Annotated in this window: 46 protein-coding genes and 4 pseudogenes; 38 read left to right on the forward strand and 12 right to left on the reverse strand. The window is 37.6% G+C overall.

The window, feature by feature from the left end:
• Positions 1-210: 210 nt before the first annotated feature.
• From VP97_RS12865 to VP97_RS12885, 5 genes are all read right to left on the reverse strand, one after another.
• Entirely contained in the window at positions 211-495 is a 285-nt protein-coding gene (locus VP97_RS12865) for a hypothetical protein (RefSeq protein WP_050182261.1), read from the reverse strand.
• Between the two features lie 1159 nt (positions 496-1654).
• Positions 1655-2917, reverse strand: coding sequence for a hypothetical protein (locus VP97_RS12870; RefSeq protein WP_050182262.1), 1263 nt, complete (start codon positions 2915-2917; stop codon positions 1655-1657).
• 15 nt (positions 2918-2932) lie between these two features.
• The gene (locus VP97_RS12875; protein ID WP_050182263.1) at positions 2933-3589 is read right to left on the reverse strand and encodes a hypothetical protein; all 657 of its coding nucleotides are present in this window, start codon (positions 3587-3589) and stop codon (positions 2933-2935) included.
• Entirely contained in the window at positions 3586-4185 is a 600-nt protein-coding gene (locus VP97_RS12880) for a hypothetical protein (protein WP_050182264.1), read from the reverse strand. Before VP97_RS12880 ends, VP97_RS12875 begins: the two co-directional genes overlap by 4 nt.
• A gap of 399 nt (positions 4186-4584) precedes the next feature.
• Positions 4585-4917 carry a hypothetical protein gene (locus VP97_RS12885; protein ID WP_050182265.1) on the reverse strand — a complete coding sequence of 111 codons (333 nt, stop codon included), beginning with the start codon at positions 4915-4917 and terminating at the stop codon, positions 4585-4587.
• A 487-nt stretch (positions 4918-5404) separates the two neighbouring features.
• On the opposite strand from VP97_RS12885, the gene VP97_RS12890 reads away from it, so the two are divergent.
• A complete protein-coding gene (locus VP97_RS12890) occupies positions 5405-5620 on the forward strand; it encodes a hypothetical protein (protein ID WP_050182266.1) in 216 nt (71 codons plus the stop codon).
• A 73-nt stretch (positions 5621-5693) separates the two neighbouring features.
• Here the strand turns inward: VP97_RS12890 and VP97_RS12895 are convergent, their stop codons facing one another.
• A complete protein-coding gene (locus tag VP97_RS12895) occupies positions 5694-5945 on the reverse strand; it encodes a helix-turn-helix domain-containing protein (protein ID WP_050182267.1) in 252 nt (83 codons plus the stop codon).
• Positions 5946-6270: 325 nt separating this feature from the next.
• Between VP97_RS12895 and VP97_RS12900 the strand changes: the two genes are divergently transcribed.
• The 23 genes and pseudogenes from VP97_RS12900 to VP97_RS13010 all read left to right on the forward strand — a co-directional run bounded on the left by VP97_RS12900 (position 6271) and on the right by VP97_RS13010 (position 30793).
• On the forward strand, positions 6271-6741 hold the full coding sequence (locus VP97_RS12900) for a helix-turn-helix transcriptional regulator (RefSeq protein ID WP_050182268.1): 471 nt from the start codon (positions 6271-6273) through the stop codon (positions 6739-6741).
• A gap of 342 nt (positions 6742-7083) precedes the next feature.
• Complete coding sequence (locus VP97_RS12905; protein ID WP_050182269.1) at positions 7084-7392, forward strand: hypothetical protein; 309 nt, start codon at positions 7084-7086, stop codon at positions 7390-7392.
• A 16-nt stretch (positions 7393-7408) separates the two neighbouring features.
• Positions 7409-7636 (forward strand): hypothetical protein, encoded by a 228-nt coding sequence (locus VP97_RS12910; protein WP_050182270.1) that lies wholly within the window; start codon positions 7409-7411, stop codon positions 7634-7636.
• A gap of 74 nt (positions 7637-7710) precedes the next feature.
• Positions 7711-8823 (forward strand): hypothetical protein, encoded by a 1113-nt coding sequence (locus tag VP97_RS12915; RefSeq protein ID WP_050182271.1) that lies wholly within the window; start codon positions 7711-7713, stop codon positions 8821-8823.
• A gap of 327 nt (positions 8824-9150) precedes the next feature.
• Positions 9151-9420: pseudogene (locus VP97_RS24905) on the forward strand (type IV secretory system conjugative DNA transfer family protein); the annotation flags it as partial.
• A 749-nt stretch (positions 9421-10169) separates the two neighbouring features.
• Positions 10170-11997: pseudogene (gene ltrA, locus VP97_RS12925) on the forward strand (group II intron reverse transcriptase/maturase).
• Positions 11998-12128: 131 nt separating this feature from the next.
• Positions 12129-14135 (forward strand): annotated as a pseudogene (locus VP97_RS24910) (VirD4-like conjugal transfer protein, CD1115 family); the annotation flags it as partial.
• Positions 14132-14341 carry a hypothetical protein gene (locus VP97_RS12935; RefSeq protein ID WP_050182274.1) on the forward strand — a complete coding sequence of 70 codons (210 nt, stop codon included), beginning with the start codon at positions 14132-14134 and terminating at the stop codon, positions 14339-14341. The pseudogene VP97_RS24910 and the gene VP97_RS12935, both read left to right, overlap by 4 nt.
• Positions 14342-14345: 4 nt before the next feature.
• Positions 14346-14753, forward strand: a complete 408-nt coding sequence (locus VP97_RS12940; protein WP_050182275.1) for a membrane lipoprotein lipid attachment site-containing protein — start codon at positions 14346-14348, stop codon at positions 14751-14753.
• Positions 14754-14773: 20 nt separating this feature from the next.
• A complete protein-coding gene (locus VP97_RS12945; protein ID WP_050182276.1) occupies positions 14774-17347 on the forward strand; it encodes a pLS20_p028 family conjugation system transmembrane protein in 2574 nt (857 codons plus the stop codon).
• Positions 17348-17409: 62 nt separating this feature from the next.
• Positions 17410-17703 (forward strand): DUF5592 family protein, encoded by a 294-nt coding sequence (locus VP97_RS12950; RefSeq protein ID WP_050182277.1) that lies wholly within the window; start codon positions 17410-17412, stop codon positions 17701-17703.
• Positions 17703-18347, forward strand: coding sequence for a hypothetical protein (locus VP97_RS12955; RefSeq protein WP_050182278.1), 645 nt, complete (start codon positions 17703-17705; stop codon positions 18345-18347). The genes VP97_RS12950 and VP97_RS12955 overlap by 1 nt, the downstream gene beginning before the upstream one ends.
• Positions 18348-18362: 15 nt before the next feature.
• Positions 18363-20336: a VirB4 family type IV secretion system protein gene (locus VP97_RS12960; protein WP_245629887.1), complete on the forward strand. Its 1974-nt coding sequence runs from the start codon at positions 18363-18365 to the stop codon at positions 20334-20336.
• The gene (locus tag VP97_RS12965; protein WP_082220347.1) at positions 20336-21511 is read left to right on the forward strand and encodes a bifunctional lytic transglycosylase/C40 family peptidase; all 1176 of its coding nucleotides are present in this window, start codon (positions 20336-20338) and stop codon (positions 21509-21511) included. The genes VP97_RS12960 and VP97_RS12965 overlap by 1 nt, the downstream gene beginning before the upstream one ends.
• A 39-nt stretch (positions 21512-21550) precedes the next feature.
• Positions 21551-22249, forward strand: coding sequence for a hypothetical protein (locus tag VP97_RS12970; RefSeq protein WP_156153492.1), 699 nt, complete (start codon positions 21551-21553; stop codon positions 22247-22249).
• On the forward strand, positions 22246-23097 hold the full coding sequence (locus VP97_RS12975) for a coiled-coil domain-containing protein (RefSeq protein ID WP_050182280.1): 852 nt from the start codon (positions 22246-22248) through the stop codon (positions 23095-23097). The genes VP97_RS12970 and VP97_RS12975 overlap by 4 nt, the downstream gene beginning before the upstream one ends.
• 292 nt (positions 23098-23389) lie before the next feature.
• Positions 23390-23641, forward strand: coding sequence for a hypothetical protein (locus VP97_RS12980; protein WP_050182281.1), 252 nt, complete (start codon positions 23390-23392; stop codon positions 23639-23641).
• Entirely contained in the window at positions 23634-24785 is a 1152-nt protein-coding gene (gene mobP2, locus VP97_RS12985; protein WP_050182282.1) for a MobP2 family relaxase, read from the forward strand. The genes VP97_RS12980 and mobP2 overlap by 8 nt, the downstream gene beginning before the upstream one ends.
• A gap of 3 nt (positions 24786-24788) precedes the next feature.
• Positions 24789-25235 (forward strand): hypothetical protein, encoded by a 447-nt coding sequence (locus tag VP97_RS12990; protein WP_050182283.1) that lies wholly within the window; start codon positions 24789-24791, stop codon positions 25233-25235.
• Entirely contained in the window at positions 25232-25537 is a 306-nt protein-coding gene (locus VP97_RS12995) for a hypothetical protein (RefSeq protein WP_050182284.1), read from the forward strand. The genes VP97_RS12990 and VP97_RS12995 overlap by 4 nt, the downstream gene beginning before the upstream one ends.
• A gap of 39 nt (positions 25538-25576) precedes the next feature.
• A complete protein-coding gene (locus VP97_RS13000) occupies positions 25577-26545 on the forward strand; it encodes a DUF3991 and TOPRIM domain-containing protein (protein ID WP_172656765.1) in 969 nt (322 codons plus the stop codon).
• Positions 26546-26562: 17 nt separating this feature from the next.
• A complete protein-coding gene (locus VP97_RS13005) occupies positions 26563-28533 on the forward strand; it encodes an LPD25 domain-containing protein (RefSeq protein WP_050182286.1) in 1971 nt (656 codons plus the stop codon).
• A gap of 118 nt (positions 28534-28651) precedes the next feature.
• The gene (locus VP97_RS13010; RefSeq protein WP_050182287.1) at positions 28652-30793 is read left to right on the forward strand and encodes a type IA DNA topoisomerase; all 2142 of its coding nucleotides are present in this window, start codon (positions 28652-28654) and stop codon (positions 30791-30793) included.
• A gap of 241 nt (positions 30794-31034) precedes the next feature.
• On the opposite strand, the gene VP97_RS23305 is transcribed toward VP97_RS13010, so the two are convergent.
• Positions 31035-32383, reverse strand: a protein-coding gene (locus VP97_RS23305) for an IS3 family transposase (protein ID WP_156153493.1) whose coding sequence is annotated in 2 segments (ribosomal slippage) — positions 31035-31924 and positions 31924-32383 — 1350 coding nt in all. Because the reading frame shifts where the segments join, the coding sequence is not laid out codon by codon here.
• A gap of 113 nt (positions 32384-32496) precedes the next feature.
• Here VP97_RS23305 and VP97_RS13025 point away from each other — a divergent pair.
• Positions 32497-32679 carry a hypothetical protein gene (locus tag VP97_RS13025; RefSeq protein ID WP_050182290.1) on the forward strand — a complete coding sequence of 61 codons (183 nt, stop codon included), beginning with the start codon at positions 32497-32499 and terminating at the stop codon, positions 32677-32679.
• A gap of 346 nt (positions 32680-33025) precedes the next feature.
• Positions 33026-33889, forward strand: a complete 864-nt coding sequence (locus VP97_RS13030) for a hypothetical protein (protein ID WP_050182291.1) — start codon at positions 33026-33028, stop codon at positions 33887-33889.
• A gap of 185 nt (positions 33890-34074) precedes the next feature.
• Here VP97_RS13030 and VP97_RS23875 read toward each other — a convergent pair whose 3' ends face one another.
• A complete protein-coding gene (locus VP97_RS23875) occupies positions 34075-34239 on the reverse strand; it encodes a hypothetical protein (RefSeq protein ID WP_156153494.1) in 165 nt (54 codons plus the stop codon).
• A gap of 502 nt (positions 34240-34741) precedes the next feature.
• Between VP97_RS23875 and VP97_RS13035 the strand changes: the two genes are divergently transcribed.
• Positions 34742-35191 (forward strand): DUF5063 domain-containing protein, encoded by a 450-nt coding sequence (locus tag VP97_RS13035; protein WP_050182292.1) that lies wholly within the window; start codon positions 34742-34744, stop codon positions 35189-35191.
• A 388-nt stretch (positions 35192-35579) separates the two neighbouring features.
• On the opposite strand, the gene VP97_RS13040 is transcribed toward VP97_RS13035, so the two are convergent.
• Both VP97_RS13040 and VP97_RS23880 read right to left on the reverse strand, forming a co-directional pair.
• Positions 35580-36005 carry a hypothetical protein gene (locus VP97_RS13040; protein WP_050182293.1) on the reverse strand — a complete coding sequence of 142 codons (426 nt, stop codon included), beginning with the start codon at positions 36003-36005 and terminating at the stop codon, positions 35580-35582.
• A 166-nt stretch (positions 36006-36171) separates the two neighbouring features.
• Positions 36172-36312, reverse strand: a complete 141-nt coding sequence (locus VP97_RS23880) for a hypothetical protein (RefSeq protein WP_172656766.1) — start codon at positions 36310-36312, stop codon at positions 36172-36174.
• Between the two features lie 440 nt (positions 36313-36752).
• Here VP97_RS23880 and VP97_RS13050 point away from each other — a divergent pair, with 440 nt between their 5' ends.
• The 11 genes and pseudogenes from VP97_RS13050 to VP97_RS13105 all read left to right on the forward strand — a co-directional run bounded on the left by VP97_RS13050 (position 36753) and on the right by VP97_RS13105 (position 44203).
• A complete protein-coding gene (locus tag VP97_RS13050; protein WP_050182295.1) occupies positions 36753-37013 on the forward strand; it encodes a metal-sensitive transcriptional regulator in 261 nt (86 codons plus the stop codon).
• A gap of 189 nt (positions 37014-37202) precedes the next feature.
• Positions 37203-37685, forward strand: coding sequence for a DsrE/DsrF/DrsH-like family protein (locus VP97_RS13055; RefSeq protein ID WP_050182296.1), 483 nt, complete (start codon positions 37203-37205; stop codon positions 37683-37685).
• Positions 37686-37689: 4 nt separating this feature from the next.
• Positions 37690-38088 carry a rhodanese-like domain-containing protein gene (locus VP97_RS13060; RefSeq protein WP_050182308.1) on the forward strand — a complete coding sequence of 133 codons (399 nt, stop codon included), beginning with the start codon at positions 37690-37692 and terminating at the stop codon, positions 38086-38088.
• Positions 38089-38111: 23 nt separating this feature from the next.
• Positions 38112-38408 carry a rhodanese-like domain-containing protein gene (locus VP97_RS13065; RefSeq protein WP_050182297.1) on the forward strand — a complete coding sequence of 99 codons (297 nt, stop codon included), beginning with the start codon at positions 38112-38114 and terminating at the stop codon, positions 38406-38408.
• Positions 38409-38462: 54 nt separating this feature from the next.
• Entirely contained in the window at positions 38463-39023 is a 561-nt protein-coding gene (locus VP97_RS13070; RefSeq protein WP_050182298.1) for a sulfurtransferase TusA family protein, read from the forward strand.
• 13 nt (positions 39024-39036) lie between these two features.
• A pseudogene (locus VP97_RS13075) lies at positions 39037-39429 on the forward strand (DsrE/DsrF/DrsH-like family protein).
• A 56-nt stretch (positions 39430-39485) separates the two neighbouring features.
• On the forward strand, positions 39486-40613 hold the full coding sequence (locus VP97_RS13080) for an MBL fold metallo-hydrolase (protein ID WP_050182299.1): 1128 nt from the start codon (positions 39486-39488) through the stop codon (positions 40611-40613).
• Positions 40614-40654: 41 nt separating this feature from the next.
• Entirely contained in the window at positions 40655-40882 is a 228-nt protein-coding gene (locus tag VP97_RS13085; RefSeq protein ID WP_050182300.1) for a sulfurtransferase TusA family protein, read from the forward strand.
• Positions 40883-40942: 60 nt separating this feature from the next.
• Positions 40943-41725: a sulfite exporter TauE/SafE family protein gene (locus tag VP97_RS13090; RefSeq protein ID WP_050182301.1), complete on the forward strand. Its 783-nt coding sequence runs from the start codon at positions 40943-40945 to the stop codon at positions 41723-41725.
• Between the two features lie 420 nt (positions 41726-42145).
• Positions 42146-42742, forward strand: coding sequence for a class I SAM-dependent methyltransferase (locus VP97_RS13100; RefSeq protein ID WP_342667322.1), 597 nt, complete (start codon positions 42146-42148; stop codon positions 42740-42742).
• A gap of 1050 nt (positions 42743-43792) precedes the next feature.
• Positions 43793-44203, forward strand: a complete 411-nt coding sequence (locus VP97_RS13105) for an Lrp/AsnC family transcriptional regulator (protein ID WP_050182304.1) — start codon at positions 43793-43795, stop codon at positions 44201-44203.
• 734 nt (positions 44204-44937) lie between these two features.
• Here VP97_RS13105 and VP97_RS13110 read toward each other — a convergent pair.
• Both VP97_RS13110 and VP97_RS24915 read right to left on the reverse strand, forming a co-directional pair.
• Positions 44938-45372: an OsmC family protein gene (locus VP97_RS13110; protein WP_050182305.1), complete on the reverse strand. Its 435-nt coding sequence runs from the start codon at positions 45370-45372 to the stop codon at positions 44938-44940.
• A gap of 282 nt (positions 45373-45654) precedes the next feature.
• Entirely contained in the window at positions 45655-45798 is a 144-nt protein-coding gene (locus VP97_RS24915) for an ester cyclase (protein WP_156153497.1), read from the reverse strand.
• Positions 45799-45976 lie beyond the last annotated feature (178 nt).

Raw genomic sequence — 45976 nt, forward strand, 5'->3', positions numbered from 1 at the left:
TAAAAATATAAATATATATTTATATTTTTATTTTTATATTGTTTTGAAGGTGTCTATGAATACTGTCTTTTGCCCCCTCAATTAATTATTGAGGGGCTTTTTAGTTCTAATAAAAAAAGAAAGGACACAAACGTAATGCATCCTTCCTTTTGGATAAAATGAAGGATTATGCTTTTTTATGTATTACGCTGTCTCGGTATGGGCCTCCGCTTACTGACGTAAAACGTTATTAACGGAGCCACGGTTCTTCCAAATAAACTGAACTATTTCTGTTGGTTCCAGCACCTGCTCACCTGGATCGCAATAGGTATGGCCTTTTCCATGAATAGTCCATGTCTCTGTCCCTTCATTTAACATAAGCGTCCACTGGCCATTTCGTTTCTTGTCCTCAAAAACAAAGTAATGCTTGTTACCTTTCTCATCATAAAGAGAAATTCTTACGAAATCGTCTAAAAATTGTTCAATATCTTTATTCGATTTTATAATTTTATTCATGATTCAGCTCCCCATCAATGATAACTGCAAAAAGTAAGAAGTATTGTGTTTTTTATACAGCTATTCCTTTTATTATATAAAATTCGAGAAGGTAATGCATATGGTTCTTTGGTTTTGCATTCTTTCCCTTTAAACACAAAAGCTTAATTTATTTAAAAATATAAAGATATAAATAAACCTTTATATAAATATATAAATATATAAATAAATATAAATATATTCAAATTGTTCATAAATTTTTTAATGAGGTTTGTTCTGTTTTGTCCGTTACATTCTGAACGTTACCCATTAAGGTGAAAGAAAGAAAAGAGCAGGGGGACAAACAGGGCAGCAAAAGACAATAGACAAATCTCAATTTGGCAAATCAAAATGAATAGTACTTATGTAGAAGACTGTTTAAAAAATCTGATCATGAAAGATTAAAAGAATACATAAGGATAACATTAATTGAGATCTGGGAAATACAACTTGAATTAGAGTTTCATAGTAAGATCAGGAAGTGTTGTGTAGAACACGATTGAAGGCTTCTTCATGTGATGGAAGCAGCTGCTAAGGGATTTTTGGACCATTTGAAACGGTTGATGAAAAGACAAAAGAAGCAAATAAGTATAAAGATATAAATATATATTTATATAAATAAATTTAAATATATTAATTTCCGTATTTGCTAATTAAGGAAGGATGCGTGTATAAGTGCCCTTCTTTTTTATATGATATATATTTAAGAAAAAGATTATAGTAATGGTTTTAGATTCTGTTATGTCCTCTCCCTTTTCCCTCCCGTTCTTCCCTTCTTGGGAGTAGTAATCACATCTTATGTTAGGGTAACAACACTTTCCAAGAGCATTTTCGATTCATCAAAACGATAAATCATTAGACTCTAGATTTAGATCAATGTGGATTATTATAAGACCTCATAAGGAGAATGAAGCGATGCTTAATGGTGGAGAATGAGACGTAAAATAAAAAAAGTATTGGTACCGAAATAATATGAAGAATAAAAGCGCTACAGATTGTGCAGCACTTTTATTTTATATAAATATATATAAATATAAATATATTTTTAGATATTTATATACGAATGATTATTCTAGAAACTAATCGAGGGTGGACACGCACTTATGCGGATTATATACATAATCCTTCAAAAGATAGTTTTTTATCTTTCTAATTCGTGATCCCTTCTTTTTGCTTTTCTTTTTTCTTTCTTTCCTTCTCTTTCATTCACCTCAAGCCGTTTTAAAAGCAAACCGGATCGATCCTTTTTTGCTAATTCACTAGGTTTTCTACCATGATGAATCAAATCAGCATCATAAATATCATTTTTATGTGCTTTGTTGATCGAATCTTTCGGCAATCCTGCTTCCTCTAGTTTCTTTATTTCATAGCTATCTCGGTGATTTAAGGAAGTATCTGCTTCGCTAGTCACTGTAGGGGCTAGCAATTCTTCAGTAGCGTGGTTTTTTATAATTGCTATAGGTTGCTCCTTGCCACTCGGTTGAAATTCAACATTAGCGTAATAAATGTCTCCATGATTTAGGCTAAATGTTTCTTCCTTAGCCTGCCTTGTTTCCTGCTCAACTTGTATATTCTCATGAACAGATATTTCTTCTTCAACCTGTAAATCATCTTTTTTCTGCTTTTTAGTTTCAACTGATCCTTTGATGTGCCCGCTTTCTCCAAAATTGCCAATATGATCAGGATGAATAGGTGTTTTTTCCATGTCCTGATTTGCTTCCTGGTGAATAGAAAGAGTGTTTTTGACATTTTCTATTTCTATTTGGATATCTTCTTGCAGTATTTTTTGCTGTTCAGCTTCTTTCCGAGCTTCTAGCATGTTTTCTATGCTATTTAGACCTTTCAATTGCTCGACACGGTTCATAAAGCCTTTAATAAGCTGAAGATTCTTGCTTTCTTTCTCTACGCTTTTTTCAAGCTTCTCAATTTTCTTTGCTTTTTCCTGTTCCGTTAATCGACTGTACCTTTTTGTATGACGCCTTATATTTTTTTCAGAGAGATATTGGTCATATAACATACCCAGATACATAGATGTTGCTTCTCCAAGCGCTTTTCCATAATCATCTCCCGCTGGTCGCAAGGCACTTCCTATTTCTGGTGTTTTCATGCCTGATTGGTTTAAAGACCAGTCTATTCCTTTAGCAATTGTTAAAGAATGCTTCCCAACAGTGGTTAAAACATTACGGTCACGCTGTGCTTTCGCGATTGGAATTAAATCAGGATTTTTTATCTGTTCCTGTTTAAATTGAATACTTTCCTTTGTATTTAAACCAATTATTTTCTCTATTGATGTAGAAATTAATTCCTTTTGATCCTTGCGTGGCAGTTCCACAAACGCTTTGTAATATGCCTTTGCGTCAGCTATAGATGAATTTAAGCGAGCCAGTTTTTCTTTTATTCCCATATCAAAAACTAGTCCTTAGCGGTTCGGTACGATCGATAACACATCGTACATGACTAGGATAGGAATCCAGCGAATGAAATCTTCTTTAATGAGAGCAGTTTCTACTCCCGTTGATTGGTGAACCAGCTGAATCGTTGAATTACAGCTTAGAAACGGGTGGGCATGGCGCCAGATAAAGTAGCCCATCATAGACAAGGCGATAGGTTCCGATTTTAAGAAGGTAAGCACATAGTAATCGTCCTCTTTTATATCCGTTACACGGCCTTTTGGAATTAAAGCAAACTGCTCGAAATAGTCCTCATTATATGTATCCTTCCATTCCATCAGCAGCTTTTTTTCCAAAAGCTCGTCAATGGCCTGGTGTATGTGTGCAGCTGGCTTGATTTGCTTCATCAAGGACACCGTTTCTTCCCGCGTAGTAAGTGTCATTTTGACGGACTCCCACACGTTGTAGGTAAACTGGTCCAAGATAATTTCTTCGTTCCCGTATTTTAATGAAAAAGTTAAAGGGGTCGAGGCATCTTTGAAGCCGCCTAGCACTTCTCCCACTGCGACTAGTCTTATGCCCGGTGCTCTTTCTTCATTTGCCATTCCACCATCAGAAAGAGCAGGGGACTTGGCTCCTAATCCCTTCGCTGCACGGGATAAAAATCCGCCTAATATATTTTTCATTGTGCTTCCTCCTCTATCAAAAACGGCAGGTACTCTGTATTCCAAAGCCCCAGCTGTATCAAACCGTATCCTTCCTTGTTTAGCAGCGCCAGTGCTTCTTCTTCCGTCAAGGAAAGCTTGGTCATGATGGTGTCCAGCACTTGAAGCAATGGAGCACCGCCAGCAGCCGCATTCCATACCATATACTGTTCCTGATTGAGCGTCACATTATCTCCAACATGCCGGTGGTCGCCAACTACCCAATACCCCTCGATTTCCCCATAGGCGTAGGCGTTCCGCGTAATAAAAATGCCCAGTAATTCAGGATTATCCACTGTGTCGAACTTCCACTGTCTCATTAAATTAAACGCATAAAACTTGTTTAAAATTGCATCTAAATCGAGGTCGGGATATTTTTTTGTTTTGGATCGTATCAGAGTTTTCCAGTCATCTAATGTATCAACCTTACGCAGCTCTTCCCACAGTCTATATTCGAACTCCGTTATTTCGACTTGTTCCATGCCGTTTCCTACAGAAAAAAACTTGCGGCCTGTTTCTTCCTCTTCAAATAAAAAACCCAGTGCCCGGCCAATCTGCACATAATGTTCTCCTGTCATTGTTTTCCCCCTAAAGATTTTGTCCCGTCCTTTGGCAAATGAAATATACACGCTTGCCGGATAGGTGATCCAAGTTAAATTTATTGTTTTATTTTGACCAAATTCCTCGGTCTGGTATGGTATACGTCTTGGAGCATTACAGGCGACCATGACAAATTAATGTAAAAATCACAATCTTTATTATTGTTATGTCAATCGTGATCAGAAGTATTGTTAGAGTTAAGATGAATCATATCATTTTTTCTTCAGTTAATAGTCTTGATTTAACATTTACTGTTTTATGTATTCTGGATATTTCATTCGAAAATTTTTAAAAAATAAAGATCGGTTATCAGAAAAGTTGAGGCCCCTTTTTCAGATTTTCTACAAAAAAAAGCAAGTACATTATGTATACTTGCTTTAAACTGCATTAAGAAATTTTGGTTCCTGTGTCACTTCACAATTTTGAATAATAAAATCTTCTTGTTCTTCAGTTAATGGTGAATACTGATCACCAGCGCCATTAGCCAGCATAAAATTACCTACAATCCTTTCAGTACAGCTTTCTAGCTTTAAAAGGTATACTGGCTGGTTTTTGCCATGATTAGACGTTATAGCAAAGATTCCTTTTCCTAAGTGAGTTGACTTTGTATACTGTTTTGATTCGTATTCGATTATGGAATAATCTACTGTTCGCTCCGTTACTTCTACAAATCTCAACATAGCATTCTTCACTATCACTACTGTACTCATGTATTCACCTTCCAAAAATATATAATATTTGTCAATATGGAATATATTATATACTATGTTGTCGTTTAATTAATTTAAAAATTGGCAAATATGTCTATTTAACTATTTAATTTACTATATATTTCAGAACAGCATTGCTTTAAATTCTAAGAATAATATGAATGTCCCTGTTTCCACTCATACCTTTTTACTGTTAACAAGAAAATGGATACGTTTATCTCCTTATTCATTTCAATCTCTACAACTTTGCTCATACCTTACCTTCATCATTCTATTAAGATGTGCCTTTGACTACATGTAGTCAAAATGGTAGTTTAAGGACAGATACAGTATTTAGACAGTATTTGGATAGGAAGAATTAATTGGTGTTCAGTTAGCGAAAAGTGAAGGACTGATATATCATTAAACCCAGTAATAAATTAAGAGATAGTGAATTGGTAATCAATTAACACCGAAATCTACTGAGGAATGAAAGGAGTGAATTTTAATGCCAGTAAACTATAAAAATCCTGTCTTGAATTTAATTGTTGCCATTGTACTTATTCTGCTATTTTTTTATTCTCCCGTATATTTTTTGGTGGGGATTTTTGCAATTACTGTCCTAGCTATTGTATCGAAATCTATAAATTTACAAGCATGGCTTATTACAATTGGTTTATCTCTAGGAATTCTAATATTACTTTTACTTCCTCATGCTCCTTGATCTCTAACCAGTGAATATATAAATACTTATTAATCAGCGAACAATCTTCTAAGCAGTTAACATGGGGATTGTTTTATTTTTTTTTCTTCTCTGGAAGCTCTGCAATCTTAAATAATTCGCTACTAAAGAACTCGGCCAAACTAATTCCACAGCCATTACAATATTGTTGAATGGTATTTACTTTAGGATGTTGTGATCTTCCTTGCATGATTTCAGACACTGTTGATTGTCTCAAACCTCCAGCCTTGCCGATCTCCGTTACGGTTTTATTTCTTTCTTCCGCAAGTTCCTTCATTCTTTCTGCGATAGCATTGTGAATTTTCATATTATTACCATCCTTTATCCTTATTATGTATCATTCTATCTATTATAAGACCTAACAACAATAATTTGTTTTAATTCGAGATAACAGTTTATTAAAAGATTTAATAAATTTGTCAAATACTTTGATTTCTATAGTATAGCAGAGATGTGATGTGATAATTTTTACTAATCGCTGAAATTCTTATACAAAAGCGTTTCTGGTGAGGTGAACAAAACTTTGTTGACTTTTAACAGAATTTTGTTTAAGATTAGAATAACCAATAAATATTAAAAATGTTAATGCAATTAAAAATATTCCTTCAAATGACAGAAAGGAGGGATTGTACTTGGAGTTAGGGAGTTGGATTAAACAAGAGCGTGAGAAGCGGGACCTGACACAAGCGCATATTTCAGATGGGGTAGGCTTATCACAAGGAACAGTAAGTCTTTGGGAAAACAATAAGGCAGTTCCTTCAATTGTTGATCTATATAAAATAGCCGCATGTTTCGGTATGAAGTCCCTAAAAGAAATTCCTTTCGATCAATTAGATATTCAGAAAGGTGGCGGTCTGATAATGGAAAGTCTAAGTTTGTATGAGTTACCGACTTGTGATTCCGTCAAGACGTTTGAAGGTAAGACATATGAACTGAAAGGTTTTATGGGGATAGAAAAATCATCTGGTGAAGTAGAGCATGTTTTTGAATTGTACTACCGTACTCGTACTGTTGTAGTGAACAATTGTGTGGTCGCCAAGAGAAAAAGCGTAAATGATGAATTGCAAAAGGTTAAAGCTAAAAAGTTGAAAGCAAAGTCATGAGTATTGTTAACAAAGTTTTGTTTTGATGTGCTGCAACATACTCAATAAAGACAGTTTAAAACTCTATGACAATTGAATATTGTTGTGTCCGGTGCTTAATAGCCGAGCAGCTGGATATACAAATTGATATGGTTTGACGAGGATAACCTAAAACTTGTTGCTGGACAAAAGGCTATACCATAGTTCTTGGTTATCTAAAAACCTTGTGCATTGGGGCTATATGCTTCATAGAGTTTGCGAGTGAACAGCTAAAAACTCGTCACTTAAACTGTCTTTATTGAGTGTGTTGCATGACGCACTTTTCATTAAGCGAAGGATTTCAAACAGAAAGCAGGTGAACACTTGGCTACTAAAGAACAGAAAAATCGAAAACAATTTGCTGAAAAATTATTGCGTGTTAAGGGCTTGAATTATGATGAATGGCTGGATTCAAAACACCAAGAAGTTATACAAGATAATCAAGATGTAGTCATGCAAGCGTTAGAAATGGCACTGGGTACAAACGTTGATAATTCAAGCGATGCTTCTGCTGATGAAGACAATGCTTCTGATAATACGGATTCCCAGGAAATTGAGATTTCTTCTAGTAATAGTAAAGGCTCCGATTCCTTTAGCAAAAGCTCTGATTCATTTGCAAAAGTAAATAACTAAGTGGGGGTGTTCGTGAATGGAAAGTCTAATCGCTTCGGCTACTGACATACTTAAATGGCTGCAAATGCCTGCCATCGTTGGAGCAGCAATTGCATTTTGTATCGGTGGTTACTACCTAATGTTTGGTGGAGATCAAGGGCGTGGCAAGGCTATTAAATGGTTTGTTGGCGGTGCGGTCGGCTTAGTCATAATCCTCGGTGCTTTAAGCCTTGCGGAAAGTGTAAGTACAAATATACAGTTCTAATCAATCAAATAAACATAAAAAAGCCACTTATTCATTAGGTGGCTTTTTTCTATGAAAGGGAAGGAGACTTTTATATGCAGGTAATCTTTTATAACGTATCAAGTTCTCTTATTAACAATTTTGAGAAAATGCCATTTGCGGAAGCTGTGAAGGTAAGTCAGGAAGTCGAGCAGATTTGCAGGGATGAAAACAAGACTCTGACCGGCGATTTTCAAGTAATTGGCGAAGATAAAAAAGTCTTTTATCGAGGGGTATTCAATTTTGGTTCTTATGATTATCCCAACATCTATCACAAGATCAAAGATATGGTCAAACATATTAAGGTCGATAAGAAGGATCAAGCCGATAAAATATACTTGCTTGAACAGATCGAATTGCTCACACCAGACCAATACAAGCAGGCTGAAATGGTCGATAAAACGCTGATTAATTTAGATAAATCAAGAGTGTCTAAATTAAAGTCCTGGCAGCGTAAAACGGCTTATGCAGCTGGTGGAGTGTCACTTGCCGGTTTTTTAATGACCGGCTTTTTGTTTTTCACTCAACAAACCAGCTATGAAAAAGCCTTAGATGATGGACGAAACCAGCTAAAAGAAAGTGCTGCTCTGGCAGAAACATATGGTGAAGCCCTGCTTGGCAATGATGCCAAAATGGTTCATGCGCTTGAAAGTTCCGATGAACTAACAGAACAACAGCAACAGATATTGGTGGATAAATATGTATCGGAAAATAAGTTTGAGAAAGCAGTTAAATTGTTAGACGGTGACTACGTAAAAGCAGAATCACTTATTTTAACGTCAAGCTTGCCAGCCAAAGAGAAAATAGCAAAAATAAAAGCCTTTCATCAGATGTACCCAACAAATGAAGCCAGATATGATATAGCTTACTTACAGGGTGATTATGAGTTAATGCTGAACCTTAAAAACATTAATATGTCGGTAAAACGTTCTGAAATGAAAACACACGCATTGTTAAAGCTTGGCCGAGTTGATGAAGCGAAAGTCGAGCTGAACAACAACTCTAATGAAGAATTAAATGAAAAGATTGTTCAGTATGAAATTATCAATGCGGAAATCAAAACGCTGAAGGACAAACATGAGCTGCTTGTTCGTGAAGAAAAAGATAGTGAAGCTGAAAAGTTAGAAAAAGAAATTAAAACAAAACAAGAACAAATCAAGAAGCTGTAAGGGGATGTGATGATGGAAAACGAAAAAACATGGAAACGTTATTCGAAAAAATTCGCCTTACCAGTCACCGTTTTTCTAGTAACATTTATCTTCACTTTGTTGGCTTTAAATACAGTCATAAATATACTTCATGGATTTTATGACAGCTACTTTGTATCAGGAACATTCTTTAAGCCGAAAGAGTTGAGCTTCAATAGTGGCATGATAACGGGTTTTGGTGTGTTGGTCGGAAATGTAATCATGCTTGGCTTAATCGGTTTATTGAGTGCAGCCGTAAGCTCGTTTGCTACTTATAAGTTTTTAACGAACTTTGGTAAGATCGGCAAAGATCAAAAAGGAAGCAGCCGGTTTACTACGTTAAAAGAGATCAAAGCACAATATAAAGCAGTGCCGGAACTTGCTGACCGTTATTCTGGTGGTGGTGGCGTACCGGTTTCAAGGCATCGAGACAAGATTTTTATTGATGATTCGGCTGTAAATAATTTAATCATTGGTACAACTCGCTCCGGTAAAGGTGAGACATTTATCTTCCCGACCATTGATATTTATAGTCGCGCCGAAAAGCAACCGTCCATGATTTTCAATGATCCCAAAGGTGGTGCGACACGTTCCTAAGTGAAAAGCTTAGGCACTGTCGAACTCAACAGTTCAGCAGTGAACTGTCATTCTGAGAAGTCAAATGAAGGAGTAACGTCTGGAAGGGCTTCCCTTAATCCTCCGACATGCAGGAATGTAAACAAGTACTGAACTGTGTGAAGCTCGGTGAAGTCGGTTGAAGGTTACCGTAAATTAGAATCTCTAATACGAAAGCTGTCCAGCGGTGGATGGTGTAACTGATAGACCGGAGGTCTATAAAACACTCAAGGTTAGGATGCGCGATGGACTAGAGGCGATCGCTAGTAAGCGCAGACGAATCCCTGATGGTACGGGTCTATATCGGGAGGGAATCGAAAGGTTCTCTGACACAAATACGTGTCGCTACTGTGGGTGAGTAAAACTCTCCTTTATGAAAGCCCATATATCGTTACAGGCGTTATCAAGGTAGCAGGCTCATAGGGGAAACCTAAAAGTGTATGTACAGATAAGAATGACGGAACGTGGTAAGCTGCCGGCATGGAGGGCTTGTTCCCTTTGAAGTGTTGCCAAGGAAAGTCACAATGAGATTAGTTGTCGACATAACTTGGCTTAACGGCAGTGAAAGTGGTGGCACAGTACCGATGAAGCGTGTAATGAACGTGGAGGGATAGCCACTAGTCGATTGAAGATTGAATGTTACTATTGGTTAACATGGTTTCGGGTAAGACTAAGAGATGTAATACTCCAGATCACTAAGGAGGTTACAGCCCATGTTAAAGAAAACCAAGCTAAGACATAACGAATATTATGACACACAAAAAGTGTATGACAATTTATATTCGAGCAGTCTTAACGGTAACAATTTCTATAAGTTAACTGAATTAATAGGCTCCGAAGACAATATTCGTCTAGCATACCGCAATATCAAAACAAATAAAGGTAGTAAAACCGCAGGTGTAGATGGCTTAACTATTAAAGATGTTCGGCAATTAAATGACCTTCAGGTCATTAAACAAGTCCGAAAACGTTTAAAGAATTATCGACCAAGCCCGGTCCGCCGAGTATATATTCCGAAAGAAGGAAGCGATAAAAAGCGACCTTTAGGAATACCTACGATATGGGATAGACTGGTTCAACAGTGTATTTTACAAGTACTAGAACCAATTTGTGAAGCCAAGTTCCATAAACATAATTATGGTTTCCGCCCCAATCGTAGCACCCATCACGCTTTTAGCCGAATGGTTAGCTTAATTAACATTCATAAACACCATTACTGTGTAGACATTGATATCAAAGGTTTCTTTGACAATGTTCAGCACGGAAAGCTACTGAAGCAAATGTGGGCGCTCGGCATTAGAGATAAATCGCTTCTTAGCATTATCTCTAAGCTTTTAAAAGCTGAAATCATCGGGGAAGGCATCCCATTAAAAGGTACACCGCAAGGCGGTATCTTATCACCGCTTTTATCTAATATTGTTTTAAATGAATTAGACTGGTGGATCAGCAATCAATGGGAAACATATAAGCCTCGTCGTTTTAAAAGCGGCCTGAATGGTTTCACAACATATGCACGAAAATATACGAACCTTAAAGGGGGCTATATCGTCCGGTACGCCGATGATTTTAAAATCATGTGTCGAACGTACGAAGAAGCCCAACGCTTTTATCATGCGACGGTCGATTTCCTTAAAGCGAGATTAGGACTAGAAATTAACCCAGGGAAATCTAGAGTGGTAAATCTGAAAAAGAATTCTTCTGATTTTCTTGGCTTTAAAATAAAAGTCGTTCCACAAAAGAAAGCTAAATTTGGATTTATAGCCAAAACGTCTATGTCTGATAAAGCTTTAAAGCGTGTCCAACGGACACTAAAGGAACGAGTAAAAGAAATTCAGCACAACCCAACATCTGATATGGTTCTGCGTTTTAATATTACACTTGTCGGTATTCAAAACTACTACAAATATGCCACAACGATTTACTTGGATCTGACGGATATTCATTACATTCTCCATAAAGTTATACGAGCCAGGCTTAGAGACAATGCAAAAGTGGTGACACTTGCACAAACCTCTGCAACCTTTCGTAAGAAAGCTAAGGGGATACGAGCAGATACAAAGATTTATACGGTACAGAACACGCCAATACTTCCAACTACTTGTGTACATCATAAAAATCCCTGGAATTTCTCGCAGTCTATCTGTAACTATACAGAAAAAGGACGGCAGAAAGTACACCGAGGATTACAAGCTATTCCCAGAGATGTACTTAATCAAGTAAAAAAGAACTTACTCCAAAAATCGAAGTATTGAATATAATGACAACCGTATATCGAAATTTATTGCTCAATATGGCAGATGTTATGTACTTAACGAAGAAATTGGCATAGACCGTGTACGGTGCCATCACCTTAAGCCGTTGCGACTTGGCGGCGGAGATAACTATCAAAATTTAGTTATCGTTGATGAGTTGATACACCGGTTGATCCACATGACAAATCCCAACGGGATTCGAAAAGCGGTACAGCTTCTTCCGTTAAATACAAAACAACTTACAAAGTTAAATCACTTACGCATTTGTGCTGGTAACGAGCCGATATAAATTAACTTATAGACATTCAATTGGAAACGATGGAGCGCCGTATGCCCGGAAACGGGCGCGTACGGTGTGAAGTGGGGGAAAAGCCGGAGATAATCTCAAAGGCTTACCTATCACTATAGCTTTACGCTGCTTCTAAAAAAACGCTTGAAGATTTAGGGTATCACGTTGAAGTCTTAAACTTGATGAACCCGCTGCAGTCTATGAGCTATAACCTTTTGCAGTTAACGAAAGAAGAATTTTTCGCTGAAAATTATTCATTAGCCCAGCAATACGCCCGTTCAGTTGCTTTCATGCTGTACAACGACCCAACAGCGAAGGATAAATTCTGGCAGAACTCCAGTATAGATTTGTGTACGGCTTTAATTCTTGGATTGTGTGAACATTGCCGAAATGCACCGGAGAAAATCAATATGTACAACGTCGCTTTGATGATGTCGGATTTGGCAACAAAAAAGGTTGAAGATGAATATGGAGATGAAATCTCTGGATTAGATGAATTTTTTAATCGGTTTCCAGACAATCACCCTGCCAAAATGCAGTACGCTACGATTAACTTTTCTGGTGGACAGACAAGGGCAAGCATCCTGGCTAATGCAAATGCCAAACTTGGTGTATTTACCCTTGATGGGACAGCAAAACTGACTTCTGACAATACTTTAGAAATGACGAAATTTGGCTTTAATCATTGGTTAAGAGGTAAGTCACAACCACTCACTAGATTAACGATTCTCTTTGAAAGCGGAAAGAAAGAAACAATCATGACCGATTCAAACGGTGGATTTAACCTATATCATAACCAGCATGTAGAGATCGGTGAGAAGGTCAAAATTTCATTCGAAAATAATGTCACTACTTTTACAGTTAGTGATTGGGATAAGGAAAGTGGGGAGCTGCATGTAGTCGCTGATAACGATAAAACAAGGCTTAACTCGGTTATGCAGTTTGAAAAACCAATAGCGCTGTTCATGATCGTACCTGACTATGACGCAACCTTTAATGTAATTGCTTCATTATATGTCAAACAAGTTTATACGACTTTAGCAAGAACAGCTTCCAACGTTAATTCTGGTAAGTGCTTTAGGGAAGTGATTTTCTTGTTAGACGAATTTGGAAACATGCCGGCAATTGATGATTTAGCCAGTATCTTAACGGTTTGTCTGGGGCGTAATATCCGGTTTAATTTAGTTGTTCAAGCGTACTCCCAAATTGAAAAATTATACGGGGATGATTGGAAAACGATTGATGGCAATACAAATAATACATTTTATGTTTTGACGGATGACCACTCGACTGCGGAAATGATTTCTAAAAAAATCGGTGATAAAACAATCGTTACAAAATCACGCTCTGGTGAAACGATTTCTTTGAAAAAATCCAAAACAGAAAATGTGGATGCAAGACCACTTCTAAATGCTGACGAGCTTATGCGGCTGCGTGAAGGCGAAATGGTGGTTATCCGCACTATTAAAAGGCAAGACAAGAGCAGAAACAGAATACAGCAGTTCCCTATTTTCAACACTGGTCAAACAGCCATGAAATACCGATGGGAATATTTATCGGATTATTACGATACAGCAAAATCAATCAATGACATTGATATTCCATGTACACATGCTGCTTTAGATTTGAATGAAATAAGAGTTTCCTTTGATGAAAAGCCGGTAAATGCAGAGAGCCACAAAGAAGACCATGTAGTAACAAATGAGGTTGTCGAGCAAAAAGTTGTTGAGAAAGAAGTTATTGAAACAGAAAAAGCTACGCCAAAAGTAAGAGAATTAGTCTTTTCAAATGGAGAAGTTGAATCATCGTTCGATAGCAAGCCGCCAAAACCAAAAATGGAGCTTGATCGAGAAGAACAAAATGAGGATTTCCCGATGTTTGAGAACTTGGCCGAAGACTTCCCAATAGAGGAAGAATTAAATTGGATTAAAATAGAAAACACCTTAAATGAAGGAATATTCCGGGATTTGATCGGTAACCAAAAGTTTGAAGAAATGTTTGGACAAGACTTTAAATCCTTAGATTTGTTGATAGTGAAAGACTTGCTGTTAACACATCAGAATGAATTAAAAACACAAGTATTCTTATTGCTTCAAAAGTTTGTAGACACTGAATTAAGAAAGGGTGGCAACGAATGACGAATCCATTACACCAATTTATAAATGATAATAAAGAATTACTAGAAAAAGGAGAAGTCCTGACCATTCTTCTGAATGATGGCTATGTTACCATTTTTAATGAGGTCGATGAAAAGACCAACTTGCAGAAAACAATAACCCTCGTTGATCCGTGCGACACCCAATTTGATTGCGAAATCGCTCATCTAATTCCAGTGGGAGGTTGAAAAAATGAAAAAAGTAATCGTGGCTCTTTTTCTAACAACGATTTTATCAGCTTGTGGAAATGCAGGGGTACATCAAGTTGATTTAGATACGGTTGACAGTCTTGTAGGTGGAAAGGAAGATGGGTTTCTTTTCATGGTTTATGAGAACGATGAAGGATTCATGCCGTATGTAGAGGATGCTGCCGAAAAAACAAAAGCTGAAATCAATTTTTACAATGTGAGCCAGCCAGACGGGGAAGGCGGAGCAGTTGGAGAGAATGTTTTCGAAGGTAAAGTTGAAAATGATTTGAAAAGGGGTCATTTATACTATCTTGAAAATGGAGAACCTTCAGAGTCTGTAGATTTATCTCGTTATGGAGATGGATTGGATCTCTCTTCAGAAATACAGAACTTTATTGAGATTCATCAATAAGTAAGTGAGGTGATTCGCAAATGACGGATGAACAGGTTATTGGAATTCTGCAAGATTTTGATGATAAACTCACTATTTCGGATATAAGCATGGACTTTGTTCGAATGCTCGGTTGGGCTTTTGTTCAAGGTATTGCTTGGATTCTTGATACATTAGAAAATGTAGCGAATGAAATGCTGCTCGTAAAAGAATTTTATCAAAATGAATCGGTGATCGAATTTGTAACCAGCTTTAGACCATTGCTATATATCCTGTTGGCATTTAGCCTTGTGTATTCGGGTTACTTGTTAGTCTTTCAAAGGAAATTACAAGTTGAAACGGTAGCGATAAATTTTATTATAGCAATGGCGATTATTTCGCTTTTATCCACTGCAACGGACAAAGCAAATGACTTTTCCGATGAAGCGGTAAAAGCGGTCAATAGTGGTGCTTTATTTGGGTCAGAAGAAGGTACAGTTTCCGAAAATATTTTAGCTGACAATATAAGTGATTTAGTCGAGTTTGACAGAGTAAATTGGGCAATTGAGCAGGAAGATGAGGAAAATAAGGAAGATGTTAAGCCAGAAAGTTCTATTCCGATAGATGTAGTTAGCAGAATCAGTATTAATGCAAAAATTGATCCCGATGGGGATGATATAGAATATAAAAATGATGAGGTTTTTAAAAAGCAGTTAGATTATGATATTGCGGAACGAAAAGAAGTATTGAGAGACCTCGATCAAGGCGGGTTAAGTTGGAATAACAAATATTATTACCGTTATTCGCTGGATTGGTTCACTATTATCGTAACCATGCTGGTGATGGCATTTACTTTATTCTCTATCGCTTATAAATTGGCTCGTTTGGCTTTTGAACTGGTGTTCAATCATCTTTTAGTCATGATCGTTGCACCGGCTGACTTACATGATGGTCAAAAAACGAAAAAAATTATGCAGTCTATCCTTAACACTTTTCTAGTAATCGTGTTGATCTTTATGTCGATGAAGCTATATGTTATCGGTACAGCTTATCTGGCAGACAACTTTAAAGGACTGGTTTACATTATTGCTTTAATAGGCTTTAGTGCAGCTTTACTGGATGGTCCGAATATGGTTGAAAGACTATTTGGCATAGATGCCGGTCTTAAAGGTGGATGGAGCGTGCTAGCCGGTACGTATGCAGCTGGAAAGATGGCTTTAGCCGCTAAAGATGGAGCTGGTAAGATGCTAAGTAAATTTAAAAATGATAAAAACGATAATCCGGATAATGGTAAGGATTATTCAAAAGGTTCGGATTCGGAGAATAGTGGTGCAAAGAATCAAAACCAGTCTCCTTTAAAAGATGCAGAAGCAAAATTGCCATTTGATGAAGGCGACAAAGGAAATGGAAAAGATAGTCCTTTAAAACCAAGCCTAGACGGGTCTGATAAAGGAGAAGCGGAGCAGGCCGGTAACAGTGATATTGAAGCAAACGTGGACGAAAAAGGAAGAGCTGCTGTTTCAAAATCGGGTGAGACAAAAGGCGATAGAAAAGATTCCGATTTGCAAAGCTCACTGGGTACGGCAAATGGTGCAAGTGAATCTCTTGAAGCTACCTCCCAAAAAGAGCAGGAAGTAAAGCAGAACCAAGATGTGCAGCAAAGGTCAGCTGTTGGTCAAGCTGCACTAAAAGGGGTAGCACTGGATGGAGCAACACCGGACTTAGAACAGCAAATGAATGGTGAGGGCGCAAGTCAGGGCAATGGAAGCAGTATAAGCCGACAAGGGCTTACAGAGCAGCCGGTCAATATAACGGATATGCAAAACGGCACTCAAACAGCGGCTGCAAGCAGCCAGGGCGGCAGCATACAACAGGCAACAGCACCAGACCAATCTTTAGAACAACAAGCTCAACCAAATATAACAGAAGGTTCAACCGTTCAAGGTGGTCAAAATGATGTGCAGAGACAAAGCAATGCCGAACAGCCGGTCAATATAACCGATGTTCAAAACGGTACTCAAACAGTGACTACAAGTAGTCAATCTGGTTCTGTACAGCAAGCAACAGCACCAGACCGATCTTTAGAACAACAGTCTCAACCAAATATAACAGAAGGCTCAACCGTTCAAGGCGGTCAAAGTGATATACAAACGCAAAGCAATATAACGCAACAAGTAAATGTAACGGATACTCAAAACAGTGAACAAACTGTAAATACGACTAGTCAGGCTGGCACTCAAACATCGACTACAAGTAGTCAAGGTGCTTCGGAATCACCAATCAGTACCGGTGTTCCAAAAGTATCTAGTGAAGAAAGGGTAATATCTGAATCATCTTCTGGTACTTCAAGTAACCAAACAACGGTTCAACAAGAGAATGTAAACCAAGTTAATGAAGAAATAAAAGTAGAGGAAAGCACCAGAAATATCACTGGCAGCCAAAGCGTAAGTCATGTAGAAAATGGTGAATCGGGTGGCGGTGCAGCTGTAGCCATAGCTCCTGCTCCTGCCGGTGTTCCAAAAGCTTCTAGTGAAGAAAGGGTTTTGGAAAGTGAAGGACAGGACAGACAGCATGTGATTAATCGAAAGAGCAAGAAAGATCGGTTCAACCGAATGAAAAACCAAACTAAAAAGTAATGTGAGAAAGCAGCGTTGGCAACAATTCAACGCTGCTTTTTCTTTTTAAAAGGAGTGGGAAAATGCGAACGTACCGTATACCGAATGAAGTCGCAAGTGAGCTGAAAATTTCAAAAAGCATTTACCTGTTCGACTTGTTTCTAATAATGTCTTTGATCTTAATTCGCTACATGACGATTCCTTTAGTGCATAGCGATTTCCATATACTGTACACACTGTTCTTGATCGCCTTTGGCGTGTTTATGATAATCAGACCGAAAACGAACCCGAAAAAGAGAATGTATGAAGCCATGTATTATTCAATCGTCCGAAAAAAAGACACATACAGTTCCATAGATTACAGTGAAAGCGAGTGATGAAAATGATACTAATTGATGAAATTAAATTAAAAAAGAATAAACACATCATGCCTGGGGCTGCTGTATTAGATGAATCGAATCTCATTCTTGAAAAGGAACGGAAAGAGAAAAAAGCTGCTGTAAAGTCCTCTTTTGCTCAAATTAGTCCGGTAGTAGATGTAACCAATAATGATTTCTTTGAAATGCGTTCCGGTGAATATATGGAGATTATCCAAATTGAAAGCAAAGATATTTACTCATTAAACGATGTCGATTTAAGCAACGACATTCAAAATTTAGCAACCTTTTTAACCGCTTATACGGAAGACATTAAGATTGTTCCTTTAAATATCCCTTTAAATCTTGAAAAGCAAAAACGCTTTATTCATAAGCGTTTAAGACAAAATAAAAATACGGCGTATCAGTCGTTCTTAGAGAGCCGGTTAAGAGAATTTGACAACTTGGAAAAGCACCGGACGAATCGGGAATATTTTATTTTCCTGTATGCAGAAGAAGAAAAGAAGTTACTAGAAAAACTGCACCAGATCAAGAATTTACTGGCTCGTAGTAATCCAGTAACAGAGCTTTCAATTGAAAAGAAAATCAATATCTTGTTCCAGATGTTTAACCCGAATACGAAGCCATTAAGTGAAACTGAATAAAAGGGGAGATATTACATGAACATGATCGAAAAGCTGAAAGATATGTTTGGCAAGGGGCAAACCGATGAAGAAGTAAAAAGCGAAAAAGGTTATAACCCAATGGTTGTTTCATCCATTCAACCTAATGGTGGAGTTAAGTTTTTACCTAACTTTATACGCTTGGGTGACGGCTATATGACCTCGCTTCATGTTTACAAGTATCAGAATATCGTAAATGATTACTGGCTCGAACCGATCATCAACATGCCGAATGTTTTGTGTACGGTTGATATTTCAAATGCGAATAAGCGTGAAGTGGTAGACCAGATCAACAAGGCACTGGCCGAGCAAAATATCCGTTTTGAAAATGCAAAAGATAACATTGAAAGAATTGATGCCCGCAAGCAGTATGCAGAGCTAAGTGAGCTATATGAAAACCTAACTGTGGGTGAGATTTTAAAGTACGTACACCTACGTTTATACGTGAAGGGAAAAACGCTGGAAGAACTTGAAGTGAATACAAAAAAAGTGATCGAAGAAATGGAAGCTATGAACTTTCGGGCTGCTGTACTGCTGAATGAACAGGAGTGGGAATGGGACGGAATGTTTCAAAGTTACAAGGCACAAGCCAAGTACACAAATAAGCGAAAAGGCAAGGAAATACAGGCTTCAACAATAGCCGGTGGCTATCCTTTTCACTATACTTCTTTAAATGATGCAACCGGTACTTTTCTAGGAACAACCTATACGGGTGGAACGATTGTACTCGATCTCTTTCACAAAGATAAGCAGAGAAAACATTACAATGCCTTGATGGTGGGGCAGATGGGTTCTGGTAAATCGACACTCTTAAAAAAGACCGTTCTTGAACAAGCAATCAAAGGAAACAAGGTACGGATTTTAGATGTAACCGGTGAGTTTTCCGGATTAGTTGAAGCGCTTGGTGGCAAGCAGATCGCCCTTGATGGAAGTGAGGGAATCATTAACCCATTACACGTTTATAAGACAGCCGTTAAAGAAGATGGCTCAACTAATGAAGAATTATCGTTTATGCAGCACTTGTCTAAACTGAAAGTTTTCTATAACTTCTTAAAGCCAACTGCCGGTGATGATGAAAAATCTCTTTATTCATCGTTGCTAAGACAGCTTTATATTGAAAAAGGTTTGTGGTCGGAAGATAAAGAAAATGAGATTGCTGTTACATCATTTCAGCCGAATGAGTACCCTACTTTTTCGGATTTTTTACAGTTAATTCGGAAGGAACTTTACAGTGATATTGCTAGTGAAAAGATCAATGAAAACTTAGCTAGTAATACTGTTTTACTTTTAAGCAGTATTGAGCTGGCTGTACAAAGTATCGTTGATATTTACGGGCAGATTTTTAATGGTCATTCGTCTATTCAGTCATTTGATGAAGAACAAGTTGTATCTTTTCCGATTCGTTCTCTTTTATCCATGCAGGGTGAAGTATTCCAAGCCCAATTATTTAATATCATGAACATGCTTTGGGATGGAATGATCGTGAACGGTTCGCACCAGTTCAGAAAATTTAATCGTGGGGAACTGGAAGCGACTGAAGCTGTAAAGTATTTGATCGTCATAGACGAAGCGCACAACATCATTAATACGAAAGATATTTCAAAACCGGCTGTCCAGTACATTGAACGTTTTATGCGTGAAGCACGTAAGTATTTTGGTGGCATTTTCTTTGTATCCCATTCGATCAGTGACTTTGTGCCGAATTATGGGGTTGGTCAAAATAATGAAAATGCAGAGAACATAAAGAAGCTGTTCCAGTTAACGCAATATAAATTTATCGCGCAGCAGGACAGCATTACCATTCCAATTTTGAAGATGATTTTTGAGGGACAAATTACAGATAGTGAGCTGGCGGCGATCCCAAGATTTGAAACAGGGCATCTGGTTTTATCCATTTCGGGTGTGAAAAACATTACCTTTAAAGTAGAGATTCCAAGTAATGAAATGAAAATGTTTGGTGGTGGTGCTTAATGATAAATAAAAGTGCTGCACCTAAAAATGTAGCCAATGAACTTGCCAAACAAGCAATCAAAAAAGCGATCAAAGCTAAGTTAAACTTACTTAGCTTGAAAGCTAAGTTATATATAGGAGCAGCTTTGTTGGCTGTCCTTTTACTAGTAATCATGATTGCCGGTATGGTTACTATAGTTTCAAATATTATTAGCAATGAATCAAGTACATCGCCTGGCAGTGGAATTGGGGTTGTTGGATATGGTTTAGAGCCGATTCCCGCATCGGTTAAGCAATATGAAGATGCAATTAGGAGTGAATTAAATAAGTATGGAAAAGGCGAGTACACACCGTTGTTACTCGCCTTAATGTCGCAAGAAAGTGGTGGTCGGGGTAATGACCCGATGCAGGCGAGTGAATCGAAATGCGGTTATATCGGATGTATAACGAATCCTTCTGAAAGTATCCAATATGGTGTTAAACACTTTTTAGACGTAATGGCAAAAGCCAATAACGATATAAAGTTAACGTTGCAGTCTTATAATTTCGGTGGCGGTTTTATTGATTATGTAAAGCGAAATGGTGGCTCTTACACATATGAATTAGCGATCTCTTTTTCACAAATGATGTACCAGAAGTTAGCTCACACTGGCATTTACAGATGCCATCGAGAAGAAGCGATTCAGCATAATGCGTGCTACGGAGATATTAAATACGTTGACGCTGTGTTGAGGTATTTACCGGCAACAGCAGTAGGTGGAGCTGGTGGTGGAACCGTTGTAAATGCTTCGGGTGCTGCGAAAAAAGCAATTGAAACTGGAATGACTGCATTAGGTCGTCCGTACGTTTGGGGCGGTGGCAGAACGGAAGCGTCCATAGCCAGAAGGGACTTTGATTGTTCTTCATTTGTCTGGTGGGCTTATAGAGAAGCCGGTGTAAATTTGGGACCGATGGGAGCAACTACGGAGACACTAAAACACCTCGGCCAAAGAGTGCCGATAAGCGATATACAAGTAGGGGATTTGATCTTTTGGGATACCTATAAAGTAGATGGTCACGTTGCCATTTATATTGGAAACGATCAATTTATTGGAGCTCAAAGTACGGGTGGAGTTTCCATTTCTAATTTTTTATCCAACTCATATTGGGGTGGAAAAAAGCAATGGAAAGGTCACGTGAGAAGGATTGTCCAATAATGGATTTTCACATCTTGGATGGCAAAAGGAGATGAAAAAATGAAGAAAGGTCTATCAGTTACATTGATTATGGTACTGGTCATTTCGGTTGCTGCCAATTTCTTTTCTTTCAACAAATTAACCTCGGCCAAAGAAGAAACAAACCAGAAAGCAAAACTGTTGCTAGAAGAAAAAGAGCAAGAGATCGGGAAGCTGAACGATGAAATTTCTGCTTTGGAAAAGGAAAAACAGATTACAGCTGGTAACGCAAATACTGAAAAAGTAGAGGGAGAAGTGAAAGGAACGGAAACAGAAAATGAAGCTGGACAATCTGGTGGACAGAAAGATTTAGTGAATTCTGCTGAACGGTTTATTGATTATATCTACAATGTAACACCTGATAATTTTGCAATGGTTAAGCAAAATGCAGACCATTACATGACCGATGAAATGATTAAAACCCTGTTCCCTTCCGATGGAATAGATGAAAAAGGAAGTGACTTAAAAACAAGCGCTACTGACATTAAAGTGTTTATGGAAGGCGAAGGAAACAAGCAAGTAGTTGTGTCTTATAACTTTGAATTGGAGTTTATAAGTAGTGGCTACAAAGAAAAAGATTCCTCTTATGTGCTGCTCGATTTTGAGCAGGAAGGTGGGACATATAAAGTATCAAAACTTACGCCAATTAATAGCATGAAAGGTGAAATTTCAAGCATTGATGCCATTGGTTATCTTAAAGGAGGGGGCATGTTGCCATGAAGAAAAATAAACGTAAAAAGCTGGCTACTCATTGGTCAAATATCTATGTGGCAGTCACTTTAATTTTTATGTTAGGCTTCGGTTTTTTCTTATCTAGTAAAGTGTTCCTGGCTGATAAAGTCGATGTTTTAAGTACAGAAATCAATAAAGAATTTAACGTAAACGGCAGAGGAAAATTCACAATTAAAGAGTGGATATATGATGAAAAGGATAATGAAATGCAAGTAACGCTTACTACCTCTGGACTGACGAGTTATATGTCTGATCTGGATTTTAAAGCAGTATCAAAAGTGAATGTGAAAGACGAGCTGCCGACTAAAATTGTTTATTCATCGAATGACATTTACATCGTAAACATCAGTAAAATACCGAAAGATTTTGGTCAGGTTGCGTTGCGATTAGTAAAGGATGAAATGAATTTTGAGGAAGAAGTATTCGATGAAGATCAACTAAAAAAGAGAGAAAAAGATGCAATTATCACAAGCGTTTATGCAGACCAAACGGTGGTAGATCGTGGTGACATTTCAGAAAAAGACATTGAAGAATACGCCATAAAAGTAACCGATGAAATGATTCGAAATACGAAAAAAGAGATCCAAGACCGGCAAAAGGAAATCGAGAAAAACAATTTAATCGTGAAGAAAATCAATGAAAAAATTAGTGAACAAAAAGGAGAATTGATTTATCAGACTGTCGATGAACAGACAGTAACCAACAATCAAATTTACTCAATGGAACAAGAAATTGAATCCTACAATACAGATAATGAAACATTAAAAACAGATATAAAATCTTTGGAAACTAAAATCGAAAGACTAAACCAGCGCAAGGATGATTTGCAATTTTAAACAAAAACCATGATTTTTTTACTGTCTAAAATTAAGACAAACAGCGATTTTTACTGTCTAAACTTTAGACAAGTACCCTTTTTCTACTGTCTAAACTTGAGACAAAATCAAAATTTCGTGTACCCACGAAAACACTAGGCTCTGCCTAGTTCCACACTGGAAGTGGGGACACGTTTTCCTTATGCTCTTTCTCACTCTTTCCCCCCAAGCATTCGTTTTTAACAAAACTTTGTTGTATAATGAAGGTGTACCAAATAACAAAACTTTGTTTTTTTGAAAGGGGGGAAAGGGAATGGAAGTGAAGATCAGAAATGTTGAGCCTACGGCTGTAAAAAAAATCGACGAGCTTGCTAGAAAAAAGGGGCTTTCAAGAAACGAGTACCTCAAAAATGTAATAGAGGATTTCTCAATTTTAGAAATGAAGGATAACCATGTTGACCGTATGGAAAAGCAGCTTGTAGCCAACACGCTTTTAATGGAAAAAACCTCGAACACGTTAGATGAATTAGTATCCGTTTTGAAAGAGTTGATCGACGATGAATAATCCTATAAGACCTGCCGTAGTGATTAAATCCAAGTTTATTTTATCGTCCGGTTCAAAAAATAATTTTAATAATTATTTGAATTACATGGACAGAAAAAACACTCACTCGAACGAAAACGATTTTCAAAATTATCAAGATTATATGAGTAATGAAGAAAAATCCACTGGCTTGTTTACTTCAAGTAATGACAAGTTAAGTGAAAAAGAAAAAGAAGATTTAAAATCCCTTTTTGAGCAATCGCAACAAAAAGGAAGTATTCTTTGGCAGGATGTAATTTCTTTTGATAATGAATGGCTGCAAGAAAACGGCGTGTTGAAAGATGGCTTTATGGATGAACAAAAAGTGAAGCAAGCGACACGAAATGCAGTAAATGAAATGATTAAAAAAGAAGGATTAGCCGATAGTGCGATTTGGTCTGCTGCCATTCATTACAATACAGATAACATTCATGTTCATGTTGCCACTGTCCAGACGAAAAATTTTCGAGATCGGGGAAAACGAAAGCAGAAATCTATTGATAGTATGAAGTCAAAAGTGGCGAGTACAATTCTTGATCGAAGCAAAGAAAATGAAAAACTGAATGAATTTATTCGAGAAAAAGTTGTAAAAACAAAACGTGATGATGATTTACTGTCTTTGAAAAATCGTGTCGTCAATCGGGATATGGTGAAGCAGTTTAAAAAAATTCATATCATGTTGCCCGAAGATAAGCGGCTGTGGGCATACAGCATGAATGGCATCAAAAATGTAAGACCGGAAATTGATAAATTGACGGATATGTACATTCAAAGGCATTTCAAAAATGAGTTTGAAGAATTTGAAAAACAATTGAATAAAGAAGTTGAATTGTACAAACGAACCTATGGTGATACCAAAAAAGCAGAGCAGTACAAAGAAACGAAAATGGATGATCTTTATAAAAGAATGGGAAACACCATTTTAAAAGAAGTGAAAAAATACGACTATGAATCAAAGAGTGCTGCCCGATCTGAACCAAAAAATAAATTCGAAAAAATTAAACGGGAACGGGCAATCAATAATTTTATTTACACCATTAATCGGAGCATGAATGATAACTTGCAGCATTTAAAAAATCAGCGTGAATTTGAAAGGATGCAGCAAGAAAAAGAACAGGAGAGGTAGTGAATGAATTTGTCTGAGGATAAAAAAATACAAAAGAGATATTATTTAGACCCGCACTGGCATGAGTATATAGAAAGTCATGGCAATAACAGCAGTATCGCTCTTGAAACGATTTTAAAGCAGCATAAAGAGTATTCTAACAATATGTTTGATCTGCGTTTTATTACAAATCAAATTAAACTGGAATTGTTGCAAGAAATTGATACTGGCATCAAGAAAAATGTTGAAACGGAAATGAAGCGTATTCGGTTAGGAACGAATAATACAGACCGGAATACACAAATTTTAATTGAATTATTGCAGGGGTTTATGGTGGCTTCCGATAAAGATACAATCGCAACAACTGATCTTTATAAGCCGCCTTTTTTAGTTCAAGCTGAAAATGTGGTGCATGAAAGAATCTCAAATTTGAAACAAAAAAAACACTCTAAAGGGGATGGAAAAGAATGAAAGAGCTTTTTAAAAATTTAGATTATGCAACGATTAAAGGCGTTGGAGAAGATGAAGTTTTAGTCACATTCAATGGTGAAGATTATGAAATCAAGCTCACTGATACTACTCGTACTCCAATATTTGAAGCTGTTGAACAAGGAATTTTTATTGTCCCTTTTAACAGTGTCACAAAAGAATTGCTAATCGAAGTTAACACAGAAGTCATGGAAGAATATTTTCCAGAAGTGTTTATGAAGGAACTAGATGGTGCAGCTGACTTTGATCCAGAAGAATTTGAAAAAGAAAACGAAAATAAATAACTGATTCCCTTTCCAATTCTAAAAATGAGGTGTTCAAAAGTGGGTGATATAGTGTCGAAATCTGAAATTGACCAAGCAGCTAACGTTCATGTTTTGGATTATTTACAGACAAAAGGCGAACCAATCATCAAGCAAGGACACAATTATTATCGTCATGCAGAGCATGATTCCTTAGTGTTTAATACAAATGGAAAATGGTACTGGAATAGTCGAAGTACCGGCGGAATGGGTGCAATTAGTTTAGCAAGAGAGCTTTACAAAATGAAGTTTCAAGAAGCGGTTCGGGATGTAAATGGATTGAACATCACCAAGACGATGGACTTTTCCCAAGATGCAAATAAAGGATTTACTTACCCAAAGCATTATGAAGTTTCTTCTATTGAAAATGCCAAAAATTATTTAGTAAATGAACGCTGCATTGATGAAAAAGTAGTCTTGGCATTACGAAAACACGATTTGATTGCAGAAGATAAAATGAAAAACCTTATTTTTAAGTGGAGAGACAAAGATGGAAAAATAGTTGGGGCTGATCGGCAAGGCACAACGAAAATGAAGAATAAACGGGGAACATTTAAGCAGATCATGGAGCATAGCAAAGGTGACGGTGGGTTTACGCTTGATATAGGCAGGCCAAACAAAATTGCAGTGTTTGAAAGCCCGATTGATTTAGTTTCTTATTACGACATGATTCGTCCAGAACACATTCGTCTCTTATCCATGTCTGGCTTAAAAGATCAAATTCTTATAAAAGGAATAGAGCAAACGGCTTCGGAATGTAAAGAGCGTGGCGAAGAACTTGAAAAAGTAATTATTGCCGTTGATAACGATAAAGCAGGTAGAGAGTTTACTGAAAAATGGGATGGTGAAATCGTTCAAGTCGATGTTCCGAAAAATAAAGACTGGAACGATGATCTGAGGGAGCAAAGAAAATTAGAACAGGAAAAGCAAAATCAAAAAATCCCTGGCATGAGTTTTTCTAAAAATAAAGAATTTCAATATGAACGGTGAAGAAAGGCGGTCTGAAAATGGCGTACAAACGTAATTACAAAAGTAAATCACCAGAAGAAAAACAAAAGGAAATTGATGAACTAACCGCTTCAATGGATTCCCAAATACAGAGCTTTTTTGAAAGCGAAGAAAAGATACAAGAGCATTTAGCTTTCATGGCAAACTTCCATAAGTATTCACCACGTAATATGGCTTTAATCAATCAACAATTTTCGGGTGCGAGTGCAGTCGGCTCATTCAACTTTTGGAAATCAAAAGGAGCTAGTGTCAATAAAGGGGAAAAGGGCATTAAAATTTTAGTCCCTAATCCGGTTGAATTTTTTAAACGTGGTGTTGATTCGGAAGGAAAAGATATATGGGCGCCGGTATCAAAAGCTACGCCACAAGAAAAACAGTTGCTAGAAAAAGGTGTATTACAAAAGCACCGGAGAATGTTTTACAAGATTGGTTATGTATTCGAATATACACAAACCAATGCGCGCGAAAAAGGTCTTGCAGTCTCTGAAATTTTTGGTCGCTATCATCGTGAGGGAACGGTTGAAAACGATAAAAAATTTATGAAGGCTTTTGAAAAACTGGCTGACAAGATCGGGGTGCAGCTGCTGGACAAACCTCCTGCCGGTGTCGAGCTTGGTACGGCTAAAGGTGCTTTTTTTCCAGATAAAAATGTAATTGCTTTGAATCCAAGAAACACAATGGCTGACAATGTTCCTGTCATGATTCATGAGTTGGCTCATGCTGAATTGCATAATCGGGACCGACAAAAGGAACGTGGGCGTAATTTATCTACCAATGAAAAAGAATTTCAAGCAGAAATGGTCGCTTATGTGGTGGCTACTCATTATGGAATCAACATGGAGAATTTTTCATTGCCTTATCTAGCAAGCTGGACAAAGGATGCTGAATTAAAGGATAAAGAGCAGTTATTAAATGAAGTCCGTCAAACATCTGGTGAGTTTATTGATGTGATCGACAGCCATTTAGATTATTCAAAAGAGCTTTCCACTATCATGTTGATCGAGTATGGTTCTTTATCAGAAGCAAGTATAAATGAAGTATCTTTAGACGAGTTAAAACAAGCTGTCACGCAACGAATTGAAGCCTATCCAGAAGATCGGCATGAAGAATTAAAACAGAAATTAGAACTTTTATACTCGGCCGAGGTGCTAACCGATAAAGAAGTTGGGCTATTGGAAAAAGAAATGGGTAACGCTTTTAAGGTCTTTGATAAGTCTGAAATTGAGAAGCCAACTGTTTTAATTCAATGGTCTGAAAGCGAAAAGCTAAAGAATAATGAATTAATGCGATTTGGTGAAGCCAACGAAAAATTTGAGGAGATTGGCAAAGAACAAAGTCAAGAAGCTGGCTATTATAAAACCCGTTACCATGTGATTTTTCCAAACGCTGATAAGCTCGAAATCATTAATCCAGACCGGCACGACATAGGGGATGACTATTACAAGAACCCATACCAGCAAATGGTTTCTGAAATGAATTTAAAGCCAGAACATCACAACACGCTTCTGAATGACATAGCTTTATACGTAAATGAAAAGGCTCATGGTGGTACATTAAATATTGCGGAACCTTCTATGATGATACATGGTGCTATGCCCGATTTTAAAGAATTCGGTTTGGTAAATAACGCTGATTTTAGTAAATTGAAATTTAATGAAATTAGGTATACGGTAGCTATTCCAGAGGGTGATACGATAAATGTTTTCAGTAATAGTTATAAAAAGGGTGAATATTTACATCCACTTAACCAGATGGAGAAGACCGGTATTGATAAGAATATTTATGATAAACTTCAAACAGCTTGGGACAATGAATTATTCAGAGAAGAAGATGCCTATATTCATTCTATTGCACCACGCATTAGACAGGAATTGAACATGGAAACAGTCAAGCCAGCTGCAACCATAAAAGAACCGTCTGGAAGGGAGAACCGTCAAACAAAACAACTGGCAGGAGAATTAGAGCGCTAAAGTTTTTTAGCGCCCTCTAACAAAACTTTGTTTAAAAGACGAACATTATTTGGATCCCTGGCAGCTGAAAAGACAGTTAAACACGAACAATTTTAAAAATGAAAGGCAGGGACTATAAATGAAGACTATTATTCTGGCTGAAAAGCCTTCACAAGCGAAAGCCTATGCAGAAGCGTTTGACGTTGCCCAAAAAGAAAAAACACATATTGAATTGAAGCCATGCAGCACGTTTCCTAATGGAGCTACAATCACATGGGGGATTGGTCACTTAGTCGCTTTAAAAATGCCTAATGAGTACAAGGAAGAATGGTCACGTTGGGATTTAAGCAACTTGCCGATTTTTCCGGAGCGCTTTGAATTTAAAGTGGCAGAAGATAAAAAAGCGCAATTCAATGCTGTAAAAAAGTTATTTAACGGCTGTGATGTTGCGATCAACGCTTGTGACATTGATCGAGAGGGTTCTAATATTTTTTACAGCATTTATAGAATGACCGGTGCAAAAAACAAGACAATCAAAAGACTATGGATTAACTCTTTAGAGGTTGATGAAATCCGTAAAGGATTTAATAACCTGTTGGATAATGAGAAGGATTTATTAATGTATAAAGAAGCCTATACTCGTCAGGTATCTGATTGGTTGGTAGGGATTAATGGAAGCCAATTGTTCAGCTTGCTGCTTGCCAAAAAAGGAGTTCGGGAAACATTAAGTATTGGCAGGGTGCAGAGCAGCTTAGTTTATCTGGTTTATCAGCGCCAAAAAGAAATTGAAAACTTTGTCTCGAAGCCGTTTTTTGAGTTGGTTGGAAAGTTCGCTGCAGCTGGTGGTCAATATGAAGGTAAAGCCAAAATAAAGACCGATACACTGGATGAATTAAATGCCTTTTTACTAGCAAATGAAGCGATCTTGGACAGTGAAATGCCGGGAACCGTCCTGGCATTAGAGAAAAAAGAAAAACGGACGCAATCACCAAAACTACATTCACTCTCTACACTTCAAACAGTCGCGAATAAAAAGTGGAAGTATAGTCCGGCAGTTGTATTAAAAACCATGCAATCACTGTATGAGAAAAAGCTCGTCACCTACCCTCGTACCGACACAAATTTTATTACTGAAAATGAGTTCAATTATCTAGTAAAGGTTGTTGAGGGATACCAGAAGCTACTTGGCCAAGAATTTGAACCGAATGTAACACCAAATAAACGGTATGTAGATGGCTCTAAGGTTCAAGAGCACTATGCCATCATCATGACTAAAAATGTCCCTGCTGAATCGACTATAAATAGCCTGTCACCAGAAGAAAAGAATATCTATGATGAAGTGGTGCGGAACACGCTGGCAATGTTCCATAAAGATTACCGGTATGAGGAAACGAAAATTACAACGGCAGTAAACGGCATTGAATTTGAGACAATCGGAAAAGTAGAGCTTGAAAAAGGATGGAAAGAGCTGTTTTCTCACCAAAAAGAGGATGAAGGAGAAAAAACGGCTTCAAATAACGTGCTGCCAAGCGTTTCTAAAGATGAAAATGTAGTAGCAGTCCTAAACAGCAAAGAAGGGAAGACAAGCCCTCCCAAGCCGTTTACAGAAGGTGGCTTAATCAACCTCATGAAAACGGCAGGGAAAATGGTCGATGATGAAGCGGATAGTGAGATTTTAAAAGAAGTAGAGGGGATCGGCACTGAAGCAACTCGATCTGGAATTATCGAAACGGTTAAAAAGAACGGCTATCTGGACGTTAAGAAAAACATTGTATTCAGTACCAAAAAAGCCGAAATTTTGTGTGAAGCAATTAAAGGGACTTTGTTATCCAGTCCTTCTATGACCGCAAAATGGGAATCCTATTTAAGAAAGATCGGGGAAGGCTCTGGTTCATCCGAAACATTTATTCAGAACATTAAAAAGTTCGTACAGAATTTGATTGAAACGATGCCCGAAAAAATGGATGGCTCGACTATCCAAAAGGCTGTGGAACAGCAACAAACACAATCCAGTTACGGTGTATGTCCGGTTTGTAAAAAAGGGCGCATGGTAGACCGGAAAACACTTATTGGCTGCTCTGAATACTCAAATGGCTGTACGTTTTCTATCGGAAAAACCATTGCTTCCAAGAAATTAACGGACAAAAACATTAAAGACTTGCTAGAAAAAGGGATAACCCCTGTCATAAAAGGCTTTAAATCTTCTAAAACAAAGAAATCATTTGAAGCAAAATTAAAAATTGAGGATAAGAAAATTGGGTTTGCTTTTAGCAATAAATAAAAAGAAGTGCAGCTAAGAGCCGCACTTCTTTTATTGTGTTATTATTTACAAATAAACCAGTTGATTTGTAATTTGGAAAGGTCTGAAAGAAAACATAACTATGCTTGAAACAATCTTATTATATCTTGCTGGACTTGTCTTTTTGCTATTTATCGGGCTTAATAATTGACTACATGTACTCAATGGAAGAATAAAAAAGAGTGCTGCTTATGATCTGAACCCAAAAAGTTAGACACGAATTTTAAGCAGCTTCCTGGGCATGAGTCCGGTATTGGACCGGACTCATGCCTTTTAGTTTTGCCTTGATCCGTTTGTGGTTGTAATAATGAATGTACTTCTCTAATTCTTGCTTAAAGTGCTCCATACTTTCAAATTCTTTGAAGTAGAGTAATTCACTTTTTAATAAGCCAAAGAAACTCTCCATGGCTGCGTTATCTAAACAGTTACCTTTACGAGACATACTTTGGATAATCCCATGCTCCTTTAAAACTTGTTGATACTGTTTCATCTGATAATGCCAGCCCTGATCCGAGTGAAGGACAGGGGAATCCCCATCTTTTAAGTGTTCAAAAGACTTCGTTAACATCCTTGAAACAAGGGAATAAATAGGACGGTTTTCAAGGTGATAAGAAATAACCTCTCCGTTGTATAAATCAAGAATCGGGGACAAGTATAGCTTTTGACCATGTAAATGGAATTCGGTTACATCCGTTACCCACTTCTCATTTGGTTTCGCCGCCTCGAAATGACGCTCCAGAATATTTGGAGCGATTTTCCCTATGCTGCCGCGATAAGAGCGATATTTTTTCATACGCACAAGACATTTCAACCCCATTTTCCCCATTAAGCGACGGACCGTTTTGTGATTCAATAAATAGCCTTTATTCCGTAGTTCCAGCGTGATACGGCGATAGCCATACCGACCCTGATGTTCATCAAAAATCTGTTGAATGACTGCTTTCACTTCCTCATATTTATCTGGTCGATTCGCTTGTTTTACCCAGTAATAATAAGTACTCCGTGGAATGCCGGCAATTTTGGCTAATTCTCTTACTTTGAATTCATGCCTTAACTCGTAGATTACCTGCGCTTTGTCTTGTGCCGTAACTTTTCCTTTTCTTGAATTAAGGCTTGTAACTTTTTTAAATAGGCAATCTCCATCCGTAAGCGCTCGTTTTCAGCTCTTAATGCTTCTTCTGTTCCTTCTGCCGGCTGATTATTTCGGGATTCTTTTTTCATCGATGGACGCCCCTTTTTCTTTGGTTTAAGAGCGTCTATTCCTTGCGTTTCAACTAAATGCCTCCACTTCCAGACTGTACCTGGGGAAGGGATGTTATAGACCGCCGAGGCTTCTTCGGTAGACACTCCCGTTTCGTTCATATAGTTTAGTACGTCCATTTTAAACTCTGCCGAATAACTTGTATATGTTTTCTGAAAACCTGCCCATCCATGTTCTCGAAATGTGGCGATCCATCTTTGTAGCACCGACCTATTCACATTGTACAGTTGAGCAATGTGAATAATAGACTCCGTTCCTTCAAGATAGGTAGTTACAGCCTCCAATTTAGTTTCAAAAGAATATTTGGTCATAGAAAAAACTGCACCTCCAATTGTTAGACTGTGTCTAACAATTGGGGTGCAGTTCATTATCAGTGGCGCTCTTTTTTAGAATAAATAATTACATAAAAAAGGTTGATGGTACAATGACTAATTTTGATTCACTGGAAGCAGGTATGCTTTTTACAGCATTAATCGTTTTATGTTGTTACTTTACACTTACATTTTTTGAATATTTACGTAAAGATGATGAACGAATTATTAAACAATCTAAGATTGGAGCCGTAATTTGTATTGCATTAGCTTTAATCATTGCAATAATTTTTTAGGAATTTCATTGACTACATGTAGTCAATAAAAACATTGATTTATAAAGGTTTTTTCAGTTTTTCCTTCTGGCTTATTCATCTATGCTGCCCTTTTTCTAGTAATGGTTTTGTGTCTTTAATTCTTTTGTATAAAATCCCTGTGCTACTCCTTTAACTGATCGGTCGCCAAACTAACCAATTAAAGGATTTCCGAAAGCAGGGTAAGGAAAATAGAAATGTAGACTGATTCATATCTAAAGTAGTGGTAAGATTAAATCACTATCTGGATGACTTTTTAAAGAAGGACATGCACAGTCCTTCTTTTTTATGTCTATATACATTTATATTTATAAGAAGGTGATTTAATATGGCATTTGATTGGACAGTTATTTTATCAATTGGGGGAGCATTTGGTGCAGCGTCAACTGCACAATATTTTTCACATCGTCTAACTAAAAAGCGAGAAGATATAAAATATAAAAAAGAGCAATATCAAAATTTCTATTCTCCTTTAGTTTTTAAAATAACCAGATATGTTGAATCTGAAGGTGATACTAGAAGTGGAATCAATAAAGATTCTACTCCAGATCCCGAGCAAGTCTTCAAAAGCATAATTTCAACAATAGAAGATAACATTCAATATGCCGATTCTAGCTTTATAAGAGTATATGAAAACGCTAGAATACAGGAAATGATCGAATCTAAAACCGAAGATCAACCAAAGAGTCGATACGCTAATGATTATTTTGATTTTCAAGAACGCATAAATGTCTTTGAACAATTTCTTAGCGATTATTTAATTATTAGTAGTAATTTGAAGGTTTTATCAAAGAATATTGAAAGGGAAGTTAAGAGAGTATTAGCAATAATAAAATTGTACAAGCTATATCATGACTACTTTTTAATAGAAACAGCTGAAAGATTATTTTCACATGGAAATTCAATAATATTTAGAGAAGACGACGTAGATGACTTTATTTTGAAGTTAAACAGGGTAGGCATTATTACAGATTACTACATAAAACTCTATGACGAAAAATTAATATCAGACCCGCACATTTGCTATGATGCTTTATTTTCTTTATTAGAGAGTTTTGAGCCTGCTTTATCCCGTATTAGTAAATATACTCAAATTCCGATTAAAGAAGGGTTAGAAGAAGATGCTGGAATACTAGGATACAAAGCAGGTTTTGGTTTAGATAGTAAAAGGATAGATAATATTGATTTTTGATCTTTCATAATAGACCACTTGTGGTCTATGGGGATGTTGATTTATCAAGGGTTTTGTGCTTTTTACTTCCTGACTTATTCATCTATGCTGCCCTTTTTCTAATAATGGTTTTGTATCTTTTCTTTCAGATCATGCTAAAATAAAAACAGGTAAGGAGGCGGCTACCTCCTTACCTGTTGCAGATGCTATCTGCTGCTATACTGCTTACGGCGCTTCGAGGATTTCTTTTTCCTCGAAGCTTTTTTCATGTTGTTTTGATACGTCTTGAATGCGAAGAACGTTGTGAAAATCATCGACAAGATCGTAACAATTTCTTTTGTCATGAGCACGATTTCTTTTGCTATCTCCATGTGAACACCTCCCTTCTTCATGGAAGAACACTAGCAAGAAGGGCAGGCAAAAATCAGGGAGGAGTCCGAAGACTTTCAAAAAATTTTTTGGTGCTGTTCCAAAAAAAATTTTGAAATCGAAGGAAGCTCCTTTATTTTTCGTCTGACCGGCTTGCTACAATTGAGAGAAGAAGGGGAAACCCATGACGGGTGAGCGCCATTTTTTAGGGCAGGCTCGATGCCTGCTCTAAAAAAATGTTGGAGCAATGCGAAGCGAGCGACACGAAAAAGGAGTGTAACCAGCTCGGCCAAACTCCAATCGCGAATAGTGTTGCTCATTTATATGGACGTACTGTTGAGTAAGAAACCCATCTTTTAAGTGCGAAATTAGTAAGGAATGCACTAAGTAATGTTTGTCACGCTCTTTTCATTTGAATTTATCATTTATTTTTTCTGTTAAAATAATGGAGTAGCTAACGCAAAACTGTCATTGATTATGATTAAAAATGAGGCGGGATGGAAAATGAAATTTGAAGCAGCAGAAGACTTTTTGGAATCAGCATTACATTACTGTCATCTAATTGATTCATTTAATAAAAATGATGGAATTAACCATCTAAATAAACTCCTTTTTTCTCTTTCTGATTTGTATTCAAAAGCGTTGTATTTACCTCAAGTGGTATCTGATGCAACAGAGACAGTAAGCTCCGATTTAACCTTGCCACAAGTAGATTTTGACCAGTATGAAATGTATTGGACCATCTTCGAACCTTATCACTTAGAAAAACCTATTCAAGGAAGCTTGACTGATGATATCTTGGATATTTATCAAGATGTAAAAAAAGGAATTCTATTATATCGGCGAAATGAACCACTAGAAGCAATCTGGCATTGGAAATTCGATTTCGAAACTCATTGGGGGCACCACGTTGTAGAGGCCATGCGCGCCTTACATTCTGTTCGTTCTAACTAAACGTTTACGTTAAGTATTCATGCTCAACAGTTTCGGTCAACTACTGATTAACCCGTTTACAGCCAATCGGTTTAGCAGTATGATACATCAATCGCATACAGGTTTCTTACTGTATCTCTATATTCACTCTTACAATCGATCCATAATTTTTCATCAGCTTAAGTTTACACTTAGGTTTTAGCTTTCTTTTTTTCGGGTAGGGTAAAAACACATCTCATCATTTGTCCGAAGAGCGCTGTTTCTTCGGATTTTTTTATTTGTTCGGGATTGCATAATACATTCTTTATGAGTTCATACTGTTATTGTTTTGTACTTACTATTTAAAATTTTAACTCCTACAACGAAGCCATTTCTGCAGTCAGGTCCATACCTGGCTGTGTTTTTCTTTTCATCGAAGGATCATTTCTTCTCCCTGTTTTTTAGTGGACAAGTTGTGATCCTGTGTGCCAATTAGAAAAGAATTTCCATGCAAAATGACCTCCTTCAGGGTGTCTCCTGGCCCCAGCTCAAATAAAGGTTTTTCTCCCAATAACTTTCTTGACCATATAACGGGATACGTTTCTAACTGTATAGGTTTCGATGAATTGGTAATAAAGAAGGTCTCATCCATCAACTTCCACCCAACCTCATCCAGCATCTGATTCAATTCTTCTCCTGACTGAATAACATCGATTCTAAGTTTGTATACCTTGTCGTAATCCTGTTGGTCATCCATTTTCCACACACGTGTATGGATAACTTTTAAAGGAAACTGATTGTAGTGATCCCAAAAATCAACGAGTGTTTTCCTATATTCACCGTCCACGTTATACATATACGATACGCAGGTTCCTCTTTACACTCGCATTTCCAAAAATTCAATCGATTATTTTCAAAAGCTGTTTGGTCTTCAATTTTAATCAAGGTAAATCGCCCCTCTTTAACATTCTCAATATCTCTCCATTAATAAGTAAACAACATGCGGTAATCCATATCACTGATCATTCCGGTATGACTTCCTTGATCATTAAGTGATGCTCTTTCCCAAAACGGTACGCCAGCACTTCCGATAAGAAAAAATCCGCAAACTGTCCTCGTCCGTCCGAAAAGACCATTTTGACAACTGGATGCTGCTCCATCATCGTCCTTATCATGGGATATTCAAGAGAGAGTCCATTTCATTATTCAATCAGCTTGTTTTATTTATATCTTCTTTTTTTCTACTTGTATGTATGACATTTGTATACTATTATTTTTCGTTTTCTTATTTATATATTTACTTTTATATATATAATTGCTTTTATAAGAGAAAGGCATTTTGTTAAAAACCACTTGGTGATAGTAGATATTAGAGATTACCGTGATGCCAAAAATGAAGGGTATAAGCAATATATAAATATCCCGCATGCATATCTCAAGCAGAACTATCAGGAAATCCCGCCTGTTGGCATTCATGTGATAGCCACAGATCAGCTCAAGTTAAATTTGGGATTACGGTATTTGAAAGCGAAAGGCTTTGAAGTGGCCAGTTACTCACTGACAAAACGCCAATGGAACCAAAAACAGAAAGGAGACATTTGTTGTGGTATACGATAAAAAAATCGAAAACCGGTTAAAACGAATTGAAGGACAGATCCGGGGTGTCATGAACATGATACAGGAAGGGAAAGACTGCAAGGAAGTTGTGATGCAATTGTCCGCTGTACGTAGTGCTATTGACCGGACGATGGGAGTGATTGTCAGTACAAATTTGGAACAGTGCATCAGAGAAAACATTAAAACAGGAGAAGAAACAGATACCCTAGTGAAAGAAGCGGTAGAGCTACTGGTAAAAAGCAGATAATTAAAAAACTCAAATCAAACAGTTGACGAAGTCAGTTTTTCATTCTAATATACCCATATAGGTATAAGAGGTTAGTTAAAAATAAATTATTAACCTAAGAGACGAAAATAATGATTTGTTTCTGCATTCGAAACAAAAAAATTTTTACATTTAAATATACCTGTACGGGTAATAGTAAAGGAGAAGGAAATGACTGAACAAAAGAAAAGAACCACTATTGTTTTATTCAGCGGAGATTATGACAAAGCCATGGCCGCCTATATCATTGCAAACGGAGCAGCTGCTTACGACCACGAGGTAACGATTTTTCACACTTTCTGGGGATTAAATACCTTGCGTAAAGGTGAACCATTGGCCCTGAAAAAAGGATTTCTTGAAAAAATGTTTGCTAAAATGATGCCGCGCGGTGCAGATAAAATGGGCTTGTCAAATATGAATTTTGCTGGAATGGGCCCGAAAATGATCAAGCACGTAATGAAGAAACATAATGCGATGACTCTTCCGCAATTGATTGAAATGGCGCAAGAACAGGATGTAAAACTGGTTGCCTGCACAATGACGATGGATCTACTGGGATTGCAGCAAGAAGAACTGCTGGAAAACATTGAATATGCAGGAGTAGCAGCTTACTTAGCGGACGCAGAAAACGGAAATGTAAACTTATTTATTTAAGGTGATGGATAAAGAAAAGGGGGTATCGAACACGGTGTTTGAGACAAGTACGTTCATCAATATTTTGTTAGGTGTATACTTGTCATGGTTTTTGTATCGCAGGTTTGCTCGGGTTAAAGGCGTTAAGCATATTACACCAGCTGAACTAAAATCAGAATTAATCGTGAAAAACAATCAGTTTATCGATGTACGGACACCCAATGAATTCGAGTTGAATCGAATCAATGGATTTAAAAACATCCCTCTACATGAGCTTCAAAAGCGGGCAAACGAACTGTCGAAAGAAAAAGAAGTCTTCGTCATCTGTCAAAGTGGAATGAGAAGCAGCAAGGCAAGCAAGATATTAAAAAAGCTCGGCTTTGAGCACATTACGAATGTTAAAGGCGGAATGAGTGCCTGGTGATCAGGATATGAGGAGGAATTGTAATGAAACAAATGTTGCCAAATGAAGTGGAAACTTTAAGAAACCAAGGAAGAGAGCTTTCTATCATCGATGTCCGTGAAACAGACGAAGTCGCCGCAGGCAAGATTCTAGGAGCAGTCAATATTCCTTTAGGACTTCTGGAATTTCGGTTACAGGACCTTGATAAATCTAAAGAACATATTGTTGTCTGCCGTTCAGGCGGCCGCAGTTTAATGGCTGCTAATTTATTGAAAGAACGTGGATACAAGGTTATTAATATGACAGGCGGTATGAATGAGTGGCAAGGACCTACTGAATAATTTTTTTATTCATTTATATACCCCTAGAGGTTTAAAAGATAAGGAGGAAAAAGAATGATTATACCAAACCATGTATTAGACGCAAAAGGACTTGCTTGTCCAATGCCGATTGTAAAAACGAAAAAACTGATGAAGGATGTAGAACCGGGCCAGGTATTAGAAATACAGGCAACGGATAAAGGTTCAACGGCTGATCTGCAGGCGTGGGCAAAAAGCACAGGGCATGAATACTTGGGAACCGAAACAGAAGGAGATATTCTTCGGCACTTCCTTCGTAAGGGCGGCGCAGATGTGGCATCAGAAACTATTGTCATTCCTGAAATTTCATTAGAGGACTTTAAAGAAAAAGTTGAAAATGGCGAACATATTACGATTTTAGATGTGCGTGAAGCAGATGAATACCAAGAAGGACATATTGAAAATGCGATTCATATTCCACTTGGTGAAGTGGAACAGCGTTCAAATGAGCTGGAAAAAGATGAAATCATTTATGTCATCTGCCACTCAGGACGGAGAAGTGAACTGGCTGCTCAAACAATGAGCAAACAAGGCTTTAAAAAGTTAATCAACGTAGTACCTGGCATGTGTGAATGGAAAGGAAAAATGGTTAAATAAGGGAGGAGAAAACATGACTAGAAAAACAGCGATTATTGCCGCAAATGGTGGATTATTTGATGCTTATAAGGTGTACAACATTGCAACAGCTGCTGCAAGTGATCAGTAAGCAGCAATTTTCTTTACCTTTGAGGGGCTTAACCTCATTCACAAAGAAGCATACCAGCAGCTTCCGATGCCGGAAGGAAAAGAACATTTTGCCGAAGGCTTTAAAAAGTCAAATGCGCCTTCTATCCCGGAATTGGTAGAGATAGGGAAGGAAATGGGCGTTACCTTTATCGGATGCCAGATGACGATGGATGTTATGGGGCTTGAGAAGAACGCTTTTATTGACGGAATTGAAGTGGGCGGAGCGGTTACCTTTTTAGAATTTGCAAAAGATGCGAATGTAACGTTAACGTTCTAAAAATAAAAAAGTTAAAAATTTTTAAATCAAAATATACCCTGGGAGGTAAGTGTGGAATGTCAGTACATGTAATGACAGCAAAAGAAGTAGCAAGAAAAGTGATTCAAAAAGAGTCTTTCTTTATTTTAGATGTCCGGAACGAAGATGCCTTTCAGGATTGGAAAGTGGAAGGGGACAATATTCAGCACTTAAATGTCCCTTACTTTGATCTTTTGGATGGAGTAGAAGAAATCCTGCCGCAGCTCCCACAAGATAAAGAAATCGTGGTGGTCTGTGCCAAGGAAGGCTCATCCATTATGGTAGCCGATATGCTTTCTGAAGCAGGATTAACGGTTTCTTATCTTCAAGGCGGCATGAAAGCTTGGAGCGAATACTTAGAACCAGTGAAAGCAGGCGATTTAAAAGATGGCGGCGAACTGTACCAGTTTGTCCGTATCGGAAAAGGCTGCCTCTCTTACATGGTAGTGTCAAACGGAGAAGCAGCAATAATTGATGCGACTCGGATGACCGATGTGTACCTGGATTTTGCGAGAGAAAAGGGGCTCAAGATTACACACGTGTTTGATACACATCTTCACGCCGACCATATTTCAGGCGGCCGGGCAATCGCCGAAACCACAGGAGCTGTATACTGGCTTCCCCCAAAAGATGCCGAAGAAGTTACATTCAGCTATGAGCCGTTAGAAGAAGGAAAAGGTGTGACGATCGGACGCACAACCCTTGCGATTCAGCCGTTATATTCTCCAGGCCATACCGTTGGTTCCACATCTTTTATTGTAGATGATGCTTACCTGCTGTCAGGAGATATTCTCTTCATCGACTCGATTGGTCGTCCTGATTTAGCCGGACTGGCACAGGATTGGATAGGGGATCTACGTGAGACACTTTATAAACGCTTTAAAGAACTATCCAATGACCTGATCGTACTGCCTGCCCACTTTATGATTATTGAAGAGTTGAATGAGGATGGCAGTGTATCCGAGAAACTTGGCACCCTATTTGAGAAAAATCACGGCTTGAATATTGAAGACGAAGTAGAGTTTAGAGAGCTGGTAACCGGCAACCTGCCGCCGCAGCCAAATGCTTACCAGGAGATCCGCCAGACAAACATGGGGAAAATCGCGCCGGATGAGGAACAGCAGCGTGAAATGGAAATCGGGCCAAACCGCTGTGCGGTTCGATAAAACACAAATCAACTATTAAAAACAGAAATGGAGAGATTGACATGAAAGCAAATAAAGTATTAGACGCCAAGGGTCTTGCCTGCCCAATGCCGATTGTGAAAACGAAAAAAGCCATGAATGAACTGGAATCTGGACAAGTGCTGGAAATCCACGCGACCGATAAAGGCGCAAAAGCGGACCTTGCGGCCTGGACAAAATCAGGCGGCCACGAACTGCTGGATCAGGCCGAAGAGGGCAATGTATTAAAATTCTGGATTAAAAAAGGTTGATAAGAAAAAGAAAAGGTATCGGTTTGATACCTTTTCTTCTTTTGAAAGGAGAAGAAAAAAATGGATTTTACATTTATCATAGCCATTTTTTTAATCGGTTTTATCGGTTCCTTTATCTCTGGAATGGTCGGGATCGGAGGGTCGATTATTAAATATCCGATGCTGTTATATATCCCTCCCTTGGTCGGACTTACGGCATTTAGTGCTCATGAAGTATCTGGAATCAGCGCTATTCAAGTCTTTTTTGCCACGATCGCCGGTGTGTGGGCATACCGGAAAGGCGGATATTTAAATAAAACGCTGATTCTATATATGGGAACAAGCATTTTGATCGGAAGCTTTATCGGCGGCTATGGCTCTGGCTTGATGTCCGAAGGCGACATCAATGTTGTATATGGCATCCTCGCAGCCATTGCGGCCATTCTGATGTTTCTTCCAAAGAAAGGGATCGATGATATTCCGCTTAATCAGGTGTCTTTTAATAAGTGGCTGGCCGCAGGGCTCGCTTTTATCGTTGGAGTTGGCGCAGGCATTGTTGGCGCAGCCGGGGCATTTGTTCTTGTGCCGATTATGCTCGTTGTCTTAAAGATTCCAACCCGGATGACGATTGCCACTTCCCTTGCCATTACGTTTATTTCATCGATTGGTGCAACAGTTGGTAAAGTTACAACCGGGCAGGTTCTATATGAGCCGGCAGCGATCATGATTATCGCCAGTTTACTGGCTTCACCGCTGGGAGCCAAAGCTGGCCAAAAAGTGAACACAAAAGTACTACAGGCGGTATTAGTATTGTTGATATTAGGTACGTCGATTAAAATTTGGATTGATGTTTTATCATCTTAAACTGGAAAAGAGACTATTCATTGCTAATCAAAATTATAAACGTATTAAGCTGAAAAAGTGGGACATGCGTAAAGAGCAGATTCAGCCCGCAAAACAGGAAATTTCCATAATATTTCCAAGTATTATACTAGGATTGGTATTTGGACTTATAGTGGCCCTTCAAAGAATTTTTTAACCAGAAAACACAGGGGGGCAGAAATGACTCCTTTTCGCCATATCTAATTTTTATTTTCATTTTTTAAGAGAATAAAGCAATCGAAAAAAACAGGATATATAAAAGCTGTTTTCAATAGTAGAGCAGGAAAAAGTATTAGCTCAAACTGAATGCCAGGTTGAATAGAATGTACAACCATTAACCATTAAAACAATAAGTAAACCATTTAATGTCGTACATAATGGAGAAGAGGATAAAAAATGAACATGTGGAATGAACGATTTAAGGACAATGAATATGTATACGGCAAGGAAGCGAGTGAGATTGTTCGTCTAGCTGCACAAAAAATCAAAACAGCAGGTGAAGTTCTTTCCATCGCGGAGGGAGAAGGTCGTAATGCGGTATTCTTAGCTGAAAAAGGATTTCACGTAACAACGTGGGATTATGCTCTGTCAGGCATTGAAAAAACGAAAAGCTTAGCTTTAGAACGAGAAGTCACTGTAAAAGCAGAATTTTGCGATCTGGCTAAAGCGGATTGGGCTGATAATAAATGGGATGCGGTCATTCATGTATTCGGTCATTTTCCAAAGCCTACTTTTGAAAAGACCGTAGAGGGCATCAAGAAATCACTAAAACCTGGTGGGGTGTATGTGGCTGAATTGTATTCCACCGAGCAGATACATTTTCATTCTGGCGGCCCCCGAGATATTCACCTACTGCATACGCCTGTTCAATTATTAAATGCATTTGCAGAATGGTATATCCAACATTTTTATACAGGTGAAGCAGAAAGAAATGAGGGGAAGTTTCATCAAGGAACCAGTCATATTATCCAATTGATATTCCAAAAGCCTAAACAATGATAGGGAAATTAAATCAAGCACCCTGAATAGTATGTATTTTTTAAAAAGTGACAGCAAGAAAGCGGGAGGTCTCCTGCTTTCTTGCTGTCACTCAACGGGCAAACATTTGAAGATCGGTGAATTTGCGCTCGTGTATAAATAACAAGTTCTTATTTCTTCATGCTACGTCCAGTGTACCGCTTGAAAATCGTGAATTCATATTAATATAACCTAACCTTGACCTTGCGAGTGACGTGGGTAGCTCGTTTTTATTCAAAGGTTTCAGTGATAGTGCTGGTTGTGACACCTTCTGCCCAGTGCTCCTTGGCTTTATAGTTGTCCATGTTTCGTGAGATAAGAAAGATACTGCAAATTGCTTATACCAAAAATTTTCTTCATTCGTTTAATACCATCTACTTTCGTTCCTTGACCAGCGCAGCAAGACTGAATAGCTGCTTCGTCTCTTTATGGGTCTCTAGGCTCTGCTGTTCAGGAGAAGGAGAATAGTTGCCTTTTTCTTAAAGGAATCGGACGTTTAATATTACTGAATCCATCAGACAAGAGATGGCGGAATCAGCTGTACTCGTTGATAATTATTCATTTTGCTTTTCTTTTTGAACATAGCTATACTATTACATATTGTTGAATTCAAGTATGAAAGTATATCGTTTTAGCCTCTTCGTTACGTAGATTTCTCACCTGTTTTATATCAATTGTATGTGTCCTTAATTTTTCTCTCCAGGTAAGCGTAAACGCTCCAAGTTAAACGGTGCGTTGAGAAATAATAAATATACAAATAGAGAGGAATAATAATGAGGAGAACCTAAAAGGGCATTCCTAGTTGTGGCAGAATGTTCTTTGCTAAACAATTTACCATCCTAACGCACCTATAAGCATTTCTATTGTGAACGTTCTTTTTTCTGTGCAAGGCGGTAGGGGACAGAAGGTGCAGGCCGGTGATTCCAAGAATCGCAAAAGATTGTAGTCGGTTGTTGAAATGACCAATTAACAATACACGGATCAAACTATGTTTTTTGTAGCTTAACCTGATTATTAAGAGGAGTTGATCAAATGTTAGATAGCACTGATATGCTTATATTAGATGAATTATCTAGAAATAGCCGTATTACAATGAAGGAATTAGGTGAAAAAGTTCATTTAACAGGGCAGGCCGCTTCAGCTAGAGTAGTGAAATTAGAGGATAACGGCATTATTGAAGGGTATACAATTAAGGTCAATCAAGTAAAAATGGGTTATTCTGTCCACGCAATAATAGATATTTATACAAAAAGCACGCATCATCAACCTTATCTATCCTTTATTAAAACAAAAGGAAAATATGTAATGAATAACTATAAAGTCAGTGGAAATAGTTGTTATCTTCTTGAATGTAAATTTCCATCCAATGAAATATTAGATGAGTTCTTAACAGAATTGAACAATTATGTAAACTACAAATTATCGATTGTGATTAATAAATAATACTTTCTTAAGAATTGGTGCGTGAACATGTAAATTTAAATTAGAGGGACTTTCATTCAGTAGGGAACCTACTAATAATGAGATATTCCGTTAAATTAATTATATAACGGTTATAGAATACTTTTTTTATTATGAAGAATGAATTAGAAGCTAATGGGAAAAGCAATAAAAGTGGAGAAGGTGCACTGGTGATGATCATCTATGCAGCGGTATTAAAGCAAATGGATAAAACAATTGGAGAGTAGCAGTAGCTTAATTGCTAATTCAGTTTAAAATGGCTGCTGATTTTGCCGACAATTAGGAAAGGCGTCGTTATAATCCTTATTTAGTGTCTTTTGGAAAAGGTGTAATTTTTGCAATGGAAATTTTAGGTTGGAAATCTCCATTTACCTCTATTTCTATCGTTTATGCAAGTAATATAAATTATATTTTTAATGATCTTTCATTTATTTAGATTTGCATTATCTAGAGAGTAAGCTCTGAATGAAAATGAATAAGATCTAATCAGGTTATAATTCCCGAGCAATCAATATTTGCTGCCCATTAAATTTGAAGACGTTTCTTCCATTAAGGTACAAGGACTTTCCTGGGTGATCTTCAATAATATGCTCTCTTCATCGACCGGTTTGAAAAAGGCTACGTAAACATAGAAAAAGGAAAAGTGGTTCTCAAATTATAAGTTTGGGAACCACTTTTCCTTTGTACCAGACTAGCTGTTTAAATAATGAGTTAGTTTATTTAATGGAGACTTTACCTTGGATTTCGATTTTGACATCAGCTTTTTTTAATAGATTTCCTACAGTACACCCCTTATCAGCTGCTGCAAACAATCTATTTGCTGCTTCAATTTGTTTCTCTGTTACACCCTCAGATAAAACTATATAAGGATGATGGATAATCTTTAATTCATCGTCAGATAGAAACCCTTCAGAATTTACTGTCACTTCTGTTACAGGAAGTTCTCTGGATTCAGTCATCGATACAAGAACTGATGTGTAGCAAGCTGTCGCAGACGCGATTAGAAGTTCTTTTGGAGAGGATCCATTTCCACTGCCACCAAATGCTGCTGGGATAGCGACCTTTGTGTCAAGAAAGTCCGCTTTAAGAGATCCGTTTCCTTTTAACCCGTCATGCCAAACGATATTTACAGTAGTTTTCATATTAGTCATGTTAAACACTCCTTTAGTAATATTTCTTCTTGGGTTGTCTTGATTAAAATTTATCCTTAATACTATAAAGGCGATTGAAATTTAAGACTTCTTCCTGCGCTTCGATAATATCGACTCCCCAAGAAAGAAAAAGATATTAGGAATGGTATGAAAGCGGTAATCATTCTTTAATTGTCACATCCATAGCTTTTAGAATAATCAAAAGACCCTGTAAGAGGGTCTTTTGATTGCTCAACTAATGAGCCAAGGGAAGAAATTGTCATACGGTTATCTGTTAAAGCGTTAAGCATTCGTGCCAAGCTGACGGAGAATATTGTGCACATCGATATGAAATCTTTTCTCAATGATCTTGCCGTCCGTAATGCACAGAAGCATCACAAGAGAAAACCTTACGGTTTTTCCTGCTGGGGGGATATACCAAACCATTCACCTATTTGCGTACCTTCAAAAGTAAAGCAAACGGTAACCTGGTCCTCTTCAGTCGGCATCGTTTTAATCGGCGTATTAAATCATGGAAAAGGATGAAAATTTTTCTTTTCTGATTCGATCAAACCTTCTGAACTTAAAATGTGTAAGACTCGCCATCATCAGGCACTAACACATT

The sequence above is a fragment of the Domibacillus robiginosus genome, from assembly GCF_000966195.1.
In the GTDB taxonomy this organism is placed as follows: domain Bacteria; phylum Bacillota; class Bacilli; order Bacillales; family Domibacillaceae; genus Domibacillus; species Domibacillus robiginosus.

Excerpts from the sequence above, each read along its gene's own strand:
- VP97_RS12865 (WP_050182261.1), bottom strand. The coding sequence starts at position 495 with ATGAATAAAATTATAAAATCGAATAAAGATATTGAACAATTTTTAGAC.
- VP97_RS12870 (WP_050182262.1), bottom strand. The coding sequence starts at position 2,917 with ATGGGAATAAAAGAAAAACTGGCTCGCTTAAATTCATCTATAGCTGAC.
- VP97_RS12875 (WP_050182263.1), bottom strand. The coding sequence starts at position 3,589 with ATGAAAAATATATTAGGCGGATTTTTATCCCGTGCAGCGAAGGGATTA.
- VP97_RS12880 (WP_050182264.1), bottom strand. The coding sequence starts at position 4,185 with ATGACAGGAGAACATTATGTGCAGATTGGCCGGGCACTGGGTTTTTTA.
- VP97_RS12885 (WP_050182265.1), bottom strand. The coding sequence starts at position 4,917 with ATGAGTACAGTAGTGATAGTGAAGAATGCTATGTTGAGATTTGTAGAA.
- VP97_RS12890 (WP_050182266.1), top strand. The coding sequence starts at position 5,405 with ATGCCAGTAAACTATAAAAATCCTGTCTTGAATTTAATTGTTGCCATT.
- VP97_RS12895 (WP_050182267.1), bottom strand. The coding sequence starts at position 5,945 with ATGAAAATTCACAATGCTATCGCAGAAAGAATGAAGGAACTTGCGGAA.
- VP97_RS12910 (WP_050182270.1), top strand. The coding sequence starts at position 7,409 with ATGGAAAGTCTAATCGCTTCGGCTACTGACATACTTAAATGGCTGCAA.
- VP97_RS12915 (WP_050182271.1), top strand. The coding sequence starts at position 7,711 with ATGCAGGTAATCTTTTATAACGTATCAAGTTCTCTTATTAACAATTTT.
- VP97_RS12935 (WP_050182274.1), top strand. The coding sequence starts at position 14,132 with ATGACGAATCCATTACACCAATTTATAAATGATAATAAAGAATTACTA.
- VP97_RS12940 (WP_050182275.1), top strand. The coding sequence starts at position 14,346 with ATGAAAAAAGTAATCGTGGCTCTTTTTCTAACAACGATTTTATCAGCT.
- VP97_RS12945 (WP_050182276.1), top strand. The coding sequence starts at position 14,774 with ATGACGGATGAACAGGTTATTGGAATTCTGCAAGATTTTGATGATAAA.
- VP97_RS12950 (WP_050182277.1), top strand. The coding sequence starts at position 17,410 with ATGCGAACGTACCGTATACCGAATGAAGTCGCAAGTGAGCTGAAAATT.
- VP97_RS12955 (WP_050182278.1), top strand. The coding sequence starts at position 17,703 with ATGAAAATGATACTAATTGATGAAATTAAATTAAAAAAGAATAAACAC.
- VP97_RS12960 (WP_245629887.1), top strand. The coding sequence starts at position 18,363 with ATGAACATGATCGAAAAGCTGAAAGATATGTTTGGCAAGGGGCAAACC.
- VP97_RS12965 (WP_082220347.1), top strand. The coding sequence starts at position 20,336 with ATGATAAATAAAAGTGCTGCACCTAAAAATGTAGCCAATGAACTTGCC.
- VP97_RS12970 (WP_156153492.1), top strand. The coding sequence starts at position 21,551 with ATGAAGAAAGGTCTATCAGTTACATTGATTATGGTACTGGTCATTTCG.
- VP97_RS12975 (WP_050182280.1), top strand. The coding sequence starts at position 22,246 with ATGAAGAAAAATAAACGTAAAAAGCTGGCTACTCATTGGTCAAATATC.
- VP97_RS12980 (WP_050182281.1), top strand. The coding sequence starts at position 23,390 with ATGGAAGTGAAGATCAGAAATGTTGAGCCTACGGCTGTAAAAAAAATC.
- mobP2 (WP_050182282.1), top strand. The coding sequence starts at position 23,634 with ATGAATAATCCTATAAGACCTGCCGTAGTGATTAAATCCAAGTTTATT.
- VP97_RS12990 (WP_050182283.1), top strand. The coding sequence starts at position 24,789 with ATGAATTTGTCTGAGGATAAAAAAATACAAAAGAGATATTATTTAGAC.
- VP97_RS12995 (WP_050182284.1), top strand. The coding sequence starts at position 25,232 with ATGAAAGAGCTTTTTAAAAATTTAGATTATGCAACGATTAAAGGCGTT.
- VP97_RS13005 (WP_050182286.1), top strand. The coding sequence starts at position 26,563 with ATGGCGTACAAACGTAATTACAAAAGTAAATCACCAGAAGAAAAACAA.
- VP97_RS13010 (WP_050182287.1), top strand. The coding sequence starts at position 28,652 with ATGAAGACTATTATTCTGGCTGAAAAGCCTTCACAAGCGAAAGCCTAT.
- VP97_RS13025 (WP_050182290.1), top strand. The coding sequence starts at position 32,497 with ATGACTAATTTTGATTCACTGGAAGCAGGTATGCTTTTTACAGCATTA.
- VP97_RS13030 (WP_050182291.1), top strand. The coding sequence starts at position 33,026 with ATGGCATTTGATTGGACAGTTATTTTATCAATTGGGGGAGCATTTGGT.
- VP97_RS23875 (WP_156153494.1), bottom strand. The coding sequence starts at position 34,239 with ATGGAGATAGCAAAAGAAATCGTGCTCATGACAAAAGAAATTGTTACG.
- VP97_RS13035 (WP_050182292.1), top strand. The coding sequence starts at position 34,742 with ATGAAATTTGAAGCAGCAGAAGACTTTTTGGAATCAGCATTACATTAC.
- VP97_RS13040 (WP_050182293.1), bottom strand. The coding sequence starts at position 36,005 with ATGTATAACGTGGACGGTGAATATAGGAAAACACTCGTTGATTTTTGG.
- VP97_RS23880 (WP_172656766.1), bottom strand. The coding sequence starts at position 36,312 with ATGATGGAGCAGCATCCAGTTGTCAAAATGGTCTTTTCGGACGGACGA.
- VP97_RS13055 (WP_050182296.1), top strand. The coding sequence starts at position 37,203 with ATGACTGAACAAAAGAAAAGAACCACTATTGTTTTATTCAGCGGAGAT.
- VP97_RS13060 (WP_050182308.1), top strand. The coding sequence starts at position 37,690 with ATGGATAAAGAAAAGGGGGTATCGAACACGGTGTTTGAGACAAGTACG.
- VP97_RS13065 (WP_050182297.1), top strand. The coding sequence starts at position 38,112 with ATGAAACAAATGTTGCCAAATGAAGTGGAAACTTTAAGAAACCAAGGA.
- VP97_RS13070 (WP_050182298.1), top strand. The coding sequence starts at position 38,463 with ATGATTATACCAAACCATGTATTAGACGCAAAAGGACTTGCTTGTCCA.
- VP97_RS13080 (WP_050182299.1), top strand. The coding sequence starts at position 39,486 with ATGTCAGTACATGTAATGACAGCAAAAGAAGTAGCAAGAAAAGTGATT.
- VP97_RS13085 (WP_050182300.1), top strand. The coding sequence starts at position 40,655 with ATGAAAGCAAATAAAGTATTAGACGCCAAGGGTCTTGCCTGCCCAATG.
- VP97_RS13090 (WP_050182301.1), top strand. The coding sequence starts at position 40,943 with ATGGATTTTACATTTATCATAGCCATTTTTTTAATCGGTTTTATCGGT.
- VP97_RS13100 (WP_342667322.1), top strand. The coding sequence starts at position 42,146 with ATGTGGAATGAACGATTTAAGGACAATGAATATGTATACGGCAAGGAA.
- VP97_RS13105 (WP_050182304.1), top strand. The coding sequence starts at position 43,793 with ATGTTAGATAGCACTGATATGCTTATATTAGATGAATTATCTAGAAAT.
- VP97_RS13110 (WP_050182305.1), bottom strand. The coding sequence starts at position 45,372 with ATGACTAATATGAAAACTACTGTAAATATCGTTTGGCATGACGGGTTA.
- VP97_RS24915 (WP_156153497.1), bottom strand. The coding sequence starts at position 45,798 with ATGGTTTGGTATATCCCCCCAGCAGGAAAAACCGTAAGGTTTTCTCTT.